This is a genomic window from Streptomyces sp. NPDC045287 (assembly GCF_056432325.1).
In genome coordinates this window covers 57,672-115,025 of sequence record NZ_JBWKJG010000019.1, presented here as the reverse complement: position 1 = coordinate 115,025, position 57,354 = coordinate 57,672, and the positions used below count along the sequence as shown (strand labels likewise).

Sequence of the window (57,354 nt, the reverse complement as noted above, 5' to 3'; positions counted from 1 at the left end):
CCAGGGCGAGCGCGACGCCGGCGGCGCCGTCGAGGTAGCCGGAGACATCGGAGCCGAACGGCACCTTCGTCATCGTGAACCGCAGTCCGAAAGGCAGCGCCGGGTCGAAGGCGGAGACGAGCTCGACGGCGATGGCGTCCCGCAGTTCGACCAGCCGGGGGTCCCGCCACAGTTCGTTGAGTCGGCCGAGCTGGTGCAGGGCTCCGGCCCAACCGTGGCACAGCGCATGGTCGTTGATGCCCCAGGCCGACCGAGGAAGGACGAGCAGCCGGTCCACCGAGGCGCGGGCGAGGTCCGAGAAGTCCGTCCGGCCGAGCGCCCGTCCGGCCAGTTGCAGAGCCCGGGAGACCCCGGGAGCCCCGTAGCACCAGGCCGGCCACTTCGCGCTTCCGTCGTAGGCGGCAGGACCCCGTCGCCACTGGGCGAAGGAGAGGTAGCCGGGCCAGAACGGGCCGTACCGGTCCGTCACCGCCCAGGTCCGCAGCAGTTCGGCCGTCGCCTCCATAGCCTCCTGCTGCCCCGGCACCCGCGCACCTTGTTCCCAGGCCAGGGCCAGCAGGGCGAGCGGCCCGGCGACGCCGTGCGAGAGGCCCAGGTTGAGGTGGCCGCCGGGGAACGCCGCCTCGGAGCCGACCCGGGGCGCGTCCAGGGCCCACCAGCGCGGCACGCGGGCCCCCTGGTGCTCCACGGTGCCGAGCGACAGGCGCACGAGGTAGTCGAGCACCGCCGTCAGCGGCTCCTCACAGCTCTCGGCCCGGGCCAGCAGATAGCGGCCGACACCGGTCAGACCGCGGACCACCTCGTAGTGCCCGATGGTGGGCAGCGGCCGGTCCTCGACGGGGGGCAGGACGGCCCGTACGAGATCGCGCTGGTAGGCGTCGAAGCGCTGGAGCGCGGAGAGGTAGCCCCCGGTGGTGCGATGGGCGAGCAGTACGGCGAAGGCCAGGGCCCCCGGCCCCTTGAAGATTCCGCCTGCGGCGCCGGGCCGGCCCGAGACGGCGCGGGTTCCCGCCGTGAGATACGCGTGGGCGCGCGGCACCTGCCGCGCCGCGTCCCGGGCGACTCCCGCGAACGCGAGCGCGAGCCCGGGGCTGCCGCTGCCGAGGGTGAGCTCGGCCCAGACCGGCTCGGCGACCCCGTCGTCCGCGGCCTGGGCCGGGATGCGCGTGGCCGCCATCGTGGCGGCGGGATCGGCGAGCCGGTTCAGGATCTCGGCGGAGACGGCGGCAGCACGCTCCCGCACGTCCTGAGCGGAAGAGCCGGCGGGGCGCTCGCGCGTCCCGTCCCCGGTGGTCCCGCTCATCGTCCGCTCCTGTTCTCGTGCCGCCGTCGACCGACATGGGCCCGCACCGCGCCTCGCAGAACCGCGTACCCGCGGGCCTCGGCCGCCCGGTCGATGCCGAACAGACGGTTGTGCCGCATGTGCAGCAGCGACAGCAGGGCCTCGTCGCGGTCGGCTTCCGGAGCGGACAGGATCAGCCGTCCGTACGCGCGTGGCTCGGGCGACTCGGACCACAGCGTGCCGAGGGACGGCGCCCCAAGTGCTTCCGCAGCCGACGACACCGCGCTCCCCGGCCTGATCAGCCGGTCGGCGACGGCGCGGTGCCGCTGGTAGACCTCGTGCTCCGTGGTCTTCGTGAACATGCGGTCGACCCAGCCGCACCAGTCCCAGTCCCCGAGCGACTCCAGGAGCACCGCGTGCCCGAGCCCGGCGAGCACGGCGGCGGGGAGCCCCCGCGCGACACCCCGCAGGGCGCGCAACTGCACGAGTGCCGACAGGCTGTCCGTGCAGAAGAAGCGCTCGGCCGCCTCCTGCAGGGCCTCGCCTCCGTACCGGTCGCTTTCGGGCCGGTACACGTCGAGGGTCATCGTGCGCAGGGCCCCGCTCTCGACGAGGACCCGTGACGCACGGCTGATCGCGGGCAGCACCCGGCCGTTCAGCGCCCCGGGGTCGCCGTGGAAACGCAGCCGCAGATGCGGTTCGGGGTCTCGGTAGCGCACGAAGAACCAGCGGTCGACCTCGTCCTCGACCTCGGCGAGCACGGCCGGAAGACGCTCGGTGAGCAGGGCTTCGTGAGCCGACGGCTCCGCGTACCACTTCACGAACAGCCAGTCCTCGCCCGGCAGGTGGATCCGGGTGGGAGCAGGTCGCAGCGGCGGGGCGGTCCGCGCAGGCTCGGCGCTCTTTCCCGGCGTCGTACGCCCGGCGGGCCGCCGCACCCCCGCGAGGGGCACCACGATCTCCGTGCTGTGCCCGCCGTTCCAGCCGAGCCCCGCACCGCTGGCCGTCACGTCCTCGTAGAGGACGAACTGGGGGTGAGCGGCCGTCAGTTCGGCGCGCAACAGGTCCCGGTCCCAGCGATCGCGCAGGTCGACGGGGTACATCTGGTCGTTGCGCGCGATCTGCAGCCGGTCCGGTACGGCAAGGCGCCGGCGCCAGGCGTCGAGGCCCTGCTCCCACACCCCGGCGCCCTGTTCCCGGGCCGCGTCGCGCAGCCGACGGCCCGGCAGCCAGCGCTTGGGCATCGCCACCACCCGCCCGTACCGGACGCGCGGCAGATACGGCAGGGCGTCATGTCCTGCCCAGTCCCAGCCCGACCACACGCGGGGCCGCGCCGTCGCGAGATCCATGAGGAACCGGGCCACCGGCGGAGCCTGTGTGTCCAGGGCCAGCATGTGCGGCAGCACCGGGCGGACCGGACGGCCGCTCTCCGGGTGCAGCAGCCGCAGCCCGTCGGAGCCGGCGGCGACGAGCAGCGAGCGCCAGTCCAGGCAGCCGGGGTCGTCCCGGTCGTCGGGCACGCCGACGGGGATGCGGTACGGCAACAGCCGGGGCACCTGGACGATGTTGAGGCCGCGCGGCTCGCGGGGCATCAACTCGACCTGGGCCGCGATCACCGCGTCGTCGGGGGCGACGGCGGTGTCGGCGGCCAGCCGGGCGAGTTCGCCGGTGAGGCCGGCCGCCGCCGCGAACCGGCCCGCGGTGGCGCCCGCCGTCCAGGCGCCGATGTGCGGGCTGCCGAGCAGCCGGAAGTCGCCGCGGTCCAGTGCGGCGATGCTCTCGGAGAGCACCTGGAAGCAGAGTTCGAGGCTGCGCGGCGGCGCGGCTGCGGGATCGTGCCCGGCGACTTCGGCGAGACGCCCTACGACGTCGTCGGTCAGCACCAGGTCGCCGCCGGACAGAACGGCCTCCTGAAGCAGCTCGCCGATCATTGCGCGCCGGGGACCGTCCGCCTCGTCACCGGGGCCGTTGCGCGCGTACGCGGGCTCTGCGCCGTACTCGGGGGGCAGGCCGAGTCCGCGGTGCGGGTCGACCAGCTCGCCCAGTGGCACGGCGCCGGCGGTGCCGTAGCGCTCGATGAAGCGCTCGCGGTAGTCCCGCATGTATGCCAGCGTCGTCCACTCCGGTGTGATCGCCCAGATCGCGGCCGCATACCGGCACACCTCCTGGCCGACCGCCTCCGGTATGACGAACTCGCCGGGTACGTGCAGATCCACGTGAAGGGGCGGCCGGGCGTGCGTGTCGTTGTCCGTGCCGGGAACGTCGAGCCGGCGGACCTCGTCCAGGAGCTGCTGCCAGGAGTCGCCGCCCAGCCCCGGGGGGTCCTCCTGATGCCGTGCGCAGGCCGTCCGGATGTCCCGCAGCGCCTGCGCGTCGTCGGGAAGCGCCGCGTCCAGGACTGCCTCGATGCCGTCGAGCAGCGCGGTGTCGAGGCGGTGCGGGGTGATCGAGGTGAGCAGGAAGCCGTGCTGCAGGAGTCCGGCCAGCTGATGGTCGAGTCGTTCGGTGTCCAGCGTCGGAAAGCGCTCCGTCAGCGAGACGAGCAGATCGGCGTACGGCACGAGGGTCCGCGCCCGCTCGCGCACGGCGCTGACCAGCGCGTTGACGCGCACCGACTGCTCCTGACCGCCGGTGCGCAGATACAGCCGACCGTCCCGCAGGAAGCACAGGTCATTGAGCACGACGTCCACGCGCCGGCGGACGGAGGGCTCGGCGAGCCAGGCCAGTACCCGGCGGTGCAGCCACGCCCCGTCGAGCCGGACCGCGACCTCGCCGGTGCCTGGCTCCGCCTTGGCCGCGGAACCGAACCGGGCGGTACCGACACCTGCGAACAGGCCGAACGGCGTCGGGCGGGCCCCGGCGCGGCGGGCGTACCGCGTCAGGGTCCGCGCGGCGCTCAGAACCCGCTTGTGCCCCAGCGCGCTCGCGCCTTCGTCACTGGTCAGAGAGGCCAGGCTGTGGGCCAGCGAGCCGCTGGCCACCCGGACCGCCTGGTCGAGCAGGGGATCGGAGGCGAGCTGCCGCGCCCCGGAAACCGGCTCGGCGGCGTCGACCGTGGCCAGAGCGGCGCCGCGCGGCCGGCTCGCCATACGGACGAGCACGGGCTCCCGTACCTCGAATGCTGCGGATGCTCGGTGGGCTTCGGGCCCCGGCGCCACGTGTGTCCTCCTCGCCATCGTACGAAAGAGCGGGGCGGACCCGGGCCCGCCCCGCTCGGAAGAACCCCGAGGGGGGTCTCAGTCCGTCAGCAACAGACAGGGCAGCGCGTGCCGATCGCGTAGCTGCTCGGCGAGGTGTAGGTGCCCTGGCCGAACGACTCGGCCTGCTCCGGGAGGTCGGAGACGCGCAGATCCAGGTCGAGGTCGAGCTCGGGGGCTTCGTGGGACAGGACGATCTCGGTACGCATGCTTCTCCCTTGGATGGTGGGGTGCACGGACTCGAACATCCAGGGCCCCGATGGAGGCCCGGACGTGCCCCACCTTTGCTGACGCCGCTGACAGCCCGGTAGACGAAATCGAGCCATTGATCAAGGGCCGGCCCCTGCCGGGTCCGGGGCGAGGGAAAGGTCTCCCTCGCATGTCGAAGGGGGCGCCGTCGCCTGAACCGCCCGGGCGTCGGGCACGTCTGCTCAGGTCAGGGGCCATGAGCCGGCCAGTCGTCGATCCCCGCAAGCAGTTCGTCCTGCGCCTCTTCTGGCGCGGCCGACGCACGCACCGACCGCCGTGGCAGTTCGGCCAGTTCGGCGTCCGCGGAGGCGTGGTGCTCGCGCGCCGGTTCGTACTGATCCGTGGGCCGGGGCCCCGGAACCGCAGCGGGTCGTCCGCCGAGCGCCATCGGCACCCCCGGCCTCGACGCGCTACCGGAGCCGTACGCGGACAACGCCATCGCCCGCGTCGCGGACGAAGAGCCGGGGTCGGCATCGTGCGGCCGGGTCCGCTGAGCACAAGACGGCGGGGCCGGGCAGGGGTCCTCGTGGACGAGGGCTTCGCCGGACGGGACTTCGAAGCGTTTCGCACCGAGCGCCTGTGCGTCCACCCGGTGCGGCCGGACCGCAAGGACGGGTCGGCCCGACACGGCGAGATCACCCGGGTCCGCCAGTGGATCGAGGCTGTCATCGATACCCTCAAGGGCCGGCTCGGCCTCGAACAGCACGGCGGCAGAACCCCCGCGAGCGTCTTCGCCCGTACCGGACAACGACTCCTCGCCCTCACCGCCGCCATCCGGCACCACCGGACCACCGGGGCCCCGGTCAGGAGATCCCTGATCGCCCACGACCGCTGAGGACATCGGACCCACTTATTCGGGGGGTGGACCAGGGTGGCCGGCCAGGAGCACCGGGAGAGCGACCGGGGTCCGGTCGAAGAGAACGCCCTTCCAGATGACGTCGGAGTACGGTACGGCGGGCACGATGCCAGGGAAGCGCTGGAACAGGACGCGCAGGGCCACCCTGATCTCGATACGGGCCAGATGGGCCCCGATGCAGAAGTGCGGACCGTGTCCGAACGCCAGGTGCGGGGGAGCGTCCGGACGTTCCGGGATCACGGTGTCCGGTGCGTCGTAGACGTCCGGGTCGCGGTTGGTCGCGGCCAGCATGATGAAGACGACCGCGCCCTCCGGGACGACAGTGCCGGCGATCTCGACCGGCTCGCGGGCGAAGCGCCATGGCGAGAACGGAAACGGCGCGTGGTGGCGCAGGAGCTCCTCGACCACCACGGTGGCGCGCTCCTCGTCGTCGAGCAGACCGCGCAGGACGCTCGTGGTCTGCATCAAGGTGGCGGCCCCGTGGCCGATGGCGATCGCGGTGGAGGAGATCCCGCCGGCGAACATGATCGAGACCGTGGAGAGCATCTCGCGCCGGGTGAGCCGGCCCTCGGCCACGGCGGCCTGCAAGGCGGCGATGACCGTGTCGCCGTCATCGGAGTTCTGGGGGGTGGCGAGCGCGTCCCTGAGCACGTCGGTCAGGTCGGCGTAGGCACGCTGCCAGGGCGGCGAGAGAGGATGGTCGCGGCTGATGACGCGGCGCATGTGGGCGGCGGCCTCGGCTGTCGCCGCGTCGGACATCCCCAGGACGCGGCCCAGCGCGATCTCGGGCAAGGGTTGGGCGTAGGCCTGCATCAAGTCGACCGCCGGTTCGGCAGCCGGGCCGACGTGCGGGGCCCGGCGGTCCTGGACGGCCCGGTCCAGCAGACGGTGCGCGATCGTCGTGATCTCCGGTTCGCGCCGGGCCATGGCACGCGCGGACAACACCGTGGTGGCCACGCCACGCAGCCGGGCGTGTTCTTCGGCATCGCTGTTGAGCATGTGCCGCCCACCCACGATCATGAGGTCCTCGGGGTGGCGAACACCGCCGAAGCCGTGCTGCGGATCCCGCAGCGCCCGCGGGTCCTTGATGAACCGGGGGTCCTTCAGCGCTCGCTTTCCGTCGGCGTAGCGGGTGATCACCCAGGTGGTGAGGCCGTCGGGCAGCGTGATCGGCAGTACGGGGGCGCGCTCGCGCAGTTCGCGGTAGACGGCTTCGGTCTCGGGGGCGTGCGGGGGTGGCTCGAAGGGGACCGGCTTGGGCGGGGGAGTCATGAGGGGTCTTCGGCCGTCTGCTGGATCAGTGCGCACAGGTCGTGCCCCGTACGGACGTCGAACAGGTCGTCCTCGTCGAACTTGACGCCCCACCTGGCCTCGGCGACGGTGACGGCTTCGACGAGGTGGAGCGAGTCCATGCCGGGCAGTTCGATGATCCGCATTCCCAGGTCGATCTCGTCCGGTGTGCGGTTCAGAACGTGGGCGAGGACTTCCCGTACGCCCTGGGCCACTTGCGTCATGTCCGTCTCCTCGGTTCGCGCCACTGTCGCACCTCGCTGTCCGTGAGCACCTCGACGACGAGAACGGTGCAGGCGAACCCGGCACCGAAGCTCAGCAGCAGGGCGTACTGGCCTGTCCGCACCGGGCACCGATTGGTCAGGTGCTCCAGGTTCAGCGTGACGTCACCGGCGGCGAAGTGGCCGGTCGCGTGGACCGGTCGCAGGTGCTCGGCCTTGCACTGGGGCGGCGTCGCCTCGCTCATCAGGCGCTGCAACCCGGGGGAGGTGAACCGGGGTTGCAGTACCCAGGCCAGACGCGGATCATCTGCCGGCAGTCCGGCGTCGGCCAGGGCGGCCGACACAGCCGCCCGCATACGTCGGCGGATCAGGAAAGTCAGCTTCTCCCTGGACATGAGCTCACTGAGACCGGGACGCGCGACTGTCTCGGGGTGCTGCCCGTACGAGCTGTCGCGCAACGGGTGCAGGTGGGGGAAGTCGGCTTCCTGTTCGGGACTGCCGTACGAGGCCACGGACCGAATGGCCAGCCGACCGCGGCGTCTCGCCAGGACGAGGGCGGTCGCACCGTCGCCCATCACGGTCTCCGTCCGCCCGTGCCAGCGTTCGGGGTTGTCCGGGCCGAGCCCGTCGCCCGTCAGGACCAGGGCACTGGTCGTGCGCGGCTCGGTGAGCAGGTGGGCGAGCGCGATCTGGATGGCCATGGCGTTGGCGTTGGACATCTGCCGGACGCTGAAGGCGACGGCGCGCTTGGCCCCGAGGAGGCGTGCGATCCTGGGGGCGATCTTCCAGCCCGTCTCCGACTCCGTGCCCGCGGCGTACAGGCACAGGTCGAGGTCGGCCGGTGCTTGCCCCGCTTCCGCCAGGGCGCCGCGGGCCGCGGCCAGCGCCATGTCCTCGGAACTGTGACCGAGGGGCATGACCGGCACCTGCTCGAGTTCCAGGCCGACCGCGTGTTCCGCGCTCAGCAGGCCCTGCTCGAGCGCCTCCTGCACGGACTCGCGCCCCGGCGGGAGAAATGCGGCGACTCCGGCTACGTGTATGTCTTCTGGCGCTTTCATCGAAACCTCTTCCGCGGCTCCGGGGCGGTCCGGCCTCTACGAGGACTTCTGGGACCGTCCGAGGATCCGTGATGATCCGTCGGGCCTGTTCCCGGTCGTCATCGAGGCTGGAGCGTCCTTCCGGGGACCCCTGCTTCTGCCCCACCCGGCCTTTCGCGTCGGACGGGGCGCCAACTCCCTTCCCCCTACCGGTCTGTCGCGGCTTGCTCGCGCACCGCACCATCGGTGACGGTAATGTTCGCGTCAGGAGCGCTGTCACGATGTGCTCTGATGTCGAATAAATGGTGGATGCTATTACTGACCCGCACCTGAAGGATTCGTTGGCGAGCCTGTCGGGGACGCCTGGAAAAGGTTGAAGTTGCCATGCGGGGATCAAGACCCGCAGGAGTGTCCAGCGGGCCGGTCCGGCACGCGAGGCTGAGGCCGGTGCGGCTTCATCCGTTCGCTGCAAGGCAATCCCCGCAGTCCCAGTCCTGATCAGTGTCCTGCGCGGTGGGCGTGGCCGGAAACGCTCCGCCCGGCGTGAGGGGGCCCGCACCGGCCGTCGCAGCGAGTGGGGTTCTGGGCGTGCTTCATTTCGCTCCTCGAAGAGAGCTGCAGACTTCCGGAGGAGTTGCCGGAAGGCACCACGAGCGTAGCGCGGACCGTGGCCCGCGCAATACCCATGACGCAGGCTTCCCGACGAAGGGATTGATCCACGCCTGTGATCCCCTTTCCGTCATGGGCAAGAAAGAGAGGAACGTATTTTCTCCTGGTGCGTCAGTGGCTGCCGGTGCATCTGTTGCATGCCGGTCTGCTTTTGACATCCCGTCCGGAGCGGGCGTCCGGAAAGCGCCTTACTGTGCCTCTGGAGCGAAGGTACAACGGCACTGGAAGATTCCCTCAAGGAGGAAAAAATGGACGAGGAAAACGCGGCGGCAGCCAATCGGCTCTTCTCTCACCTGACAGGGAAGATCGTGGAGCGTCGAGTCCTGAACGTGGACACCCCGTACGCCGTGATCGAAATCACCATGACCAACTCCGGAACCTTCGGCGGGCGACAGGCGAACGACCTGGTCACCTATGTGCAGAAGCAGCGGGCGGACGGCCTGTTCGACGGTACGGCCAAGGCTGTCGTCACCGGAACCGACGGTCAGAACCTCGCGGTGTGGACGGGCTACGGCGTGGGCCATTCCGACGGTCGCGGAGGCATCATCTGGGAGGGCGGGATCCTCGTGCGCAGCACCTTGGAGCAACTGAACGGCGTCGCTGCCTGCGGCTACTGCAGCGTCACCGGCGATGGCAAGGTCACCCAGCGCTTCTACCGAGTGCGCTGAGGCCGTCACCGAGGAACGGATGATCGGCGCTGTACCTCCCTGTCCGCCGTGCTCGGTACCTGCAGCGGCTGCTGCACGGCGGAAGGCGCGGACGGGCCGGGAGGGCGAGCCCTGTACGGGCCGGTCGATCCCACCGAGTTGTTCGTGCGGCACGGGGAAGGCGACGTGCGGTGGGGGTCGGCGTCGCGTGCCGGGCACTCGGATCCGGCCCCGGCGCCCTTTGAACTCGTTCCGCTTCGACGGACACGGTGGTTGTGTCGGTCAGGTCGCGAGGGCGGCTTCGTCATCGGTGGGGCTGCGACAGCCGGGGCTGCTGCGCGGACGGCGGACGTTGTACCAGCCCCGACCTACTCGAAGATCGCGGTGCGGGCCGTGGCCCTGCTGGACCAGACCCGGCCATCGGCCGGGGCGAGTCCGTGACCCGCGTCGCCCCGGGCCCGGTTGCTCCACGGCCGCACCGCGGCCCCGGTCAGATCGAAGTCCCGGACGACTCGACCGATCGAGCGGTCACCCCGCCGGCTCGACTCGACGGTCCCCGCCCTGGACTCGGACGTGAACGAGCGAGGACGTGGCTTCTCCTTCCCCATGCCCTCCACGGTGGACGTCCTTCCGGGGACTCGACCCCTGATCCCGAATGTCAGCCGAACCGAAGCACGCTCGGTCCCCTCTCAGATGAGGGGGGTGATGTTTTCGCTGATCCCGAGGAGCGCTCGGCCGTACAGTTCCTCGGTGACCGCGGAAACGACGAACGCGTGCCGGCCGGCCACGTTCACGTCCCGCCACATGCGCTGGAGCGGACTGGCGTCGGCGAACGCCGCCGCACCGTACACAGTCACCAGGGTGTTGACGGCCTCGACGGCGTGCTGCACCGCCCAGCCGGTGTCGGCGCGGGCGCGTGCGCGAGCGAGCCGGTCGGGATACCGGCCCTGTCGTGCGGCGTCGTCGATGTCCTGCGCGGCGCGACGGAGGTGCAGGTGCGCGGTGTCGATGCCCAGCGCGGCCCTGGCGATCTGGGCCTGGACAGCCGGGGAATCCGCCTGCGCGGCGTAGGACGTGTAGGTGACCGGTTTCGTCGCCGCCCGGTCCATGACGTACCGCAGAGCGGCGCGTGCCAGCCCCAGCGGTGCCCCGGCGAGGACGAGGGAGAGGACGGGTACGAACGCCGACCGGTACAGGGCTTCTTCTCCGTGCTCCGTGGGGTACCGGCCTTCGATGGCGTCCGGGACGGACAGGACCCGGTGGTCCGGCACCAGGACGTCCTGGGCCACGAGGGTGTTGCTGGCCGTGCCCCGCAGTCCCGCGACGAACCAGGTCTCCTCGATGTCGAAGTCGTCGCGGGGCATCAGGGCCAGGCCCTGACCGACCACGTTCTGTCCGTCATCGGTGATCGGGATACCGACCAGGGCCCACTGCGCGTGCCAGGAGCCCGAGTTGTAGGACCAGCGCCCTGAGACGCGCCAGCCTTCGCCGGTCCTGCGGCTGGTTGCGGTGGGACTGAGCACTCCGGTGACCCGGCTGTCCGGGTCCTCCCCGTACACCTCGTCCTGTGCCCGCGTCGGGAACAGACCGGTCATCCAGTTGCAGGCGCCGATCAGTCCGACGACCCAGGCCGTCGAGCCGTCCCCCTCGGCGAGGGCCGCCAGCACGTCCACCGTGGTGCGCAGGCCGCTCTCGTGGCCTCCGTAGCGTTTCGGGGTGGCCAGGCGGAACAGTCCGGCCTCGGTGACGGCGTCGATGACCGTGTCGGGTAGCCGCCTCTCCGCGTCGATCCGAGCTGCGTGTTCTCGCAGGAGCGGCTGGAGGGACACGGCCTTGGCGACGAGTTCGTCGGAGCGTTCCACGATCCGGTTCCTCCTTGGGACGTACGGGCGGGGCGGGCGCGGGAGCCGTCGCGCCCGGGTGATCACTCCGGCCGGTGGGCCGGGCCGGGTGCGCGGAGCTGTTCGATCAGTGAGGCGAAGCCGTCCCCGCGGTGTCCTGACCGGATCGCCGCCGCGGTCAGTTCCTCGTACAGCTTCACGAGACGGGTGTCGACGCCGCGTCGTTCACTGGCCTCCAGAAGGTGTGCGATGGCGCTCGCGTGGAGGTGCAGGGTGGAGTCGGTTCCCGGATAGACGCCTTGGTCCACCTGCGGGGCGTACAGGTGCAGCAGGCCGGAGACCTCTTCGAGCCAGCGCACGACAAGCGGGGTGAACTCCGTCGCGGTGGTCCCCTCCGAGCCCACCAGTGCCGCGCCGTGCAGCCACCCCGTCAGTGACGCCCACATGACATCGAGCAGGGCCGTCTCGAAGAGCGCGGCTCGTCCGGCGTCCGGGCCGAGGTCCTGGGGCTCGCCCAGCAGGCGCAGCACCGGCAGCGCCGCCTCCCATGCCCGGCGGGACCCGCTGTAGAGGAACAGCGTCTTCGGCCGGCCGACTCCGGCCGCCGTGGCCATCACCGCGCCGTCCAGGTAGGCCGCCTCCCGCTCGCCGGCCCAGTCGGCCATGGCACGGGCCTGTTCGGGCGACCCGGTGGTCAGGTTCACCAGGACGCGTCCCGCCAGCCGTTCGCCGGCAGTCCCCAGGACCTCTCGTACGGCCGGGTAGTCCAGGACGCTCACCAGCGTCACGTCCGGCGCCGGCCCGGCCAGCGCGTCCCCGATGCTCGCGGCCGTCCGGGCGCCCACCGCGGCCAGCGGCGCGACGCGTGCGGGGGAACGGTTCCACACCGTCACGCCGCAGCCACTGGACAGCAGGGCGCGTACCGCCGCGCTTCCCATCGTCCCCGCGCCGAGCACCGTCACGTTCGGCCGGTCGCCCTTGTTCGACAGTCGCCCAGAGCTTGTCATGTCGCCTCCACAATGGATCAACCGATGCTGCGCCGCGCACGGGACGCTCCCCGCCGGTGGTCAGACTGCGATGGAAAGATGGGCGTCCACGTCGATCACGGGCCCGGGGGCGCCGGAGCGTCCTCTCGGGCCGTGCCGATGCCGACGGCACCCGAAAACCGTTCGGCGTCGATCAGACGGAGATGGCCCCGGGCCGCGCCGGCTCCGGCACAGGGCGCCTGTCCGCCACACCCCGGTGTGACCCCGCGCGTGCAGCAGGAGAAGCAGCCCGCAGGCGACCGAACCGGTCGTCAGGAGCTGCTCCCGCTCGGGAACCCGGCGCCCTGGCCGCGGCACGAAGGCCAGGACAGCGCGCAGGGGGCGTGAAGCGTTGTGCGGTACGGGCGGTACGGGCGGACGCCCTCGTCGGCCAGGGCCTCGACGGGGGGTGGGGGGGGGTGCGTCGCCGCGTGCGAGGATCCACCGCCACGGCCGCAGCAGTCCGTGGCCGGGTGCCGCGGCGGCGATCCGCGGCAGGAAGGCGAACTCCTCGTCACTCGGGGTTGACTCGACCAGGCGTCGGGCGCTCCTTCGGCTGCTGATCGCGGTGATGACGTCCATGAGGGCCTCTCGGGGCGGTTGCCGGCTGGTGCGGTGCCAGGGGACGACGGGCCGTCGCTCCAGGGATCGGGCAAGTGGGGATGAGCCGTGGTCGGCCGTGGGCGGCCGGGCAAGGTGAGACCTCAGCGGCGTGGCGGGGATGCGCCGCTTCACCGAGCGGCCGACGCACGGAAACTGTCGGCGAGCGCGGACAGGAGGTCGGCGGGCCGTGCGTGCGGCAGTCGGCTTCCCGACAGTGCGGTGAGCCAGTCGTACCGCAGGGCGTCGGTGGCGGGGTGCAGGTAGCAGAAGCGGAGCATGTCCGATGCCTTCCAGGTCTCCGGTACGGGCATCACCGGCGTACTGTCCGGCCGGGGTGCCGTTCCTGTCTGGGCGTAGGTGCGTGCGTACTCATGGAAGCTGTCAAACATGCGAACGAACATGTCGAAGGTGTCGGCGACCAGGGTCGTTCCCGCTCGGTACTGCCGTTCGGTGAGCTCGACGGTCTCGAAGGCGTCCTCGGTCTCGACGTGCCCGGACTCCAGAGCCAGGTGATGGGGGCCGAGGTAGCGGTAGTCGAGACCGGTGGCCTCGCTCAGCCGGGCGGCGACCGGGGCGATGTGGCGGAAGAACACGTGGCCGCTCGCCTCGATGGCCTCGCTCTGGCAGAAACGCAGTACCGGGTCTCCGGCGTCCGCGCGGTGCAGGGCCGCGAAGCGGTGCAGCGTGTCGCGCAGCACGCGGGTCTGCGGCGCCCGAGTGATCCACCACAGGGCATCGGACGCGCTCCACCCCAGTCGCTCGTCCATTTCCAGGCGGCACCAGTCCTCCAGATACAGGGCCGCGTGGTTCCTGTCCTCCTCGGTGTGAACGTTGATGGACCGCTGCAGGGGGGTCGAGGGTTCAGGGAAGGGCAGGACCCAGCGGTTGAGGTCCCGGAAGACCAAGACGAAAGGAGCGAGGATCGGCAGGATTTCCAGACGGTTTCGTTCGGAGATCCGCTCGTCGGACAGCCAATCACACAAGGGGTGACGTTCGAGCGCACGCTGACGTTCATCGCGAAAATCCATGATCCGTCGCATATCCACTCCTCCGGGTTGATCGAGATTCCCCTGTCATCCGACCGATCACCCGCGAATTGATCCACTTACTTGTGGTCGGGTTCATTCCGGATGCCCAGGTACCGATCAGTCAGAGCCCTTCACGCGGAAGTGTGGTGCCCGTGCCCACCCGTGAGAAGAGTATTTTTCGGTCACGCGTCAGGCAGGTGAAAGATCCTCCACGGGAGGAACGAGGTGCAAATGATCCTCCCCATGCGTGTGAACCGTGCCAGAATCGGTGGTCCTTTTCGGGGCACCCAACGATCAAGTGAGGGTCCAGGAAGTGCAACGAGCGGGGCCCAGAGTCGTTAATCGCGGCTTCTGCCGATCAATCACACCGTCCGGTGGCCCCGTTGGTCATCTCTCCAGCGGAACTGGACCCGCCCCATGCGCTCGCTGGAGACGGGGAAAAGAGTGTCACCATGGACGAGATCGCGACCGTCGTCGCGGAACGTCGTGGACGGCCCCGGGCAAGGCCGGTGGGGCCCACAGCAGCCGGCCGGAGGGGTCGGCGAGGACCTGCACGCCCATCCCGTGCCTCTTGTGCTTCCCCGGCGAGAGGGGCCCGTTCGCGGCGGTCCGGTCGATCGGCAGCAGAGCCCCCTCCAGCAGCACGAACGCCTTCGACGATGCTGTCCGGACCGCCTCCGCGAGACTCGGCGCGAGAGCGGCCAGGGCCTCGACGGCCTTGGTGACGTACCGGTGTGCGGTCGTGGTCCCGATGCCGGATCCGGCCACGAGATGAGCCTGCGGATGGCCGTTGCGGAGATGGGCACGAGCGGGCAGGACCTGCCGACCGACACTCGGGCGCCGCCGGCGGATGCCGAGCCCTCGGCATCGCTGACGGAACTTGGCGGACAGGAAGCGCAGGGCGCAGCCGGGCACGTCGGCGCCCGAGGGGGTGGACAAACACACGAAACCTCTGAGGAGACGGATTTCTTGGTCGAAAACCCATCCACCAGAGGCTTTACCTGTTGTCAGCTCAATTGCCCCTCCCACCCGACGGGTCGGAAAGAGCTCGGTAACGCTAAGCCGATCTCCGCAGGGAGCAGCCCTCCGTCAGTGCCTCTCAGAACGTCCTCGCGACCGGTCGTTTCTGCGACGCGCGAACCGGAACAACTGCCACCGTCACCCTTTGTTCCATCGGACCCCGACGCTGTTGCCCACGTGTGAGCGAAGGGTGGCCTGGAATGCTCATGTGTCGATGACCGCGACGAGCGCCCCTACCTCGACCGTCTCCCCAACTTCCGCCACCACTGCCGCAAGGTATCCGTCCACGGGGACGTATAGGCACATGGTCGCCTTGCTGGTCGAGATCTCGACCAACGGTTCGCCCTTGGTCACCTGATCGCCCGGGCGCTTGAGCCACTCGTCAATGGTGACTTCGGTCAGACCTTCCCCCAGCGGTGGGACGGAGACGTTGGTCGGCATCTCGACTCCTCGGTGTCACGACATCTTATTGATCACATCTCGCGCCCCTTGTTCAGGAGCTTCCAGATGGCCGGGGTGGGCGGTCGGATCCGGCGCGCTGTGCTTCTCACTGTGCACGGTCATTGGCCCGTACCTGCGCAGTACACGCCGGGCGCCCCGGCCGGTGCGGGGTGAGCCTGGGGAGCATGGTGTGGCCGGAGGGACTGGGCCAGAGGGAGCGACCGGGTGCTGCGGTGGACGGATGTGCAGCGGCGGTAGGGTGCCGGGGCGGCGGACACGGTGGTGCGCTCCGGGGAGCAGAAGCCGTTGCAGGTGGGGGCGCGGCGCTGTGTCCCCGCGAGCGCCCAGTGCCGACGCCCGGGACCCGGCGTACCGCTACGGCGCGTGGACCGCGGGAGGGGCGCCAGGGTGTCGGCGAGTCGGCGGACGGTCACTGATCCGGTCTCGGGTGGCCCTCCTCCTGCCAGGCCCGGCAGGCGGCATCCGTATCGCCCTCGGTCGCAGCCGACACGTCCTCCTTCGCGCTGTGTTCGTCCACCGGGACGCCGCAGGTGCTCGTGTCCTCGACGCCCCGCCACCCACCACGGCGGCCCGACCGCCCGCCGTCTCGCCCACCAGTTGTCCACGAGCCTGACCCACACCCTGAACAGGGCCGCGGCCTCCACCCGCCCCCGGCCCTCCGCCAACGCGGACACCGCCGGCAGACGCACAGCCTCCGGCGCGTCCAGCGACCACGTCCGAGTCTCCCCACCAGACCACTCACGCACAGCCGACGAGCGTGGACCCGAAGCGTTTCGGAGCAATATCGAATGCGATCACCCTTCGGTGTAGCCGTGAAAGCGCATACGGTTTCCTTGCTCTGTGCACCCGGGAAGTGGGGTAGGCGGGCAACTGGGGCTTGCGAGACGTGGGTTGCGCATCACTGTGCTCAGCCGAAGCCACCGTCCTCTCTTTCCTCTCAAGCAGCAGGCTTGCGTTGTCGCCGCGCAATCCCTTTGCCGGCCGACGGGTGAATCGAGTGCGCCGTGACGGCCTATTAAAATCACACAACTGTCCGATAAAGGTATGATGAGGTCATATTACTAATACTTGCTTTCTATATTATTTTCCTCTTCTGTCGTACAACGGTGACAGTTCGGTTCGCCCCAAAGCGCAACTCGACAAGGGAGATCACCGTGAAGGTATCCGCGCGAGCATTCACCGCCCGCCTGTCCGTCCTCGCGCTCAGCGGGATGATGCTGGCCGCCGGCTCGGCCGCACCTGCGAGCGCCGCCCCGCTCAGCGCCAAGCTGGAGGCTCACCACAGCGGCAGGTGCCTGGATGTCGCGGCCGCGAGCACGGCCAATGGAGCATTCGTCCAGCAGTGGGGGTGCTACGACACGCCCAACCAGAACTGGACCCTCACCTGGCTGGGCAACGGCTACTACAAAATGATCGCCCAGCACAGCAACAAGTGCCTGGACGTGGCGGCCGCGAGCATCGCCGACGGGGGGACGGTCAACCAGTGGGAGTGCTACAACACACCCAACCAGGAGTGGAAGCTCGTCCAGCGCCCCAACGGCTACTTCACCCTGGTCGCCCGGCACAGCGGCAAGTGCCTGGAGGTCAGGGGAGGGAACATCTACAACGGAGCCGGTGTGGTCCAGCAGACGTGCGCCGCCGATCGGCCGTACCAGGAGTGGAACCTCCTGTGAACCGCCGGCAGTGAACACGCGCCGCGCGATGGAACCGTCCCGCAGGCCGGGCGCGGACCTCGCGCGGCGACAGGCCTTGACCCTGGATGTCGGACACACGGGACACTGGATCTGAGGATCTGAGAACGGACACCTCGTGGTCATGCCGTGCCGGGTGGGGGCAAGGGGTACGTGTACCGCTATGAGCAGGCTCTGCTGGGCGGACGTAGTGGAGCGGGCCGCCGTCATCGTGACCGGCCACGACGCGGTCGGCGGCTGCACCCTGCGCCAGGTCTACCACCGGCCGGTCCCGGAGGCCGTGATCCCGCACACCGCGCCGGCCTACCGGCGCCTGCCCGCGCTTCTTGCGCAGGCCCGCCGCCGGGAGGGGTTTCCCCGATCGATCGACCCGCTGCGCGAGGTCCACGTCCCGTCGACCCGGCCGGACGCCGACGCCCTCCTCCAGCAGAGGTGCCCGCCTGGTTCTGCCTGGACCGCACCGCCGGGCAGGCCACGGCCGTGTACGTGGCCTGTGAGAAGGACACCCTGCGCGCCCAGTTCACCGGCTGGCTGGAGAAGACCGGGGTCCCCGTGCTGGTCGTACGGGGGTTCGGCAGTCAGGGCTACGTCCAGGTCGTCAAGGAGCGCACCGCCCGCGACCGGAGCCCGGCCGTGCTGCTCTACGTCGGGGACTTCGACGCCTCCGGCGCCGACATCGAGCGCGACTGGGTGGCGCGTACCGCCTGCTGGGCCTCGGTGGAACGCGTGCTGCTCACCCACGAGCAGGTCCGCGAGCACCAGCTGCCGCCGGCGGTGGGGAAGGTGGTGATCCCCGCTGGCCGGCGTTCGCCCGCCGGTACCGGCTCGATGCGGCCCGTCCTGTGCAGTGGGAGGTCGAAGCACTCGATCCGGCCGAGCTCCAGCGCCTGGTCGCCGTCGCCCCGTACATCGACAACGCGGTCCTCGACGCCCGCCTCGCCGACGAGACGCGCCAGCGCGCGCGGCTGCGCGCGGTCCTCGACGAGGCGCGCCGCCGGCTGACGGGCGAGGGCCCGGCGGACGGCGCCGGCACGTGATCGTCCCGGTTCCCCGCCTGCCCGTGCCGTCGCGGGCCCGCCCCGCGCGGTCCCGGGCGGCTTCGGCGGCCCCGCACCGCCGCTCGCCGGCTCTGCTGCTCCCCGTCGACGTGCCGCGTACTGCTGCTGGTAGGGGAGTTGTTCGACATTGCCCGGAGTTGTTCGGCCGAGTTCGAGGGCCGGGGGCTCATGACGTTGCCGCGTCCCGCTGCGCCCTCTCGTCCCGGAGCCACTTGCGCGGACTGATCCCCGCCGGGCGCTCGCTCTCCCACCGCACTTCGTCCGCGGCCCGCTCGGCATGGGCGCCCGCGTGCTCGGTGGCCAGACGGGCGTACGCGAGGGCCTTGGCCACGGTCGACAGGACGGTGGCGGCGAAGCGCGGGTCGTGCTGGTCTGCGACCGCCACGGTGAACGTGTCAGGGAACACCGTCTCTGCCCGGGAGTTGGTCATTTCCCACTCGACGTGCCCGATGCCGTCGACCGCGACGGTCTGGGGGACGAGGAGGGTGGCGTGGGCGCGGACTTCCCGGTACAGGACGGGGCTGTCCGGGTCGTCGCGGTCGAGGTGGTCCTCGTGGCCGACGGACATCTGTACCTCGTAGCCGGCCCAGAGGAAGCGGGCGGTGCGCTGCGGGGTGAGCCGTACGTCGGCGAGGGCCGCGCCGAACTTCGACGGGTCGGTCTGCCGCAGGCCGGGGTGTGCCGCGGCGAGCGCGGCCAGGGTCTGGTCGAGGGGGCTGGGCGAGCTGGGTGGGGCGGTGTCTTCGGGCACGGCGGCCCTCCTGGGCTGCGAGGGGACGGGGTATGCGTCCAGGCCCGCACCGGTGGCCGGTGCGGTTCGCCTGGTGACGCCGTCCCCGCGCGCGGGGCAGAAGGTCGGGGCTGCCCGGCTGCGACCAGGGTGACAGGCGAACTCCCTGCGGGACGGCCCTTCTCCACTTCCACCGGACTGCACGCACCCCGGCGCCGTGCGGCGGCGCGCCTGGTCTCAGGGGTCGAGCCAGTGCCGCTCGACGATGAAGCTGTCTCCCGCGTAGCGGTGCCACAGCCGGGGGCCAACGCCGGGCCAGGCGGGGATGCCGGGCGCGGGCAGCGGCGGGCGGCCGGTCCGTGCTGCGTCGTCGGCCAGCATCCGGGCGAAGCCGGCCTGGTACTCCTCGTCGCCCCGGTGCCCGCGTTCGACGTCGGCGAGGACCTGCCGCAGGGGGTGGGCGCGTACCTCGATCCGACCGCGGTGGGTGGTGTGGGCGGTGTGGGTGAGGATCTCGGCCCAGGATCAGACGTCCAGCCCGCGCGCGAGCGCGACGCGGTCCATGTCGAGGGCGTGCCACAGCACGGCCCGCGGCTCGCTGCCGCCGACCTCGAACAGCCGGGCCCGGCGGTCGGATTCGTCGCGGACTTCCAGATGTACCTGGCCGCCGATCTCAACGGCGGAGGCCAGGCGGGCACGGCGCAGTAGAGCCGAGGCTTCGAACCGTTGTCACGTCGCTGCGGTGAATTCCTGCCGCCGGGTGGGTGAGCGGTTGGGGTAAACGGTGCCGCCGCCGTCGCCGGCACGCTAGAAACCGTGAGTGATCAGGAATCTGCCGCGGAGCTTGACTCCGCTCCTCCTCGCGTTCGCGGCCCTTCTTCCCGCCCCCGCGGCCGCGGCCGGCGGTCAGCGGCAAGCCGTCCGCCCCGACCCGATCGTCTTCGTCCACGGGTGGAACTCCGATGGTTCTACCTGGCGGGCCATGGCCGACCGATTCCGGGCTGACGGCTGGCCGGCCGGCCATCTCGATGCGTGGACGTACAACGCCACACAGTCCAACACCACCACCGCCGCACAGCTCGCCGACGAGATCGAGCGCGTCCTGGCCACCACCGGTGCCACCAAGGTCGATGTCGTCACCCACTCGATGGGCGCCCTGTCCTCCCGCTACTACCTCAAGAACCTCGGCGGCGCCAGCAAGGTCGACGCGTGGGTCTCCCTGGCCGGGCCCAATCACGGTACGGAGACCGCCCGTTGGTGCGGCGGTGCCCCTTGTGTCGAGATGCGGCCGGGATCTGTCTTCCTCAACGCCCTCAACTCCGGTGACGAAACCCCCGGCTCCCCCCGCTACGCCACCTGGCGCTCGCCCTGCGACAACGTCATCAACCCCACGAGCAGCGTGGCGCTCACCGGAGCCGTCAACACCACCACCGCCTGCCTCGACCACAGCGGGTTGCGCACCGACCAGACGGTCTACAACCAGGTCAAGGCGCACATTCGGTAGCCACCGAGGGCACTGCCACGTTGGTCGTCCTCCCACGCGTCCGTGGAGATCGACCGCACCATGTCCTGCGCCCTCCTGCTTGCCAAGCTGGAGCGCTACGACGCCTACCGCGACGCACCCGCCTCCGGCCACGGGCTGCGGCGCACGTTCGCCGGTACCGCCGGTGACGGGCGGTACCGCTCGGCGGGACGGTTCTCGACGTCGCGGTGCCGCCGGGCGGGATGTCGTGGCCGGGGTGGGGGTTCGTGCTCCGGCTGCGGCGTAGGCAGCTCTCCTGGGCGCCACCAACCCGGGGGAGCCATGCGGTGTGACATCGACCGCCCCGGCCGGCGGCATGCCGAATTGGACCTCGACCCACTCCGCCGCACGGATCCACCCGAGCTTGACCATCCAGTCGAAGCCCACCCTCCTCACGCGCAGCGGGTCGCGGCCTGGTCGGGTCCGAGCGGGGTGTCGGCGGCGAAGAGCTCGGCCAGGTCCTCCCGCGCGCAGAGCTCGACGACCTGCCCGGGGCGGTGGCGCCCCCGTCCGGGTTCGCGCTCAGGTCGACCAGCAGCCCGCGGTCGACGAACCGGCGCACCACGAACGACGTCACGCTGGCTTTCTGCCGGAACGCGTTCGGGGTGCCCGGCGCCGCCCCGCTCCGGCCGGCCCGTCCCGGTCGCCGTCCGGCCGCGCGACGATCGGCACACCGAGGCGTAACGGCTGACGCCGGGCGTCCTCGCCGTTCAGCAGCTGTTTCTGGCCCCCGGCAGGGGGGAGGGGGACGTACTCTGATGCCGTGAGGAGACGGCGTGGGTGGTCTGTGATCGGCTCGTGGGTTGCGTGGTGGGCGGCTGTCACCGCTGCTTTTTCGATCTTGGGGATGGTGTTCGACCAGCCGACGAGCCTCGCGGGCTGCGCGGTGAGTGCTGTGCTGGTGATCGTCGTGGGCGAAGCCGGTGATCGACTGCGTCGGCGCTTCTTCCCCCGTCGGGAGATGGGCTGACGGATCGGCTGGTCGGCGTCGGTTTCCACGTGGCGCCCTCCCTGATCGCCCGCATCACCTGACCGACCGCCAAGGAGAACCGCCCGCGGTCACCCCGCCCGCCCCCGCCGCCGACATCCGCGACCAGCACATCGCCGACCTGCGCGCCGCGCTCCGGCGCACCCCCTGCTCGCCTTCATCGCCGGACGGCAGGCGGCCACCGATCCCGGGCAGACGGAACTGCTGTTGGCGGCCGTCGACGACCTGACGAACACCCTGGACCGCACCACTCCGTGAGCGACGCCCTCCTTGAGGACGGGCCTGTCGTCGGCGCCTGCCCTGGAACGCTGAGGGTCACCCTTTCGACGATGACGTGGAGCGAGCAGATGACGGTCCTGCCCTCACCGGAGGAGAGCGAGGCCGCCCGCACGTCCGCCGGGGGCTGGAACCGCGACCAGCTCGCCGCCCGGAGTGTTCCCTGGACCCCCTGCCCGAGAGCTGGAAGGACGAGCTGCACAAGCGCTGGAAGGCCGCCCACCAGGACGGCACACCACCGCCCCTCCCGCCTGGCCCGGCGACCGCCCCGGCCTCCGGCCACGCGACGAGCTCGTCCGTCCGCTCGGACGGATTGCCGGACCATCCCGTTGATGACCTGCCGGACCTCCACGCGAGGCTGCCCCGTCGTGGCCCGGGGTATCAGTGGAGCAAGTAACTCACCCTTCTGATCGGTGAGTTCGTGACGACATACCACGGCGCCATGACCCACCACCCGGACGATCTTTGAAGACGGACCCTGGGGAAACCGGAATGCACCAGCGGTTGCTGCGGTTTCCCGTCCGTCGTCGTACAGCGGATCGGGGAGATCTGCAGTGGTCGAGCCGGGTGATTCCGTGGGAGGCCTCGCACATCCGGATGCCCGCCGGCGTTGCCGGACGTGCCGGAGCCGGGCGCCGTCGAGGGCACCCGGCTCCAGTCCGCGCAGGGGCGATGTCTCAGGCGGCGGGCGCGAAGTGCGGGTTGACGCCCCACTGGTTCGCCTTGGTCTCGCCCTCGGAGACGAGGAAGACCAGCAGGACGATGCCACCGACGAAGGGGACCATCGAGATGAGCGACCACCATCCGGAACGTCCGGTGTCGTGCAGGCGGCGGATCGTGACGGCGAGCGTCGGCAGGAACACCGCCGAGCAGTAGAGGAGGTAGAGAACCGAGTACGTGCCGATCACCAGGTCGACACCGATCAGCAGGAGGGTGAGGGCGAAGTTGACGAGGGTGAACATCCAGTACTCCTTGCGGCGCGCACGCCCGCTGAAGCCCGCGTAGTTCTTGAGTACTGCCAGGTACCAGTTCACTGGGTTCCTTCCACCGCCCTTACCAAGGGTGTGTTGATATTCGGCCAAGTGATCGGGAACTTAAAGGGCGTGTAAGTGTCCGTCAAGCTAATGAGGATCAGCGGAGAAACCTACGCCAACCTGCGATCTAACCGTTCCCATACCGATGTCTGAACGCGGACACGACCACGACACCGAGGGCCACACCGACATAAATCAGCCAGACGGTCGCGTAGGGGCGACGGGGTCGGCCCAGGGTGGGGCCCGAGGGCCGTACGGCCGCCCGGCCCGGCTGGTGGTACGGGCCCGGCCGACCCCCTCCGGGGTGCGGACGCGGGGCGCCGAGGCGGGGGTGCGGGCGCGGGTCGGCGTGGTGACAGGAGGCGGAGTAGCGGCGCGGCACCCCCCGAGGAGGGGCGCGAGGGGAGTGCGGATGCTCTGGCTTGAACGCGGTCAACCGAACGCGTTCAGGAAGGAGCCTGGTGGGGGAGCGCCAGAAGGTGTCCACCGGGCAACCTGACGTCGGCCGGAACGGCACACACCCCGGCAGGGGACTTCACGACTCCCTCCCGGGCCACCGGACGCAGTGGCACGCTCCGGCGTCCGCGCGGTCTTCTGCCGCAGGGTCCCGGGGAGTCGTTCACTTTTCCGGCCGTCGCTTTCGTGACGCCGTCTCGGTGGCCGCTACTCCGCTTTGGCCGGGAAGCGGTGCCGTCCCGGCGGCGCGCCCCTGCCCCGTCGGTCTGGGCTCCGTCTTCCCTCCCCGCATGCGGCACCGGGCGCGAGGTCCGACATCGGTGGTGTCCGGTTCCTTTCCGCGCGCGGTTTTCCGCTTCGCGACGACCCCGGTCCTGTGATTTCCGTCACCGTTGACCTCTCGGTGTGGACATCCCATATTTGGCGGGCTTGTGGACGTAACACGTGGGGACCGAGGTGAAGTTGTGCATGGGAGGAGGAGAAACCTCGCCTTCCCCGTACGGAGACGACGTCCGGTGCCCGCGCTGCCTTTGCCGACCGACTTCGTGAACGGAGCAGGGATTTCCTTGAGCACGAGTAGGAAGAAGTGGCGCGTCCCGGGCCCTTGGGCCGGGACGGCACGTCCGTGGGTCGCGCTGTGCACCGCCGCGGTGGCCCCCGGGCTTCTGCTGTCGACGCTGGCCGCGGGACCGGCCGCCGCCGGGCCGGTGACCGCCCGCGACACGGCGGACAGGGCGCTGGCGGCGGCAGCGGAACGGGCGAGGAGGACGCACGACACCGTTCCGGTTCCGGAGAGGACCACGGAGTCCTCCACCTCCGCCGTGACTCCGAAGGGGGAGGTCGTCACCGAGCTCTCCGCCGGTCCCGTCCGGCTCCGCGGACCCGACGGCGGCTGGCGGGACATCGACACCCGCCTGAACCTCTCGGGCGGGGTGCTGCGGCCCGAGGCGGTCGGGACGGACGTGCGGTTCTCGGCCGGGGGCGACTTCTCCTTCGCGCGGCTGCGGACCTCACCCGGCAGCGAACTGGAGTTCGGGTGGCCGAGCAGGCTGCCCGAACCCCGCGTGCGGGGTCACCGGGCGACGTACGAGCGCGCGGCGGGCGGAACGGGCGACCTGGTCGTCACCGCCCTGCCGTCGGGCGTGCGCTTCGAGGTGGTGCTGCGCGCCAGGCCGACCGGTCCGCTCAAGCTGGAGATCCCCCTCGACGCCGCAGGACGGATCGACCGGCGGGCGGACGGAGGGCTGGGGCTGACCGACGGGTCCGGGAGCCGGGTGACCATCTCGCCCACCGCGTCCATGCGGGCGCAGCCCGCCACCCGGCCGGGGAAGGCCGACGGCTTCGTACGCGCCGGGGAGGGCACCGCACGCGAGGGCGCCGTCGCCGTCCGCTACGAGCCCGGCGGGAACGCCAGGACCTCGGCGAACGCTTCCGGCGGAGCGGGCGGAACCCTCGTACTGGAGCCCGACCGGGCGTTCCTCGACGATCCGGCCACCGTCTATCCGGTCACGGTGGCCCCGACCGTGACGACGCCCGTGGAAGCCGACACCGACGTCAACTCGGTCTTCGACTGGAACAACGTCGGGGGCCAGTACCTGAAGGCGGGCACGGAGGCCGACGGGGAGAAGTCCCGCACCTACCTGAAGTTCGGCCTCGACGGCCTGCCGCCGGCGACCGCCGCCGAACTCAGGGTACCCAACGTCGACGCCCCGGCGTGCGGCGCGAAGGTGGGCGCCGGCATCCAGGTCCGCCGCGTCACGAGCACGTGGGACCCGGCCACCCAGACCTGGGCGCGCCAGCCCACGAGTACCACGCAGGACGCCGCGCTGAGCACCGAGGGCTCCACGGACGGGACCTGCGGCACCGGACTCATGACCTGGAACGTCACGGGAATCGTCGGCAAGTGGCTCAGCGGCGCCGCCCCCAACCACGGCCTGGTGCTGCAGTCGCCCACCGAGACCGCCTCGGCCAACTACCGGGTGTTCACCTCGGCGGAAAACACCGAGGCCGGCAGCGTCCCCACACTGGTCGTCACGACCGCGCTGCCCGCGGGCACCTGCGTCGGCAGCGGGTGCACGGGGATCGAGCCGAGCGGAACGACCTGCGCCTCGGACGCGTACACCGTGAAGTCGGTCCCCGCGCAGGGACGCACGATCGAGCTGCGCTACAGCCCGTCCTGCCGCGCCGCGTGGGGCAGGATCCTCGGTGCCTCCGTGGGTGACTACGTCGGCGTGCGCAACTCCGCCGGCGCCTACTACGAGGACAGGGTGAACACCGGCACCGACCAGCACACGGTGATGGTCGGCAACGACGGTCTCACCTCGTGGGCCTGCGGCTGGCGCGACACCGTGCTCCTCGACTGCACCTCCGGACACACACCGGCCGCCGGTGCCTGACCGGTCCAGGAGCTGACGAGCGGCCGGCCCCGGGGGCCTGGAGCGTGCGGGAGGCGCCGTCCGGTCCTCGGAGGTACGACAACCACGACACCACGAACTTCGGCACGGGTCCGGCGAGGCGTCCGGGCCTGCCGAGAGGGGGGAGCACATGCACGTCACACATCACCTGGTGCCCGACAGACGGCCCGCCCGCCGGAGAACCGCGCTGCGACGGCTCGCGGTGCCGCTGTCGGCGCTGCTCGCCGTGGCGGGCGGCTGGCCGATGGCCTCGGCCGCCCCGGCGGCGCAGCCCCCGGCGAACCAGCGGCCGTCACCACACACCGCGGACGACGGCGCCCTCTCACAGGGGTCACCGGCCGCGAGTGCGGCGGCCGCTGGTCAGCAGCGGCGGGTCGAGGTACCCGGCGCGCGTACGGAGAACACCACCACATGGGCCAATCCGGACGGCACCGTGTCGGTCGAGACCCATGCCGGACCCGTGCGGTTCAGGAAGGGCGGCAAGTGGGTCGACATCGATCCCACCCTGCGGCGGGCCGCCGACGGGTCGGTACGCGCGGTCGCACACCCCCATGGCCTCAGGATCGCCGGGCGGACCGGTGAGGGGGGCGGCGACCTGCTGACCCTGGGCGGCGGCGGGCGGACCGTCACGCTCGGCTGGAAGGGACCGCTGCCGGAGCCGGTGCTCAGCGGCCACCGGGCCACCTACGCGAACGTGCTCCCGGCGACCGACCTGGTCGTGGAGGCGACGCGCACCGGCTTCGAACAGTATCTGGTGGTCAAGGACCGCTCCGCGGCGGACGAGGTGGAGAGCTTCACGCTGCCGCTGCGGACCGAGGGCCTCACCACCACCCGCAACTCCGACGGCTCCCTGTCGTTCACCGACCCCTCGACGAAGAAGGCCGTCGGCAGACTGCCGGCGCCTGTCATGTGGGAGGCCGGCCGGCAGAAGCGCGGCGGGCAGGACGGCCGCCGCACCGCCGTCGGCATGACCCTGGAGCGGGAAGACGGGCGTCTCGGGCTGCGCCTCACCCCGGACCGCGACTTCCTCGCCTCCCCCGACACCAGGTACCCGGTGACCATCGACCCCGCCGTGTTCCTGAGCCCCCATGTCGACACCACCGTCGTCAGAGGCAGTCAGGAGGACTTCTCCGGAGCGGTGGGACTGCGGGTCGGCCGCGAGTCCGGCAAGGAGGCGGCGCGCTCCTTCGTGCAGTTCCCCAGGACACCCGGGATGACGGGCGGTGCGGTCCTCGACGCGCAGCTCAGCCTCTTCCCCCTGTCGTCCGCACAGTGCGCCCCCAGGTCCTGGGAGGTCTGGGACACCGGCACCGTCTCGTCGGCGACCCGCTGGGGCACGCAGCCCGCGTGGCGGACGAAGGCGGCCACCTCGACGCTCACGTCCGGAGCGTCCGCCGACTGCCCGGCGCGGGAAGTGACGCTCGACGTCACCTCGCTGGTCTCCCAGTGGGCAGCCGTCGACCGCGCGACCGACACGCTGGGCCTGCGCGCCACCGACGAGAACGACACCAGCGCCTTCAAGGTCTTCGCCTCGGGCGACAACGTGTCGAACGTCCCCGCGCTGCTGGTCACCTACCGGCCCACCTCCGACCCCGCCACGGACCACGTGCAGTACTGGAACGACGTACTGCTCAGCGCCTACCGGACGGCCGGCGGCGCGCCCGGCCCGCTCGCCCGCGCCGGAGCGATGATGCACGGCGCCGTCTACGACGCGGCCAACTCCATCAGGTGCTCCGAGGGTGAGACCCGGTGCCTGGGCCGGCCGTACCTGGTGAAGACGACCGCACCGGCGGACGCCGACATCAACAGCGCCATCGACCAGGCCGCGTACCTCGTGCTGGAAGCGGTCTTCCCGAACATGGACTTCGCACGGCAGCTCGCCGCCGCCGGCGAGAGCATCCCGCAGACCGTGACCGGAACGCAGCGCCGTGCCGGATCCTCCGTGGGCCACCAGGCGGCCAGGGCCATGGTGGACGCCCGTGCCGCGGACGGTTCCCAGACCTCGACCCCCTACCCGGGGAGTTCCTCCCCGGGCAACTGGCGGCCCACAGACGCCAACCCGGCCGCCACGCCGGCCTGGGGGCTGGTCAGGCCGTTCGGTCTGACGTCCGGCTCGCAGTTCCGGCAGCGGAGGCTCACCGACTACGGCTCCATGGAGGCCCTTCTCCGGAGTTCCGACTACAGCAACCAGGTCAACGAGGTCCGCGATCTCGGCGGGGTCGAGTCCCCGCTCAGGACCGCCGACCAGACGCAGGCGGCCTTCTTCTGGGCGAACGACGTGGACGGCACCTACAAGCCACCGGGCCAGCTCTTCGAACTGACGCAGACGGTGTCCCGCCAGCACCGGTTGACCGTCGACGCCAACGCCAAGCTCTTCGCGCTCGTCGCCTTCGCCATGGCGGACGCGGGCATCGCGGCCTGGGACTCCAAGTACCAGACGAACATCGACCTGTGGCGGCCCGAGTCCGCGATCCGGCTCGACGGCGACGGCAACCCCCTGACCTCGGCCGACCCGGAGTGGCAGCCGCTGTCACGCAACCGGGAAGGACAGCACTTCTCCCCGCCCTTCCCCGCCCACGTCTCCGGGCACGCCACCTTCGGCGCGGCCTGGGCCAGGACGATGGAGCGGTGGTTCGGCACCGACGACATCGGTTTCACGGCCGGCACGGAGGACTTCGACGCCCTCGGGGTCACCCGTACCTTCACCAGCTTCTCCGACGCCGCGCAGGAGAACGCCAGAAGCCGCATCTGGCTCGGTGTGCACTACTCCTGGGACGGCACGGACGGCATCACGGTCGGCAACAGCGTCGCCGACCACATCAGCAGCAACTCCGTCGGGCCCAACAGCTCGGACCTCTGGAAGGAGTACGAACTGCTGCACAACCTTTCGGGCTGTCAGGCCACCGGCAGACAGCTGGTGGCCGAGCACCGCTGGTCCGCCTACGAGTGCCGCCGAGCCTCCACCACCAATGACGATCACCGCCTCTACGTCAAGTGACACCGGGGCCGACATGGAAAGGACACGAGAATGAGCCTGCTGAGACCGGTGTTCCGTTCCTGGGCCGGGCGGGCGGGAGCGGTGGCGGCGGCCCTGGCCGTCGGGCTGTCCCTGGCGCCGCTCGCCGACGCGGACGCCCCGTCGAAGAGCGCAGCGGAAGCCACCGCCGCTCCATCCCTGCTGCTGGACGTCCCCGTCGATCCGCGGATCTCCGACGGCGCCTACGCGGGTTTCCAGTTCTGCGGTGACCCGGAGGGCGGGCCGGTCGTGACGACCAGGGGTGCGAGTCTGGCGGCCACGCTGGAGTCGGTTGCGCCGCCCGGCACCGTCGAGAAGCCGGGGGCCGGCACCTCACCCGGCCGGGGCGTGTTCTTCGAGGTGACGGACGCCGACGGGGAACCGGTCCTGCGCCGCCACACCAGGAGTCAGACGGGTCACACCGCCGTGCTCTCCCTCCCTCCGCGCGGCCTGGCGGACGGCGCGTACCGCTGGCGCGTCCGGGTGCGGGACGGCGCCACCGCGTCCCGGTGGACCGAGTGGTGCGACTTCACCGTCCGGCTGACGGAAGAGAGCGGTGACGACGGGGCGGGCGTCGGCCCCTCGCGCTGATCCCGCTCCACCCCACGGCCCGCCGGACGCCTCCGGCGGGCCGTGCCCGCCCCCGCCAGATGTTCCCTCCGTCCCCCGAAAGGCTTGCCGCAGGGTCGGGAGGGACGTTGGATGATGGGTGGAACGACGCTGACAAGAGGAAACGACGGCGACAAGAGGAAGGGCCTCCTGTGGAACGGGGTCGTAAGCGGCTGCTGTACGCGAGCGTCGGTGTGGTGGTCATGGCCGGTGTGGCGGCCGGGCTGGTGTGGTTCAAGCCGTGGGCGTTGTGGGTGGACGAGACCGTCAACGAGGCGCTGCCGTCCGGGAGCCCGCCCGCCGCGGCGGGCACGGTGCCACCGACGGCGGGCCCGAGCCCCTCCTCCCCCGCGTCCGCCCCGCCGACCGGTCCCACCGCGGTCGCGCAGGGCACCTTCATCAGCCACGAGCACACCACCCGCGGAACGGTGAAGGTCGTGCGTCTCGCCGACGGCACGCACACCCTGCGCCTCGAAGGGCTCGACACGAGCAACGGCCCCGACCTGCGCGTCTGGCTGAGCGACGCGCCGGTCAAGGAGGGCAAGGCCGGCTGGGGCGTCTTCGACGACGGGGAGTACGTCGACCTCGCCAAGCTGAAGGGCAACAAGGGCGACCAGAACTACCCCCTGCCCGAGGACGTCGACTGGTCGAAGTACCGGAGCGTCAGCATCTGGTGCGACCGGTTCGACGTGTCCTTCGGAGCCGCCGCCCTGGCCCGCGCCTGACCATCGGCCGGCGGCATGGGCCCGGGGGCGGGACCCGGCCGGTGCCATGGGGCGGCACGGGTCCGTGCAGCGCTCCGTGAGGCTTCTCCGCCTCATCACCCGGACGGTGGTGGTGTCCGTCGTCGTACGGGCCGGGGAGGGTGCGCGAGCGGAAGGTGCGCCGGTGGGTGTCCGGGGGCACGCCGACGGTGCGGTGGAAGTGCCGGCGCAGCGTCGCGGCGGTGTCCATTCCGGTGGCCGCCGCGATGCTGTCGACGGTGACGTCGGCGGTCTCCAGCAACTCCTGGGCGTGGCAGATGCGTTGGGTCGGCGGCCACTGCAGCGGGGTGGTACCGGTCACGAACCTGAAGTGGCGGCCCAGGTTGCGCGAGCTCATCCGTGCCTGGCGGGCCAGGTCCTCCCCCCCCGTCAGCGACTTGTCCATCTGTTCCAGCACCCAGGGGAGCAGCGCGGCGAAGGGACGGCCGTCCGGGGGGCACCGGGACGATGACGAACTGGGCCCGGCCACCGTCCCGGTGGGACGGGTACGACCAGGCGCAGGGCGACCGTGTTCGCGACCGACGAGCGATCCATCCGAAGATGCCCGCCCGGACCACCCCCGCGGGTGCGGGGACGACCTCAAGAAGGGGCCGCGCGGGCCAGTTCACTGGGGACCGTCCCCGCGGGTGCGGGGACGACCGAGGCGAGGGCCAAGCCCATCTCCATGTGTTCGTCAAGGGCCGACTCGGGTTTCATGGGGTGATCCTCCTTCGTCCCCGGCCGGCCCGGGCCGGGAACCGTCAAAGCTGCGGGGCGGGTGGGCAGCGCCATGATCACCGTGTCACCCGGCGGGTGGGAGAAGGCGTCCGGTGTCCCGGCCCAAGCGGGTTCGGGGGCACCGGGGGCGGCGGTGTTGGCGAGCGATCACCGGACGGTGGCCGCCGCCGAGCGGGACCGTACCCGACGAGGCACGGTCACACGGGGCCGGCGCAAGCGAGGGCGAGGACCGTGAGGACGCGGGTGTCCCGGCCGATGAGGATGACCGCGGCGACGTGCCCGCGGGTGACGGTGCGGACGGTGCCGTCGTCCTGCCCGTACGGCTCCGAGCAGCCCAGCGGGTCGCCTCGGGCGTCGACGAGGCACACGGCGAGGTCGCGGCGCGCGGTGTCGGGCATCTGCTTGGGCTTTGACAGTGAATCCGGGGTCCGGGCCGCCCGTCGCGGCTGTTTCGGATCTTGCTCCGGGAAAGGGTCGTTCATGCGAGGACCGCACGAGGCTCCGGTCGGTTCGGTCGCGCAGTTTGGCCACAAGAACCCGACCAGTCGGCGTGCGTCGTACCCACCTCGGTGTCCAGGTCGACGAGCGCGTGGGTTCAGCCGGTGGAGGAGACCAGCCCGACCCGGTAGGCGAGGACGACGGCCTGGACCCGGTCGCGCAGGCCGAGTTTGGTCAGGATCCTCGACACGTAGGTCTTGACCGTCTCGGGGGTGATGAAGAGCTCCGCGGCGATCTCCGCGTTCGACAGCCCCTCGGCGATCTGCCGGAGTACCTCCAGCTCGCGCGGGGTCAGTGCCCGTACCAGGTCCTCCCTGGCCGGCCGGGAAGCATCGGCCGGGCGCAGGTGTTCGGCGAAGTGGCCGATGAGATGGCGGGTGACGGCGGGGGCCAGCAGGGCCTCGCCCCTGGCGACCGTCCGAATGCCGTTGACCAGTTCCGCCGGGGGCGCGTCCTTGAGGAGGAAGCCGCTGGCCCCGGCACGCAGTGCGTCATAGACGTAGGCGTCAATGTTGAAGGTGGTGACGACCAGCACCTTCGGCGGTGCCTCGGCGTCGGGACCGGCCAGTTGCCGGGTCGCCTGGATGCCGTCGAGCAGGGGCATCCGGATGTCCATCACCACCACGTCGGGACGCAGACGCCCTGCGGCCCGGACCGCCTCGTGCCCGTTCTCGGCCTCTCCGATGACCTCCATGTCGGGCTGGGCGGAGAAGATGGTGACGTAGCCGGTGCGCACCAGTGCCTGGTCGTCGCAGACGAGCACACGGATCGGTGGCGGCGCATCGCTCACGGGATCACTCCGATGCGGGCTTGGACGGAATGGTGGCGTGGACCTCGAATCCGCCTTCGGGCCGGGGTCCGGCCTCCAGTTCACCATTGACCATCCGCGTCCGTGCACGCAGCCCCGCCAGTCCACGCCCGCCCGCAGGGTCCGGCTTCCGCACGGCAGGTGCGACCGCCGGAGAGGTGGGGGGCCCGTCGGTGGTCACCTTGATCTCGATGCGCTCCTCGCCGTGCCGGACCAGGACCCGTGTCGTCTGCCCGGTGGCGTACTTCATCGCATTGGTGAGCGCCTCTTGCACCACCCGGTACGCGGCCAGCTCCACGTCCACGGACTGCGCTCGCCGCTCGCCCTGCTCGCTGAACTCGATCGGCTGCCCCGACCTGCGGGCCTGTTCGACCAGGTCCCCGAGCCGTCCCAGGGCGGGTGCCCGCTCCGCGCGCGCCGGATCCGCGGACGCCGACTCACCGGTCGCCTCCAGCACGCCGAGCAGGTATCGCAGCTCTGTCAGCGCCCGACGGCCGGTGTCGCTGACGGCCGAGAGTCCCTCGCGGGCTTTGTCCGGTGCGGAGGTGAGCAGGAACTGTGCCGCGTCCGCCTGGACCACCATGGCCGTCACATGATGGGTGACCACGTCGTGCAGCTCGCTGGCGATTCGTGCCCGCTCTGCGGCCGTGGCCACTTCGGCGGTCAGCCGCCGCCGCTGCGCCTCTTCCGCCCGCCGTGTGCGCACGCTGCTCCCCACCAGCCAGAACGCGGCCAGAGTCAGATGGAACGCGAGGTAGTCCGCGATGCCCTGCGGTGAGCCGAGGTGGTCCAGGACGAGGGCCAGCACGGCATAGCCCGCACTCACCACGCCCGCCAGACCGGGGCGGAAGCGGACCTGGTGGGCTCCGGCCGAGTACAGGGCCAGATACAGCCCCAGACTCCCGAACGTCGTCGCGAAGCCCAGCGCCTGGTGCGCGGCGAACGCGCCCGCGACGACGGCCAGACAGCCCGCGGGCCACCGTCGGCGGGCCGCCAGCGGCAGGGTCTGGGACAGAATCAGCCCGACGCTCAGCGCGCTCGCCGGCCGCTCGGGCAGATCCCCGATCTGCGCTCCGATGTTGGACAGGGTGGGTACGAAGGCCAACAGGGCCAGCACCAGGGCGAGGACGCCGTCCTTGAGGAAGGCGTCCCGCTCCTCCCACCAGTCGAGCGGCGCCCGGAGCAGCGTACGGCGCCAGGGCGTCTGAGGGGACATCACTACCGTTTCCTCCGATCAGCCGGCCTGAGCGTGTCGTGCGGATCGACGGGGTAGCAGACGGTCGCCGCGGCGGGCGAGGACGAACATCCGGGCGGCGAGCAGCACACCGATGACGACGGGCACCAGCGCCGCTTCCAGGCCGAAGCCACCGCCGGTCAGCACGGCGGGGCCGTGCGCGTCTACGGTGAACAGGCCCTCGGAGGTGTGCCCGGAGACCGGGATGCCGAGCAGCTGCTCGGTGGTGTTCCAGGCGAAGTGCAGACCCGCGACGAACCAGATGGTACGCCGCCACAGGAACGCGGCGCCGAGCATCACGCCCGCCTCCAAAGCGATCGCCAGCGCGCTCCACGCACTGGCTCCCGGAGCGCCCAGATGGGCGATGCCGAAGAACATCCCGGTGACCACGATGGCGGCCCGGCTGCCCCACAGCTGCTCCAGAGCCTGCAGCGCGAGACCGCGGAACAGCAACTCCTCGGTGACCGCGGTGCCGATCTGCACCATGACCGCAGACCAGACGACCGCCATGAAGCCATGGCCCGCCCAGGAGAACGAGTAGCCCCCGAACGCCGTGATCAGCAAGGCGGACACCAGAACGAAGCCCAGGCCGATCGCGCCGCCCAGCAGCGCCTCCCGGCCGGCTCCCCGCCGGGCGATCTCCGGCGTCGAGCGTCGCGCGACACGGCGCATGACCAGCCAGTACACGGCTACCGCGGCCACCGCGCCCAGCACCGGAACCGGACCAGGACCCGTGGCGGTCAGGCCCGAGACCAGCCCGACGCCGACCAGGCCGGTCAGCATCCAGCCGAGCGGGGAGCGGACGATCCGGTCGAGACGACCGCCGCGAGCGTCGTGACCGTCGGGGCCCGTGCCCGGGCCGGGGCCTCCGGCGTGCCGTGCGGTGGACGCGGTACTCATCGTGGCCTCCCCTGTGGCGGTCGCACGGGCTGCGACCTGACGACCACGCTAGGGATCCGGAGCCGTCCGCGAATCACCCGCACGTGGACAGCTCCTGTAGCTCTCGTGGGGGATGCGCCTCGGAAAAGGATCAGACACCCGTACGAGAGCCGGGCACCATGACCGGCGCGAGTACGAGAACCGGGTCAGCACGCTCACGCTAACTGCCCGAGCGCGACCGGCTGGTCATGCCGCCGTGGGAGGATCCGGCCGCGGTGATGACGACCTCCTCACGTCGGGGGCGCTCATCGTGGTTCCTCGGGGTCGTCTGCGCCCGGCTGCTGGGCGCGGCACGACCTGCGGGAGATCGCCAACGCGATCCTGTACGTCAACCGCACCGGCATCCCGTGGGAGTACCTGCCCCGCGGCTTCCCGCCGTACAAGACCGTTTATGACCCCTACGCCAAGTGGGAAGCCGACGGCACCACCCAGCAGGTCCACGACCTGCTCCGGGACGAGACCCGCCGACCCCACGGCCGCAACCCCCGGCCGACCGCGACCATGATCGACGCGCAGAGCGTGGAGACCTCGGCAAACGTGGACGAGACCAGCCAGGGCGCGGTGTTCGTAGGGGCCGGTGAAGTGGTGCCGGTGGGCCGAGCCGTCACCGGGCGGGGGTGAAGGGATCGAGGGCCGGGTCGAGTGCGATGGCCGGAACCCCGATGGAGGGCCGGGCGGCAAACCGCCTCTCGTAGCGGTCGAAGCGGCGGTCACCCTCGAACAGGCCGATGCGCCAGCGGTAGTTGTAGAGGACGACGGCCGTGCAGTCGGGGTTCTCGAAGGCCCTGGCGGTGCGCTCGAAGGCGGCGTCGTCGAAGTCCCAGCCGGGCGAGAGCAGCCCCCACACGTAACGGCACAGCGCGACGCGCTCGTCCGGGTCCTCCGTCGCCTTCCGGCCGCGCTCGGTGGCGAAGTGCCACTGGTACCACCAGAGGTGCTCGACGCCCGGGGCGGCGGGCTCCAGCTGGGACCGGCGGTGGGTGGTGAGGTAACCGCTGGTCGAGACGGGCGCCTTGACCCGCTCGGGCCAGAGGGCGGCGGCGATGTCGGCGGTGCGGGAGCCCCAGTCGAAGCCGCCGAGCACGGCGCGCTCGATACCCAGGGCGTCCATGAGGGCGAGGACGTCGAGCGTGACGGTGGACTGTTCGGCGGTGCGTGGCGTGCGCCGGGACAGGAACCGCGTGGAGCCGTGGCCGCGCAGGCACGGCACGATCACGCGGTAGCCGAGGCGGGCAAGGAGCGGGGCGACGTCGACGTGGCTGTGGATGTCGTAGGACCAGCCGTGCGGACACGGGACGACCGGGCCCCCGGCGGGGCCGGCCTCGGCGTAGCCCACGTCGAGGACGCCGACCCTTACCCGCTTGAGGGTGGGGAAGGACGTGTGCGCGCCGGTGGCGCCTCCCGCCCGGACCGGGCGCGGAGGACGCGGCCGGGACGACGGCTACACCGACAGCCGCGGCGACTGCAGCCTCGCGTCCCGCGTCTGCCCGTCACCCACGCTGCACCCGCGAGGTGCGTGGGGCGACCGCCGGCCGCCGGCATCCTCCCGGACCGGGGACGTGCCGCCGGTGGTACGGATGGGAAGGGGGCGACCCGCGGAGGCGGAAAATCCCGGCAGGTCCCCGAAGGGCTTTGTTAGCCTGGGAACGACGTTGACCGCGTATCGAAGGAGTCACAGACGTGGTGGGTGACGACGACATCTCCGGGTGAGATCCGGATCCGACGGTCACCGGGCGCGCCGAGGAGGCGCCGCCGAGGGGGCTGTCTCGTCGTACCCCCTTTCCGCACGTCTGCCCGGGGCGGAGCTGTCTTCGCCCCCGCCTTCACGAGGTCCTCCCATGTCCGACGTCTCCGTCGTCTGCTCGAACCTGTCCTTCGCCTGGCCCGACGACACCCCCGTCTTCCACGACCTGTCCTTCGCCCTGTCCAGCGGCCGCACCGGGCTGGTCGCGCCCAACGGCTCCGGCAAGACCACCTTGCTCAGGCTGATCGCCGGTGAGCTGCAGCCCACCGCCGGCTCGGTGTCCGTCGGCGGCACGCTCGCCTACCTGCCGCAGTCCTTGCCCCTGACCGGCGGCCTCACCGTCGCCGAGGTGCTGGGCGTCGCCGACGTGATCCGCGCCCTCGACGCCGTCGAGTCCGGCGACGTCGCCGAGGAGCACTTCGCCACCATCGGCGACGACTGGGACATCGAGGAGCGCACCCGCGCCCAGCTCGACCGTCTCGGTCTCGGCGGCCTCGCCCTCGACCGCCGCCTGGACACCCTCAGCGGGGGGCAGGTCGTGCAGCTGGGTCTCGCCGCCCAGCTCCTCAAGCGCCCCGACGTCCTGCTGCTCGACGAGCCGACCAACAACCTCGACCGCGACGCCCGGCACCGGCTGTACGACGTCCTCACGGACTTCGGCGGCCTGCTGCTGCTCGTCGCCCACGACCGTGCCCTGCTCGACCGCATGGACGGCATCGCCGAGCTCGGCGGCTCCCGACTGCGTCTCTACGGGGGTGGCTTCACCGCGTACGAGGAAGCCGTGCGCGCCGAGCAGGAGGCCGCCGAGAAGAACGTCCGCAACGCCGAGCAGGAGCTGAAGCGGGAGAAGCGGGAACTCCAGCAGGCCCGCGAGCGTGCCGAACGCCGCGCGAGCAACGCCGCCCGCAACCTCAAGAACGCCGGCCTGCCGCGCATCTTCGCCGGCAACATGAAGCGCGGCGCCCAGGAAGCGGCGGGCCGGGCGGGACAGATGCACGCGTCCCGCGTGGGCGAGGCCAAGGCACGCCTCGACGAGGCCGGCCGCGCGCTGCGCGACGAGCAGCGCATCACCGTGGACCTGCCCGACACCCAGGTCCCCGCCGGCCGCGACCTCTTCCTCGGCAAGGGGATGCGGGTGTGCCACGGCGGGAAGGACGTCTTCGCGGAAGGAGGCGTCGACCTCTCCGTACGGGGCCCCGAGCGCATCGCCCTCACCGGCCCGAACGGCGCGGGCAAGACCACTCTGATGCGGCTCGTCACCGGCGAACTCACCCCCGACGCCGGTGAGATCCGGCGCGGCGCCGGCCGCGTCGCCTACCTCTCGCAGCGTCTGGACCTGCTCGACCCGGACCGCACCGTGGCGGAGAACTTCGCCGCGTTCGCGCCCGAGCGGCCGGAGGCGGAGCGGATGAACCTCCTCGCGCGCTTCCTCTTCCGAGGGGCCGGGGCGCACCTGCCCGTCCGCGTGCTCTCGGGCGGCGAACGGCTCCGGGCCACCCTGGCCTGCGTGCTGTGCGCCGAGCCGGCGCCCCAGCTGCTGCTGCTCGACGAGCCGACCAACAACCTCGACCTGGTGAGCGTGGGCCAGATGGAGAGCGCGCTGGACTCCTACCGGGGCGCCTTCATGGTGGTCAGCCACGACGAGCGGTTCCTCGCGGCGATCGGGGTGAACCGGTGGCTGCGGCTGGCCGATGGAAGGCTCACGACGACCGGAGCGCCGGCGGTGTGAGCCGGACGCATCCAGCGGCCCGCGTCCGAGGCCCCGTGCCCGGCGGGCGGACCACCGATCACCCTGGACGGTTCCCCGTGCCCCGACCCGCTCTGCTCGCCCACGACCTCGTCCGCGATCTCGTCCGCGATCTCGGCGGACGGCGCGTCCTCGACGGCTTCTGTCTCACCGTGTCCCCGGTCACCGGATCGGCCTGATCGGAGAGAACGGCGCCGGCAAGTCCACCCTGCTCAGGGTGCGGGCCGGCCCGGTCGAGCGCGGTCACGGCCTCGTCGGGGGCGCCGCTGAGGACCGCGCCGAGCGCAAGCGCGCATCCCAGGGGGAGCCGGTCTTCCGCTCGGACATCGACCGGTACCGGTCGGGACCGACCGCAACGGGGCCGTACCAGGGAAGCTCCTCGAAGCACAGGTCCTCCGCCTGGCCGGACACGAGCGCGGTGAGGATCCGGCACAGGCACCGGACAGCGCCCGCCGTGTGCCGGCCCGGGGTCTCCGCGGGGCAGGAGACGGCCCGGGGCGAGGAGCGCGTCACCGGCCAGGACGGCCAACCCGGTCCCGTAGGCCTTCCACACCGCCGTGCGCCGCCGCAGCGCGTCGGCGCCGTCGTGGAGCAGGGAGAAGGCGTGCACGAGCTCGACGGCCACGGCGCCGGGGACGGCGTCGTCGCCGCGCGCCCCGTCGACGACGTGCGGGTCCTCGGCCGACACGAGTTCGACCCGGAACAGGCGTACGAACAACGGCACCCCGGCCGCCCCGAGCCGCGCCCGATCACCTGCGGCGGCACCTTCCGCCGGGCGCTGGGCGCCCACACCGCGAACGTGGTGGTCCCCGCCCGCCTGACGGGCACCGGCTGACGGCGCGTGCTGTCGGCGGGGTGCGCCGGGGTGGCCGGGGCGCGGATCTCAGGCCGCCACCCCCATCGCCAACACCGACGTCTGGCTTCCGAAGGCGAACGACATGGACACCGCGAGATCGAACGAGGTGTCGCGGGCGCCCTCCGCCACGTGGTCGTGGTCGCACTCCGGGTCGGGCGTCGTCAGGTTGATGGTCGGCGCCAACCGCTGGTGGTGCAGCATCAAAGCGGTGGAGGCCGCATTGATGATCCCGGCCAGGCCGAAGGTGTGCCCGTAGATCGGCTTGTTGGAGCTGATCGGGGGCAGCGCCCCGAGGCCACGGTCGGGATACAGTGCGCGCAGGGCCCGGCTCTCGGCGAGGTCGTTGTAGCGGGTCGCGGTCCCGTGGGCGCAGAAGTAGCCCACCTCGTCCGGGCGGCGCCCGGCCTCCTCCAGGGCCTCCACCACCAGACCGGCGGTGACCTTGCCGGTCAGGTCCATGGTGGTGGGGTGGTCGGCCTCGTTCATCGAGGCGTGGGCGAGGACACGGGCGTACACCCGGGCCCCGCGCCGCAGCGCGGTCGACTCCCGTTCCAGGCACAGCACCACGGAGCCCTCGCCGAGGGCGAACCCCTCGCGGTCGGCGCTGTAGGGGCGCACCGCGCGGGACGGGTCCTCGGACTCCGTGGAGAGCACACCGTTGCCCAGCGCCCGGTAGCAGTGCGCCACCTCGGGCAGGATGGGGAACTCGTGGCCGCCGACCAGGACGGCGTCGCTGCTGCCCGCCCGCAGTTCCCGCAGGGCCAGGCCGATCGCCTGGTGGCCGCCGACGCAGGCGTTGCTGACGGTCGTGACGAGGCCCTGGGCCCCGGTGTGGATGGCGGCCAGGCTGGCCGGGGTGCCGGGCAGCCCGCGGAACATGGCGCCCTTGTCGTCGTACGCCGTCGGGTCCTCGCCGCGCAGCACCGGCTGCCACCAGGAGAGCGGGCCGCGCGACGAGGAGAAGATCACGCTGAGCCGCCGGGGGTCGACGTCCCCCTGACCCAGGCCCGCGTCGTCGCGGGCCTGGACGAGCGCGGACATCGCGATCAGGATCTCCCGGCTGTACTTGCGGGCGTGGGAGGGGTCGAGGCCGGGCAGGCGAGCGGTGTGGTCGAAGTCGCGTATCTCGGCCGCCGCGTGCACGGGCAGCCCCTCGGCGGGGCCGTCGAACCGGGTGAGGGCCCCGATCTGGGACCGCCCGCCCGAGACGTGCTGCCAGAATTCCGCGGCCGATCCGGTACCGGGCAGCAGGGTGCCTATCCCGGTGATGACGACGGGGTCGTCGGCAGGTCGGTCAGTCATCGTCGGAAACTCCTTGCCGCGCGGGGTCACTGCGTGTCTCCCGCGCTGGACCGGTGGGGGTGGGACGTCCGTAGGTGAGGGCCGCGACGGCGACGGCGACGGCCGCGAGGACGAAGGCGGGCACGGCGGTCGACTCGGGGCCCCAGGCGTTGACGAGGAGGCCGCCGACCGCGCCGCCGATGGCGATGCCCAGGTACAGGGCGGAGCTGTTGAGCGCCACGGTGAAGGGGCCGCTCGCCTCGCTGAGCGAAAGCAGCCGGTGCTGCTGGGGCACGAGGTACATCCACCCCGTGGCGCCCCAGACGAACAGCGCGACGCCCGCCCCGATCAGGGACCCGGACCACAGCGGCAGCAGGGCCAGGTCCACCGCCATGCCGCCGACCGCGAGCAGGAGCACCGCCCGGTTGCCCAGCCGGTCGGTGGCGATCCCGGCGATGGCGTTGCCCGCGACGGCGCCGACGCCGAAGACGAACAGCAGCACCGACAGCGCCCGCCCGCCGTGGGTGGTGTCCTGGAGCACCGGGCCGATGTACGTGTAGACCACGTGCTCGGAGGTGACGGCGAGCAGGGTGACCGACAGGGTGATCAGGACGGCCGGGTTGCGCAGGCCCGAGAGCCGTTCGGCCAGCGGGTGCCTGCCCGCGGGCGCCAGCCTCGGCAGCATCAGGGCCCCCAGCAGCGCGACCGCGCCCAGCGCGGCGACCGCCCACAGCGTGGCCCGCCAGCCCGCCAGGCCGCCGATCCAGGTGCCGATCGGCACCCCCAGCGCGGTGGCCACGGTCAGGCCGCCGATGACGATGCCCAGTGCCCGGCCCCTGCGCTCCTCGGGGACCAGGGACGCGGCGGCGGCGGAGGCCTGGGGCGTGTACGAGGCGGCGCCCAGCGCGGCGACGAACCGGCCCGCCGCGACCCATGCGTAGGAGTCGCCCAGTGCGGAGACCACGTTGCCGGCGATGAACACCCCCAACCCGCAGGCCAGTACGGTCCGGCGGGACAGCGAGCCGGTGATCGTGGCGCTGACCGGGGCGAACAGCGCGTACGTCAGGGAGAACACGGTGATCAGCTGACCGGCGGCACCGGGGGAGACACGGAGGTCGTCCGCGATCTCCGGCAGCACACCGGCGATCACGAACGCGTCCGTGCCGATGGCGAAGGCGCCCACCGCGAGCAGCCAGAGCACGGGTGGGGTGGCGTTTTTCACGGGAATCCTTGAAATCTCGTGTTCAGGTTCGGTCGTCGCCCCGGCACGAGGACCGTTCCGGAACTCGTGCCGGGGCGACGGCCGTCGGCCGGTGCGATCAGCGGCTGCGGGGAAGACCGGCCGCCGACCACACGGTATCGAGCGCCTCGACGAACACCTGGACGTCCTCGGCCGTGTGACGGGAGGTGGGCGTGACGCGCAGCCGCTCGGTGCCCTCGGGCACGGTCGGCGCGTTCACCGGCTGGACGTAGATGCCGTGGTCACCCAGGAGCAGCGCGCTGACCTCCTTGTTGCGGTGCGGGTCGCCGACGAGCACCGGGACCACGTGGCTGTCCCGCGAGATGACCGGGATGCCCCGCGCGGCCAGTCCCTCCTTCAGCTCCGACGCGCGCGCCCGCAGCAGGTCCCGCTGGGTGGAGTCGTGGCGGACCAGACGCAGCGCGGACAGCGCGCCGGCCACCAGCGGCGCCGGGGCGGAGGTGCTGAAGACGAACGGGGCCGCGAAGGTCCGCACGCTGTCGATGACCGAGGCCGGCCCGGCGATGTAACCGCCGGCCCCGCCGAGCCCCTTGCCGAAACCGCCCTGGAAGACGGTGATCCGGTCGCGGACGCCCTGCTCCTCCGCGTAGCCGGAGCCCTCCTCGCCGTAGATGCCGACCGAGTGGATCTCGTCCAGGTAGGTCAGGGCGCCGAACTCCTCGGCGATGTCCACGATCTCCCGGATCGGGGAGAAGTCGCCCTCCATGGAGTACAGGGACTCGAAGGCGACCAGCTTGGGCGCGTCCGGGTCCGTCTCCTCCAGCAACTTGCGCAGGTGGCCCGTGTCGTTGTGGCGGAAGATCCTCTTCTGCGCGCCGCTGTTGCGGACGCCCTGGATGATCGACGCGTGGTTCAGCTCGTCGGAGAAGATCACCAGCCCGGGTATGCGCCGGCCCAGCACCGACAAGGTGGCGTCGTTGGCCGCGAAGCCGGTGCTGAACAGCAGCGCCCGCTCCTTGCGGTAGAGCGAGGCGAGCTCGGCCTCCAGGTCCTCGTGGAAGGTGCTGGTGCCCGAGATGCTGCGCGCGCCGCCGGTGCCCAGGCCCACGCCGCGCACCGCGTCGGCGACCGCGTCGATGACCGTCGGGTGGTGGCTCAGCGAGAGGTAGTCGTTGGAGCACCAGACGATGATCTCGCGCGGCCCGTCGGCGGCGTGGAGCACGGCCTGCGGGGCCGTCTCGGCGCGGCGCTCCAGATTCAGGTACGTCCGGTAGCGCCCTTGCTCCTTGGCCGACGCGACGTCCTGGGCGAGGTGTGACAGAGCCTGCATGGGTGGGGTTTCCCTTTCTGGCGTGGGGGTCAGGCCGCGAGCGGGCCGGTGCGCAGCGCGCCGCGGCGCAGCGCGGGGGAGGGGCGGTAGTGCCCGTCCCGGTGTTCGTCGTCGAGGTTCTCCAGCAGGGCGAGGACCGAGGGAAGCCCGATCCGCTCGCCCCAGGCGACCGGCCCCAGCGGGTAGTTGGTGCCCAGGCGCATGGCGGTGTCGATGTCGGGGGCGCTCGCCAGGCCGTCGGCCACCGCGTCCAGCGCGATGTTGACGAGCATGGCGACGGTGCGGAACACCAGCAGCCCCGGGATGTCGTCCACCGTGCTGACGTCCTTGCCCAGCAGCTGGAACAGGCCCACCGCGGCGTCCCGCGAGGCGTCGGGCGCCCCGCCGCTCACCGCCAGGGCGGTACGGGAGGAGGTGGCGAAGTCCAGGCTCAGGTCGAACAGGACGACCGGGCGTTCCGTACGCCGGGCGTGCCGGTCGGCCGTGCGCCCGTCGGTCAGACGCAGCAGCGTCCCGTCGGGCAGCTCGAACATTCCGTCCAGCGCGCTGCCGGCGTCGGCCGCCACCCGCTCGACGGGGATCCCGGCCGCGACGAGCACGTCCACGAGCCCTCCGGCGGGCCCGGCGTCACCGTGCAGCCGCACCAGACGCGGCGGCGGTACGGACACCGGGGCGCGGGTGTCGGGAGCGGGCCGGGCGGCGCCGGGCCCGTGGTCGTAGAACCCCCGGCTCGCCTTGCGCCCCAGGTACCCGGCCTCCACCAGCTTGCGCTGGACGAGGGAGGGGGCGAAGCGCGCATCGTGGTGGAAGGCGCTCCACACCCCCCGGGTGACCGCTTCGTTGACGTCGTGGCCGATGAGGTCCATCAGCGCGCAGGGGCCCATGGCGAAGCCCCCCGACCCCGTGAGGACCGCGTCGATGGTGGCCGGTGACGCCGCCCGCTGTTCCCGGGTGCGCAGCGCCTCCCCGTAGAAGGGGCGTGCCACCCGGTTGACGATGAATCCGGGCAGGTCGGCGGAGAGCACCGGGGTCTTTCCCCAGCGTTCTGCGGTCCTGCGCAGGAAACGGGTGGTGCGCTCGGCCGTGGACGGCGCGGAGACCACTTCGACCAGCGCCATCAAAGGAGCCGGATTGAAGAAGTGCAGTCCCGCGAACCGGGCCGGGTTTTCCAGGCCGGCGGCGAGAGCGGTCACGGACAGGGAAGAAGTGTTGGTGGCGATAACGGCTTCCTCGCCCACGTGCTTCTCGATGTCCGCCAGAAGTGCGGACTTGGCCGCCATGTCCTCGTGCACGGACTCTATGACGAGGTCGGCCGATGCCGCTTCCGGTAATTCTTCCGAGGTGGTCAGCCGGTCCAGGGCGGCGAGCGCTTCCTCTTTTTCCAGCCGTCCCTTGTCGACCAGCCGGAGGATGCGGCTCTCGATTTCCTCCCGGCCTCGGCGGGAGCTCTCCGCGCGGCGGGTCAGCAGGAGTACCCGGTGGCCGGCGAGGAGCGCGACCTGGGATATCCCGGTTCCCATGGCGCCGGCTCCGACGACGGCCACAAGATCGCCCGGTTGCTTGTATAACTTCACAGGATTCCTCGAGGAGTGGGATTTTGCGCTGTGGCGTCCGACCTTCTGTGGCAGCACCTGCGGTCAACGTAATGCACCCTCTCGGCCATGGCCTGGGTGTGCAACATGTCGTTCACGGAAGGTTCATCGAAGGCTGTTCACAGGGGGTTCGTGAGGCATTGTCGATTTCCTTGCGCCGGGGTGGTGATCGCCCATCGTTCGGTCATGGAGTCCGATGACACAGGAAACTGTGCGATGTTCCGGGCGGTGCGCAGGGGAGATCTCCGCGAGCAGGAGGAGAAAAGGCAATGCCGAACGGTGCCTTCGGTAGAAGAACCGGTTATGGGTCGATATTTTCCATAGCGTGTTCTTTTCGGTGCAATGGCGGTGAGGCGGCCGTCGGGAGGAGCCTGTTCCTTGAGCGGCGCGATCGGCCGGCCGCGAGGCGGCGCGCCGCCGACGGCTGGATTTCCACGGTCCACGGGGCCCGCCGGGATGCCCGGAAACAGCCCGGAGTGTTCTGCGGCGCATCGGGCTCGTGGCGTCACGGGATTCGTGCCCGGCGCGTCGTTCACGTGCCGGGTGCTCCGGCCGGCCTCGTGGCTTTCCGTACGCGTGTGTCAGGACGGATTCGATCGGGCTCGTCCCGCATAGCGTGACGGGTACCCGTGCGGTGTGCCGTGCGGTGCGTACTCGGAGGGGGAGTGGTGCGGGCAGGGGCCGTGTTGGACGGCCGATACGGGTTGGTCGAGCCGATCGGCGCGGGTGGGTTCGGCCAGGTCTGGTGCGCGTACGATCCCGAGGTCGACCGGATGGTGGCGGTCAAGGTTCTCACCGACGACGGGCAGGCAAACCACGGTCGACAGGTGGCCCGCTTCGCCCGATAGTACCTCCGAGCTCTGGCTCAGCCCGCGCGAGGCCGCCGACGGCGCGACCATCCCGCTACGGCTGACCACCTGCAAGACCTGCCCGGCCTGCGTCACCCGAATCGACAGGAGAGCGACACCTACCTGCCCCGCGTGCGAGGGGAAGGACCGGATCGTTCACCATCGCACCGTCCAGATCCGTATCCCCGCGGGGATCAAGGACGGCCAAAGGATCCGGCTTCGCAAGCTCGGCGGCCCCGGCAAGAACGGCGGCACGCCCGGCGACCTCTACGTCACCGTGCAGATCGCCGACTGATCAGGCCGGCTTCCGCCGAGACGAGACACGCCCGCAAACATCCCCCGCAGCCACGCGCGGCGACCGTCGACGGCACCCTGGCCGCCCGTCCCCGACCAGGCCGGCCCGGAGGGCGGCCGCGACCGCGACGGTGCCGGGGCGCCCAGCCCACGCACCCAGCGCCGGCCCCGGCGGCGTGGTCTCGGCCCCGGAATCCATGGCATCCGCTTGACCGGTCTCGGCTCCGGTTGCGGGGCAGGCAGGCGGCGGCCCAGCCGACCGCGTGGTGGTCCCCCGGGTGAAGGTGACGAGCTGCGGCACCCGGTACGAGGAGGGCGGCCGACGGCCAGGTCCACGTCGACTGCGCGCCGCCGCTCGGGGAGCCCTGGTTCGAGGATGACGACGCCCCCGACTACAACCCGATCTGCTCGTGCCCACGCCTCCCGAAGCAGTTCTACACGGAGTGCGCCGGCTGCGGACAGTGCACCGGCCCGCACGTATGGCCACCACTCCCGAACTGATCACCGAACGTAACGAGCGAGGTGTCACGCCCCCTGTCACCCCGCCGTCGACCGTGTGACGGAAGCCGACCCAATGTCCCGATATGAGAGTGTTTTTGGGCAGGGGCCCCGTGTCATCGAAGATTAATCCATTGCCATCGAAGTTTGACTGCAAGCGAGGGTTGATGAGCAGCCGTATATCTCAAGGTGCACTGGTCGTCGGCACGATCGGGATCTTGATCAACATCGTGGACGCGATCGGGACGGGCCGCCTGGAGCCGCATGATGCTTTTGCTGCGGTGGTGGCGCTGGGTGCGGGTGGTGAACTGCTCAAAGAGCGGCGGCCCCGAGCCGCAAAGGTGTTGTATGCAGTGACGTCGGTGCTGCTGGTGATTGCCGGATCCGTCGCGGGTGCCCAGGCATGGGCCTCGCTTTTCAGAGGCGCGACCTATGACTGGCTGGACCTCGGCCTCGGGGTTCTGATCGTGCCGTACGTTGCCATTACTGCAGGTCAGCTGTTCGCGCGTCTGTCCCGCGGAGCATCAAAGCCTCGTGTGAATGCCAGCACCCTCAGCGAGTAGGGCCATTATCGATCACACTTCGTTGACAATGGGCCAATCTTCGTTGGCGCGGGACAGCGGGATCGGGGCTGAGAACCCCGTCCTGGGCCGGATCTCGCGTGGCAGCGTGACGCCCCACGTCGCGGCAGACCCCCGCCGATCACGCACCGTGTCCTCCGCCAGGTCCGCGGTATGGAGTGCCTGTGCGGGCGTACGCCCAGATGTGACCTCCCGTCTGGCAAGCTATAGGACGCGGCAGATGGACGTCTCGCCGCAGGAATGGGGGGCTGGTGGAAGCGTTCGGCCGCGAACCGGCGGAGGTACGGATACCCCGTGCGGCCCTTGAAGCCCTGGCCGCAGCGCTGAGCGTGCGCACGGTGGCGATGCGCACCTGGCCCGACGGCATCGGGTGGATGTACCCGCTGGGCACGTGGGACGAGCCGCACCTGGAAGTGGCGCTCATGCCCGGTGGAGAAGAGGTGTGGCTGCGGATGTCCACCGACCGCTCCAGCGTCGCCGTGTGGACCATCGAACAGTGGTGGGACTTCGCCGGACAGCTGCCCGGGGCGACGCCGCCACCGTGACCCGGGCCAGACCCGCCGGTGCGGGTGCGGGGCTTCGCCCGTACCGTCCCGGAGCGCCCCGCCCGGCGCTACCGTGAGGACACACGCCGGCAACGCCCAAGAGCCCTCGATGAACCAGCAGCCGGCCCCCGTGCCCGACCGTCAGCCCCTCGACGAGCACGCCGCCGCGTCGATCCGCGCATACGCGGCCGCCCTACGCGCGAAGACAGACGTCCTCGCCCCGGTGCTGGAGGACATCGCCGCCAACGGCTACCCGGCCTCGGAGTCCGGCGTGTGGTGGGAGGAAGCCCGCGACGCCAACCTGGAGCGTCTCGTCGGCGAGCGGCCCCGTGCCACCTTGAGCTCGCGCCGCGCCGGTCCCAGGCCGTCCTGGTGGAGCCCGCGCTGAGCCGGCTGGAGAAGCTGACCGCCACCGAGACGCACCGCCTGGACCGCGCGATCGTCGCGATCAGCGTCAATCCCGAACTCGGCACGTCGGTGCCCGACACCCTGCTGCGCGACTCCGTCGACGACGTCGACGGAGTCCGGGTGATCTCCTACGTGACCGCTCTTCGGCAGATCGCGATCGTCGCGTACGTGGAGGCGTAGGAGCCTCCCGAGCGCCTGAGCCCGGGGCGTGTGGAACCGGGCGCTCGGGGTCGCGCGTCCCCCGTACATGCTGACTGTCCTGGGGATACTCTTCGCCGTCGCGCCCGCCGTCGTCTGGATGACGATCGCCCGCACCCGCCCCGTCGGATTCCCTGTCGGCGGCGCGCTGCTCGCCGGAGCCGGTCTGCTGATCAGCGTCCAGCAGGGCTGGATCGACGCCCCCAGGCCCGACGCCCATCTCGTGTTCACGGTTCTCGCGCCCTTGCTCATCGCCTGCGGCGCGGGACTGGAAGGACGGCACGAAGGCTCCCCTCCTCCGAGATGGATTTCCCGCCGCAATGGAGCGATCGGCTTCCTGGGGATGCAGTTCGCCCTCACCCTCGTGGCCGGCCTCCTGTACGCGCTGATGATCAGCGAAGGCTCGGACGCCCCGTCGACCAAGGCCTTCCCCACATTGCCGCCAGGCATCACCATGATCGAGGAAGGCACCAGCTGCGGTTCCGGCGGCTGCTGGCGCGCCGCGACAGTCATCAGCGAGGACGGCCTGTCCCGCCCGGAGATCATCCGCGAACTGGGCCTCCAGCAGGAGAAGTGCCACTCCAGCGGCTGGCTGCTCGACTGGCGAGACGTGTGCGTCGGAGCCAAGGAAAACGCCGAGAACGTCACCATCTACGCCAGCTGGAGATACTGAGAGGCCGATTCGTCACGTCCGGCACGACGGCGACGAAGCGGTGCTCGGGCAGCTTCGCCGCGTCGAACGCCTCCCAGGTCGGTGCGACGGTCTCGAAGGTGGCGTTCCCCTCGTCGATTCCGGCCCGGTAGACGGCCAGCACGTGCTCGGCGTGCTCCGGCACCGGCGGCAGGATCACCGCGCTCGCAGATTCGTTCCCCACGATGTCCCCCCCTCCTTGGCTGGTCAGGCCGCGGCCGGCAGGGCCAGCAGCTTTCCCATCGCCGCCAGGACGGACGGCTCGACCCGGTAGTAGACCCAAGTGCCGCGCCGCTCGGAGGTGAGCAGCCCGGCCTCCTTGAGCTTCTTCAGGTGGTGGGAGACGGTGGGCTGGGAGACGCCGACGTCGGAGATGTCGCACACGCACGCCTCGCCGCCCTCGTGGGAGGCGACGGCCGAGAAGAGGCGGAGGCGGACCGGGTCGCCGAGCGCCTTGAACATCCGCGCGGCGGTCTCGGCCTCCTGGGCGGTCATCGGGCGCTCGGTCAGCGGTGGGCAGCACGGCGCCACGCCTCGGCCATCGTCGGGCTCGAGCAGCGGCAGCACCTTCGTATTCGACATGCGTCTATGTTGACACATGTCGAACCAGGCGGTCAGTGGGTCACCGGCTCCGCAGGTGCGCGGCGAGGTGGCGGGCGACGCGGGCGGCGTAGCTGGTGAGGTGGGCGGCGACTTCGCCGAGGTGCGGGTGGCGGCCTGGGTCGCCGAGGAACGGCATCCCGGGCAGGGAGCTGACCGGGCCGGGGAGAACGCGGGGAGAACGCCGGGGAGAACGAGGTGAGGCTGTCGCAGTACCGCGGCCAAGGCCCGGCTGCGATGTCGGACGCTTCCAGGACCACCGCCCGAAGGCCCTCCCGCAGCAGGGCGTGGGTGGTGACGAGGCCGGACTGCCCGCCGCCGATCACCGCGACGTCGACGTGCTCCATAAACGAACCTCCCCGGTTTCGATAAATGTCTATGTTGACGCTCATCGATACAGGTGCCATGCTGGGCTGCGCAATACATCGATGAATGTCGAAATATGCAAGGAGTCGCCGTGAACGCGCCCGCCACCACCGCGCTGCCCGTCGTCGTGATCGGGGCCGGGCCCGCCGGTCTGGCCGCCGCCGCCCACCTGCTCGACCGGGGCATCGAGCCCCTGGTCGTGGAAGCCGGTCCGGCCGCCGGCGCGGCGGTGCGCGAGTGGTCGCACGTGCGGCTGTTCTCCACCTGGGGCGAGGTCGTCGACCCGGCCGCCGAGAAGCTCCTGGCCCCCACCGGCTGGATGCGACCCGACCCGGCGACCTACCCCTCCGGCGGCGACTGGGCCGACCTCTACCTGCAGCCGCTCGCCGACGTCCTCGGCGACCGCGTCCGCTACGACGCGCGCGTCACCGGTGTCTCCCGCGCCGGCCGGGACCGCATCGTGGACGCCGACCGCGAGCAGCAGCCGTTCGTGGTGCACGTCGCCCACGCCGACGGCCGTGAGGAGCGCGTCTTCGCCCGCGCCGTCATCGACGCCTCCGGCACCTGGGCCACGCCCGGCCCGGCCGGCGGCAGCGGGCTGCCCGCGCTCGGTGAGAAGGCCGCTGCGGACCGGATCATCTACCGTGTCCCGGACCTGAAAGACCCAGTCGTCCGCGCCCGGTACGCCGGCAAGCGCACCGCCGTCATCGGCTCCGGCGCCTCCGCATTCACCGCGCTCGCCTACCTCGCCGACCTCGCCAAGTCCGACGACGGCACCGGGACGAAGGGGACGTGGATCCTGCGCCGGGGCATATCCGGCTCCACCTTCGGCGGCGGAGAAGCCGACCAGCTCCCGGCGCGCGGCGCCCTGGGCCTGGCGGCGAAGGCCGCCGTCGACGAGGGCCACGCGGACGCGGTCACCGGCTTCCGCACCCAGGCGATCGAGCGGGCAGATGACGGCCGCCTGGTCCTGGTCGGAGAGGACGGGCGCCGCCTGGACGCGGTCGACGAGGTCATCGTGCTGACCGGCTTCCGCCCCGACCTGTCCTTCCTCGGCGAGCTGCGCCTGGGCCTCGACGAGCGCCTCCAGGCACCCGTCGCCCTGGCTCCGCTGATCGACCCCAACCAGCACTCCTGCGGCACCGTCCACCCCCACGGTCACCGCGAGCTCTCCCACCCCGAGCAGGGCATCTACCTGGTCGGCATGAAGTCCTACGGCCGCGCCCCGACCTTCCTCGCGATGACCGGCTACGAGCAGGTCCGCTCCGTCGCCGCCGCGATCGCCGGCGACCTCGCCTCCGCCGACCGCGTCGAACTCACCCTGCCCGAGACCGGAGTCTGCGGCGGCGCCGGCCTCTTCGACGCCCCCGAGGCCCAGAAGGGCGACGGAGGCTGCTGTACGCCCGCGCCGCAACCCGTCCGGCTCGGCGCCCCCACCGCGGTCGGGGCGGCCGGCGAGCAAGCCCCGGCGGGCGGCTGCTGCGGCTCGTGACAGACCTCCACATCCCGGTTCACGGGGCCGCGACCGGAACAGGGGACCGGTCGCGGCCCCGCGCCGCCCTGCCCACCCCCCCGCACCACGCAGATCGTGAGCCGGGGCATCGTCCACTACGCCTTCCCGTCCTCCACCCGCAGATCACCGCCGCGACCCACTGGCCGACCGGGAAGCCGGCGTCGGCGAAGCCCAGCTCCCGCAGATCACCGCCGACGCACTCAAGGAGGTCCCCTTCCAGGACAACGGCCGCCACGCCGGGATCCTGGAGGAGGTGTGGTTCACGGACATCGAGCACCTCGAGTTCGAGCTGTGGAAGCCGCGCCCCGAACAGTCCGCGGGACCCGGACGGATGAGCCGAAGCACGAGGGGTGTCACAGAGGCAGGTCTGCTGTCACCAAGGCCGACGGCGAAAGCGGAGCGAGGTACCAGGAGCGGTAGCGTTCCGGCATGACGTCAGTGCCGCCCCGGTTCCCGCCACGTCCGATCCGTGGCGTACGAGTACTGCACCAGAAGCAGAACTGCGCGCCGCACTTCGCGGAGATAGAGGTGGATTTCGAGCCCGCGGCTGAGGGATTCGCCTTCGAGGTGGCTCAGGAGCTGACGGTGGACTACGAACCCGCCGAGGCCCTGTCACGCTTCTTCGAGGCTGCCTCCGTGGGGATCGAGGAACAGCTGAGCTTTCCCGAGCACGGAGTCGTGGTCGCCACTCGGGTGGTACTGCGACACGCCCGCGCCGATACGTTCGGCTCTCACGAACTGGCGTTCAAGATCGCGGGCTATCTCGCCGCCCGCAAGGCGTTGGAACGTACGAGGTGCCCGAGTTCCTGTCTTCCGATGGGGCCTCAGCCGGAGTGATGCCCTCGCCGACACGGAGTGACCGTGCCGGGCTTCAGACGTCGTTTCCTTTGGGGGCGTGACCGAGGTACGCGCCAAAGGGGCAACGAGATGATCTCGAAGTCCTGAGCGCTCGGCCCCGCATTCCAAAGGGACACGAGGGAGACGCACGCTGTTCTGCCAGCGGCAGAACACCGACCGAACCGGGCCCGACGATCACTACAGTCCAGTCTCATGACGACGATCACGACGCGTACGGTCGAGTACCCGGCCGACGGTTTGACGATGATCGGGCACCTCGCGCTCCCGGCCGGTGTCGACCGCCGGCCCGCAGTGCTGCTCGGGCCAGAGGGCATGGGGCTCAGCGACGTCGAACGCCGCCGGGCCGATGCCCTCGCCGAGCTGGGATACGTAGCGTTGGCCTTCGACCTTCACGGCGGGCGCTATTTGGGTGACCCCGAGGAGATGCTGGCCCGTTGCATGCCACTGCTCGCTGATCCCGACCGGATGCGGCGCATCGGCCACGCGGCACTGGACGAGTTGCGCAGCGAACCGCGGACCGACCCCGACCGGATCGCCGCCATCGGCTACGGCACCGGGGGCGCCATCGCGCTGGAACTCGGGCGCGACGGCGCCAACCTGCGCGCGATCGGGACGGTCAACGCAACTACCGCGGGCCGACCGGGCGAGGCAGCGCGCATCCGCTGCCCGGTGTGGGCCGGGGTCGGATCGGAAGACCCGATCATGCCGCCCGCGCAACGAAACGCGTTCACCGCCGAGATGCGGGCCGCGGGCGTCGACTGGCGCCTCGCGATCTACGGCGGCGCCTTGCACGCCTTCCACCACCCGCCGGTCGACCACCCCGTGGTCCCCGGCGTCGGCCACCACCCACAGCACGCGCAGCGAGCCTGGCGCGACGTCGTCGACCTGCTCGCCGAGTGCCTGCCCGTGACGGAGGACCCGGGGGCATGACCCAGACAAACAGCCTGGCGCCAGGTGTGATCGGCGTCGGGCACTGACAGTCCCCTCACCTCAAGTCCGCACAGCAGAAGCACATCAGGACGGGTGCTCGATCGCGGAGACGCGTTCGCAACTGCCGGATTTGCTGGGACGGAGCCCCCGCCGTGACCGTCGAGACCTACGGCGGCCCATTCCGGCCGCCGGGGCCAGGAACGCCGCGTCGCTGTCCGCCGCCGCTCTCCTCGCCCTTCAGCGGGCGGCCGGGAACGCCGCCGTCACCCGGTACGTCCAGCAGGCGCGCGCGGGCGAGCAGCACGAGCACCGACCCGGCTGCGGGCACGCTGGCAACCCGGCTCCTCCCCTGCAGCGTTCGGTGGTGCACGACGTGCTGGCCTCGGCCGGGTGGCCGTTGGACGCGCCGGTGCGGGCGGAGACGGAGGCCCGGCTCGGCGCGGACTTCTCCGACGTGCGGGTGCACACTGGTGCTGCCGCGCAGCGCTCCGCCGACGAGATCGGCGTCCGCGCGTACACGTCCGGCAGTCACGTGGTGATCGGCGAGGGTGGCGGCGACAAGCACACCCTGGCCCACGAGTTGACCCACGTGTTCCAGCAGCTCCAGGGCCCGGTCGCGGGCACCGACACCGGCGAAGCCCTGCGGATCAGCGACCCGTCGGACCGGTTCGAGCGGGCGGCTGAGGAGAACGCGCACCGGGTGATGTCCGGGCCCGCCCCGGTCCAGCGCGAGGCCGTGGACGCGGGGCGCGGCCCGTCGACGGCGGGCGGCGGGCCTGCCGTGCAGCGGACCTTCAAGATGGCCAACAAGACGTACGACGCGGAGAACACCCCGTCCGGCGCCGCTGCGCGCCGGGTGACGGCCGTTGAGCGCGGGGCCGGTCGACCCTGGCACGCGGACGGGGCATCCGTGACTAGGACCGCGAGCAGTCCGTGCCGGTATGGAGTGTGCGGGTCAGGCCCGGTGCCCAGCGCTCTGGGGGGCAGTACCACCGGGCCGCTCCCCGTCGCCCTGTCGTCGGCGCTCGTCCGTACGACTGCCACCTTCCGGCCGGGCGCCGTACGGCCGCGCCGCTCGACGCCGTCGTCGACCGCCGCTTCGGCCCGCCGTCGCCCGCCCCCTCGCCTTGTTGCCAGCACCGTTGCTCCCCGGGCCCCGGTCGTCGGTTCCGTTGCTTCGACCTCGGAGGGTGACGCCTGGCGTTCTGTCCCGCTGCCGCTGCCGCTGCCGCTGCCGCTGCCGCTGCCGCCTCGCCCCGCCCCGCCGTCGTTCTGCCGTCTCCCGGCCGACCGCCGCACGGCTCTGCCGCCGTCGTTCTACCGCTGCCCCGCCGCCCCGTTGCCCTGGCGCCGAGGTCGCCGCTGGGGGCGGTGTCCGGTTGCGCCGTCCTGCCCTCTCGCCGTGCCGACAACGTCGACCGCTGTACGCCGTCGCCGCCTCTGCACCCGGCCGACTGCCGTGCCCGGACAGTGCGGTGGTCGCGTACAACCCTTCGCCCCCTCCCGTAGTCCAAGATCGTGAAGTGCCGGATGACGGCTCACGTGAGGGGAACACCATGCGATTCTTCGGCTGGTCCATACCGGCGGCGGCAGCCGCTGCCGCCCTTGTCGGCGGCATGCTGGCTGCGCCGCCCGCGCACGCGGTGGTGGGGGGCAGTGAGGTGGGCGGTGAGGGCGACTGGATGGTGCAGGTCCACGTCACCCTTCCCGACGGCACGAAGCGCCTCTGCGGCGGCGCCGCCGTCGGCGGCAACCTCAAGGTCCTCACGTCAGCAGGATGCGTGGCGGGGGCGAAGAAGATACGCGTCGCCTCCGGCCTCGCCCGCCTGGCGACGGACTCGGACTGGCCACCGCAGCTCGATGACGTGGCCATCCCCGGTTCCGAGGCGGAGTTGTCCTGGGTGCACCCGCAGTACGAACCGGCCACCGGGCGCAACGACGTCGCGCTGGTCAGCGCCCTGGGGCACTTGAACACGCACGTCACCGTCCGGCTGACGACCTCCGACGACACCGCCTCGTACGCGCCCGGGACCCCGGCGACCTTCCGGGGCTGGGGCAGCACCAGCGGTACCTCGTCGAAGCCCGCCCCGTCGGTGCGCGAGGCCACGCTGCCCCTGCGCGCGGACGCGGAGTGCGCCACCGCCCTGGGAGCCGCCTGGGAGCCCGGACGGATGTTCTGCGCGGGCGAGCCGGCGACTGGCGCGGACACGGGCACCGTCGCCCCCTGCACGGGAGACGAGGGCGGCCCGCTGGTCGTGCGGGGGCGCCTGGTGGGCATCTACTCGCGCGGCACCGGCCCCGGGTGCACGTCCGAGGGCGGGCAGGCCGTGTTCACGAAGGTCAGCGCGTTCGTCGGCGAGCTCGCCCCGCGCATCCAGGCCACCAGCCTCGACGGCGACGCCCGGGCCGACCTGTTCGCCATGACCCCGGACGGCAAGGCGTACCACTACAACAGCACCGGCAGCGGCCTGTCCGCGCCGGTCCGGCAGCGGGAGCTCCCCTCCACGTACACCCGCTTCCGCCAGGCCGACCTCGACGGGGACGGCGCCCAGGACCACATCTTCCGCGACGCGGCGGGCGACCTCTACTGGCGCCACTGGGCAGTGGTCGAGATCGACTCGTGGGGCTACCCGGAGAGTTACGAGGAGTACACGACGAAGCTGGGATCCGGGTTCAACGCCATGCGCTCCATCACGGTGCCCGGCGACGTGACCGGTGACGGCACGCCGGACATCGTCACCGTGGACGCCGACGGCGTCCAGTGGGTCTACCCCTTCAAGGCCCCGTGGGGCGGACTCCTCCCCCGGATCAAGACGGGCACCGGCTGGGGCAGCCTGACGTCGTTCGGCAGCGGCGACTACACAGGTGACGGCAAGCCCGACCTCCTCACCCGCGACACGGCCGGCAAGCTCTGGCTCTACCAGGGCACCGGCATCGGCGCCACGCCGTGGAAGAACCGCGTCCAGATCGGTACGGGCTGGAACTACACCGCGTACGCCGCGAGCGGTGACGCGAACGGCGACGCCAAGGCCGACTTCTTCGTCCGTGACGCCGACGGGGTTCTCTGGCTCTACAAGGGCACCGGCAACCTCGCAGCGCCCCTCCACAACCGCGTGAAGGTCGGCAGCGGCTGGAACGCCTACAACCTCATCGGCTGACGGAGCCGGCACCCACGGCCGCGACACCGTGGTGCGCGCAGACGCCGCCCGGACACCGCCGGACGCGACCGATCCCCGTGCGGGCGGCGGACTGCGAACCCACCGCACCCCTCACCGTGTGCCCTCGCGCACGCCGCGGCCGAACCGACGCGGAAGGAGCGGCGAACCTCATCACACCACCCCGGAGTCGATGCGGCTGTTCTCGGCAGTCTCCTCGTCGACTTCCGTCGGGACGTTCACGTCTGCTCCGCCGCAGTGAGTGAGGGACCGCCGAGGGGCAGTCCGGCGAGGTCGCCGGTGACCGGACCGCTGCCCGTGGTGGCGGCCCCCTCGCGCGGGTCCCGCGGTGGTGGGCGTGGAAGGTGCCGAAGGCGGGGGAACGTCCCGACACCACCGGCGTCCGCGAGTGCCGCCCCGGCGACCGCCCCCGCGTCCCGAGTCGGCGCCGCGGCCGCAGTCCGGCCGGACTACGGCTTCCCGGCGGCCTCCTGCCGTGGTCGCCTCGCCGCCGCTACCCGCCGGGGTTCTGACCCAACTTCTGTGATCCGGGGTGACCAACTTGCCGCATGACAGCAAGGGGTGAGGAAACCAGCAGGTCAGCCCTTCATGTGTGGAGGCCGCCGACGGCTCGCACGAGCCGACGCCACAGAAGTTGGGCCAGAACCCGGTCTCGTGGACGAAGCCGGTGGCCCGTTGAGCGCGGCGGCCGTCCCCCTGGTGAAGAGGCAGTGCTCGATCCATGCGCTATTCGCGCAGCGGCCTGCGGCGGATGGTGCCCGCAACCCGTCGTACCGCCGGGACGGGGGCTACTGGCGAGCTTTCCCGGACCGTTGTCCAGGGGCGCCCCTCATCCGGCCTCCGGTGCGCCGTAGGAAAATGTGTACCCGGCGAAGTCGGCGAGGTGAACGTACCCGATGCGCTGGTAGAGGGCATTGCTGGTGGGGTTGTCCGGGTCGGTGAACAGGACGACGTCCGTCGCTCCCGCGGCCAGCGCGGCCCTGCTCGCCTCGACGGTCACAGCTCCCGCGTAGCCGCGACCGCGGAGGTGGGCGGGGGTGTAGACGGGGTCGATCCGGACCATGCCGCCGATGACCGCGGTGGCGGCCGCCATCGAGACGGGGGCACCTTCCGGGGTCTCCCAGAAGGTGAAGTGCCTGTCGCCGAAACGCGAGTCCTCCCAGGAGCCGGCATCGATCAAGTCGATGGAGGACTGCTCCCCGACGTCGACACAGAACTCACGGCACCAGCGCACCACTTGCTCACGGTCTTTCTCGTCCGTGAGACGCCCTTGGCCCTCCGGTCGCGGCCGCGGTGGGGTGAGCGTGCCGAGACGGTAGAGATGCGTCCTCCAGAAAGGTTCCGCAGCCGCGCCTGTGTGCTGCTGCCATGACTCGGCGAAGGCACCAGCGGTGTCGTGGTCCGCGATGACGTTGGAGGGGGAGTGGCCGAGGTCGGTCAGGTGTGCGGCGAGGGTGCCGGTCTGCGCGGCGGAGAGGGGCGTGAGGCCCAGGCGTCCGCGGGGAGTGAGATAGAAGATGGCGCGGACCTCGCCCTGTGACTCCAGTCGGCCGAAGACGGCGGCTTCGGCGTTGTGATCGGTCACCCCGTGTGTCCGCAGCTTCTCGATGTCCGTCAGCGGCGTGTTGTGCAGGGCGGCGCGCGAGGACAGAAAGTCCCCGGCTTGGGCGAGGAAGTCCTCGACGTCTTGGGTGAGGTACCAGCCATCCGGGAGCATGCTTCATGATCTCAGACAACCTCGATTCGGGGTGGCTTCTTCTGGAACGTCGCCTGCACCACCATCAGCCCCGGCGGCTGCGGCCGGCGCCTGTCAGAGCAGATGGGCGACGTACTGCCCCCCCACCGGTGCAACCGGTCGCCGCGACGGCCGACCGTCTGCCCGGCCGTGAGGCCGCGGGCCTGCCGCGGGAATTGGC

The 57,354-nt window shown here is 71.4% G+C and carries 47 protein-coding genes and 8 pseudogenes (1 of these 55 cut by a window edge); 27 read left to right on the top strand and 28 right to left on the bottom strand.

Translation table 11 applies throughout. The annotated features are described in order from the left end of the window. From AC07D6_RS27525 to lanA, 3 genes are all read right to left on the bottom strand, one after another. Positions 1 to 1,303, bottom strand: the 5' portion of a protein-coding gene (locus tag AC07D6_RS27525; protein WP_479048740.1) for a lanthionine synthetase C family protein. It extends 59 nt beyond the left edge of the window; 1,303 of the gene's 1,362 nt are visible here — the first part of the coding sequence; its start codon is at positions 1,301 to 1,303; its stop codon lies off the left edge, out of view. Beyond that, complete coding sequence (locus tag AC07D6_RS27520) at positions 1,300 to 4,440, bottom strand: lantibiotic dehydratase (protein ID WP_479048738.1); 3,141 nt, start codon at positions 4,438 to 4,440, stop codon at positions 1,300 to 1,302. Before AC07D6_RS27520 ends, AC07D6_RS27525 begins: the two co-directional genes overlap by 4 nt. Positions 4,441 to 4,526: 86 nt before the next feature. Continuing rightward, the gene (lanA, locus tag AC07D6_RS27515; protein WP_315876053.1) at positions 4,527 to 4,688 is read right to left on the bottom strand and encodes an SCO0268 family class II lanthipeptide; all 162 of its coding nucleotides are present in this window, start codon (positions 4,686 to 4,688) and stop codon (positions 4,527 to 4,529) included. Positions 4,689 to 5,248: 560 nt separating this feature from the next. Between lanA and AC07D6_RS27510 the strand changes: the two are divergent. Beyond that, positions 5,249 to 5,563 (top strand): annotated as a pseudogene (locus AC07D6_RS27510) (IS982 family transposase); the annotation flags it as partial. A gap of 15 nt (positions 5,564 to 5,578) precedes the next feature. Here the strand turns inward: AC07D6_RS27510 and AC07D6_RS27505 are convergent. Genes AC07D6_RS27505 through AC07D6_RS27495 form a run of 3 tightly spaced genes read right to left on the bottom strand, consistent with a single transcriptional unit; the run spans position 5,579 to position 8,087 of the window. Continuing rightward, positions 5,579 to 6,856 (bottom strand): cytochrome P450, encoded by a 1,278-nt coding sequence (locus tag AC07D6_RS27505; protein ID WP_479048736.1) that lies wholly within the window; start codon positions 6,854 to 6,856, stop codon positions 5,579 to 5,581. Then, on the bottom strand, positions 6,853 to 7,098 hold the full coding sequence (locus tag AC07D6_RS27500) for an acyl carrier protein (RefSeq protein WP_315876050.1): 246 nt from the start codon (positions 7,096 to 7,098) through the stop codon (positions 6,853 to 6,855). Before AC07D6_RS27500 ends, AC07D6_RS27505 begins: the two co-directional genes overlap by 4 nt. Then, positions 7,095 to 8,087, bottom strand: coding sequence for a beta-ketoacyl-[acyl-carrier-protein] synthase family protein (locus AC07D6_RS27495; protein WP_479048734.1), 993 nt, complete (start codon positions 8,085 to 8,087; stop codon positions 7,095 to 7,097). Before AC07D6_RS27495 ends, AC07D6_RS27500 begins: the two co-directional genes overlap by 4 nt. A gap of 962 nt (positions 8,088 to 9,049) precedes the next feature. Here AC07D6_RS27495 and AC07D6_RS27490 point away from each other — a divergent pair. Further along, positions 9,050 to 9,469 carry a hypothetical protein gene (locus tag AC07D6_RS27490; protein WP_479048732.1) on the top strand — a complete coding sequence of 140 codons (420 nt, stop codon included), beginning with the start codon at positions 9,050 to 9,052 and terminating at the stop codon, positions 9,467 to 9,469. Between the two features lie 668 nt (positions 9,470 to 10,137). Here the strand turns inward: AC07D6_RS27490 and AC07D6_RS27485 are convergent. The 5 genes and pseudogenes from AC07D6_RS27485 to AC07D6_RS27465 all read right to left on the bottom strand — a co-directional run bounded on the left by AC07D6_RS27485 (position 10,138) and on the right by AC07D6_RS27465 (position 15,406). After that, the gene (locus AC07D6_RS27485; protein WP_315876047.1) at positions 10,138 to 11,310 is read right to left on the bottom strand and encodes an acyl-CoA dehydrogenase family protein; all 1,173 of its coding nucleotides are present in this window, start codon (positions 11,308 to 11,310) and stop codon (positions 10,138 to 10,140) included. 62 nt (positions 11,311 to 11,372) lie between these two features. Beyond that, entirely contained in the window at positions 11,373 to 12,296 is a 924-nt protein-coding gene (locus AC07D6_RS27480; protein ID WP_479048729.1) for an NAD(P)-dependent oxidoreductase, read from the bottom strand. Between the two features lie 749 nt (positions 12,297 to 13,045). Beyond that, the gene (locus AC07D6_RS27475) at positions 13,046 to 13,957 is read right to left on the bottom strand and encodes a hypothetical protein (protein WP_479048728.1); all 912 of its coding nucleotides are present in this window, start codon (positions 13,955 to 13,957) and stop codon (positions 13,046 to 13,048) included. A 456-nt stretch (positions 13,958 to 14,413) separates the two neighbouring features. After that, positions 14,414 to 14,884: pseudogene (locus AC07D6_RS27470) on the bottom strand (transposase); the annotation flags it as partial. 285 nt (positions 14,885 to 15,169) lie between these two features. Next, positions 15,170 to 15,406, bottom strand: coding sequence for a biotin/lipoyl-containing protein (locus tag AC07D6_RS27465; RefSeq protein WP_479048725.1), 237 nt, complete (start codon positions 15,404 to 15,406; stop codon positions 15,170 to 15,172). Between the two features lie 1,175 nt (positions 15,407 to 16,581). On the opposite strand from AC07D6_RS27465, the gene AC07D6_RS27460 reads away from it, so the two are divergent. Together AC07D6_RS27460 and AC07D6_RS27455 are read left to right on the top strand one after the other, a co-directional pair. Then, positions 16,582 to 17,100: an RICIN domain-containing protein gene (locus AC07D6_RS27460; RefSeq protein WP_479048723.1), complete on the top strand. Its 519-nt coding sequence runs from the start codon at positions 16,582 to 16,584 to the stop codon at positions 17,098 to 17,100. A gap of 450 nt (positions 17,101 to 17,550) precedes the next feature. Further along, a complete protein-coding gene (locus AC07D6_RS27455; RefSeq protein WP_479048720.1) occupies positions 17,551 to 18,120 on the top strand; it encodes a hypothetical protein in 570 nt (189 codons plus the stop codon). A 222-nt stretch (positions 18,121 to 18,342) separates the two neighbouring features. Here AC07D6_RS27455 and AC07D6_RS27450 read toward each other — a convergent pair whose 3' ends face one another. Together AC07D6_RS27450 and AC07D6_RS27445 are read right to left on the bottom strand one after the other, a co-directional pair. After that, on the bottom strand, positions 18,343 to 18,927 hold the full coding sequence (locus AC07D6_RS27450) for a hypothetical protein (protein WP_479048717.1): 585 nt from the start codon (positions 18,925 to 18,927) through the stop codon (positions 18,343 to 18,345). 216 nt (positions 18,928 to 19,143) lie between these two features. After that, a complete protein-coding gene (locus AC07D6_RS27445) occupies positions 19,144 to 19,287 on the bottom strand; it encodes a hypothetical protein (RefSeq protein WP_315876040.1) in 144 nt (47 codons plus the stop codon). A gap of 36 nt (positions 19,288 to 19,323) precedes the next feature. On the opposite strand from AC07D6_RS27445, the gene AC07D6_RS27440 reads away from it, so the two are divergent. From AC07D6_RS27440 to AC07D6_RS27430, 3 genes are all read left to right on the top strand, one after another. Then, positions 19,324 to 19,614, top strand: a complete 291-nt coding sequence (locus AC07D6_RS27440) for a hypothetical protein (RefSeq protein ID WP_479048713.1) — start codon at positions 19,324 to 19,326, stop codon at positions 19,612 to 19,614. Between the two features lie 112 nt (positions 19,615 to 19,726). Next, on the top strand, positions 19,727 to 20,410 hold the full coding sequence (locus AC07D6_RS27435; protein WP_479048711.1) for an esterase/lipase family protein: 684 nt from the start codon (positions 19,727 to 19,729) through the stop codon (positions 20,408 to 20,410). An 865-nt stretch (positions 20,411 to 21,275) separates the two neighbouring features. After that, positions 21,276 to 21,398 carry a hypothetical protein gene (locus tag AC07D6_RS27430; RefSeq protein WP_479048709.1) on the top strand — a complete coding sequence of 41 codons (123 nt, stop codon included), beginning with the start codon at positions 21,276 to 21,278 and terminating at the stop codon, positions 21,396 to 21,398. A gap of 971 nt (positions 21,399 to 22,369) precedes the next feature. On the opposite strand, the gene AC07D6_RS27425 is transcribed toward AC07D6_RS27430, so the two are convergent. After that, positions 22,370 to 22,726, bottom strand: a complete 357-nt coding sequence (locus tag AC07D6_RS27425) for a DUF805 domain-containing protein (RefSeq protein ID WP_479048707.1) — start codon at positions 22,724 to 22,726, stop codon at positions 22,370 to 22,372. 1,022 nt (positions 22,727 to 23,748) lie between these two features. On the opposite strand from AC07D6_RS27425, the gene AC07D6_RS27420 reads away from it, so the two are divergent. From AC07D6_RS27420 to AC07D6_RS27405, 4 genes are all read left to right on the top strand, one after another. Then, positions 23,749 to 25,578 (top strand): DNRLRE domain-containing protein, encoded by a 1,830-nt coding sequence (locus AC07D6_RS27420; protein ID WP_479048705.1) that lies wholly within the window; start codon positions 23,749 to 23,751, stop codon positions 25,576 to 25,578. A 148-nt stretch (positions 25,579 to 25,726) separates the two neighbouring features. Beyond that, positions 25,727 to 28,594, top strand: a complete 2,868-nt coding sequence (locus AC07D6_RS27415) for a DNRLRE domain-containing protein (RefSeq protein ID WP_479048704.1) — start codon at positions 25,727 to 25,729, stop codon at positions 28,592 to 28,594. A 30-nt stretch (positions 28,595 to 28,624) separates the two neighbouring features. Next, the gene (locus tag AC07D6_RS27410; RefSeq protein WP_479048702.1) at positions 28,625 to 29,203 is read left to right on the top strand and encodes a hypothetical protein; all 579 of its coding nucleotides are present in this window, start codon (positions 28,625 to 28,627) and stop codon (positions 29,201 to 29,203) included. A 170-nt stretch (positions 29,204 to 29,373) separates the two neighbouring features. Further along, positions 29,374 to 29,946, top strand: a complete 573-nt coding sequence (locus AC07D6_RS27405; RefSeq protein ID WP_479048700.1) for a DM13 domain-containing protein — start codon at positions 29,374 to 29,376, stop codon at positions 29,944 to 29,946. Positions 29,947 to 30,073: 127 nt separating this feature from the next. Here the strand turns inward: AC07D6_RS27405 and AC07D6_RS27400 are convergent. The 5 genes and pseudogenes from AC07D6_RS27400 to AC07D6_RS27380 all read right to left on the bottom strand — a co-directional run. After that, a pseudogene (locus AC07D6_RS27400) lies at positions 30,074 to 30,525 on the bottom strand (helix-turn-helix domain-containing protein); the annotation flags it as partial. A gap of 374 nt (positions 30,526 to 30,899) precedes the next feature. Continuing rightward, entirely contained in the window at positions 30,900 to 31,100 is a 201-nt protein-coding gene (locus AC07D6_RS27395; protein ID WP_479048697.1) for a hypothetical protein, read from the bottom strand. A 197-nt stretch (positions 31,101 to 31,297) separates the two neighbouring features. Beyond that, complete coding sequence (locus AC07D6_RS27390) at positions 31,298 to 31,990, bottom strand: response regulator (RefSeq protein WP_479048695.1); 693 nt, start codon at positions 31,988 to 31,990, stop codon at positions 31,298 to 31,300. Positions 31,991 to 31,994: 4 nt separating this feature from the next. Continuing rightward, entirely contained in the window at positions 31,995 to 33,224 is a 1,230-nt protein-coding gene (locus AC07D6_RS27385) for a sensor histidine kinase (RefSeq protein ID WP_479048693.1), read from the bottom strand. Between the two features lie 18 nt (positions 33,225 to 33,242). Continuing rightward, entirely contained in the window at positions 33,243 to 34,142 is a 900-nt protein-coding gene (locus tag AC07D6_RS27380; RefSeq protein ID WP_479048691.1) for a lysostaphin resistance A-like protein, read from the bottom strand. Between the two features lie 327 nt (positions 34,143 to 34,469). Here AC07D6_RS27380 and AC07D6_RS27375 point away from each other — a divergent pair. Beyond that, positions 34,470 to 34,610 (top strand): annotated as a pseudogene (locus AC07D6_RS27375) (transposase); the annotation flags it as partial. Positions 34,611 to 34,718: 108 nt separating this feature from the next. Here AC07D6_RS27375 and AC07D6_RS27370 read toward each other — a convergent pair. Beyond that, a pseudogene (locus AC07D6_RS27370) lies at positions 34,719 to 35,571 on the bottom strand (alpha/beta fold hydrolase); the annotation flags it as partial. Between the two features lie 448 nt (positions 35,572 to 36,019). Between AC07D6_RS27370 and AC07D6_RS27365 the strand changes: the two are divergent. The 3 genes and pseudogenes from AC07D6_RS27365 (at position 36,020) to AC07D6_RS27355 (ending at position 38,507) form a co-directional block, all read left to right on the top strand. Continuing rightward, the gene (locus tag AC07D6_RS27365; RefSeq protein ID WP_479048689.1) at positions 36,020 to 37,654 is read left to right on the top strand and encodes an ABC-F family ATP-binding cassette domain-containing protein; all 1,635 of its coding nucleotides are present in this window, start codon (positions 36,020 to 36,022) and stop codon (positions 37,652 to 37,654) included. A gap of 187 nt (positions 37,655 to 37,841) precedes the next feature. Further along, positions 37,842 to 37,889: pseudogene (locus AC07D6_RS27360) on the top strand (hypothetical protein); the annotation flags it as partial. A 387-nt stretch (positions 37,890 to 38,276) separates the two neighbouring features. Beyond that, a complete protein-coding gene (locus tag AC07D6_RS27355) occupies positions 38,277 to 38,507 on the top strand; it encodes a class F sortase (protein ID WP_479048766.1) in 231 nt (76 codons plus the stop codon). Positions 38,508 to 38,555: 48 nt separating this feature from the next. On the opposite strand, the gene AC07D6_RS27350 is transcribed toward AC07D6_RS27355, so the two are convergent. The 4 genes from AC07D6_RS27350 to AC07D6_RS27335 all read right to left on the bottom strand — a co-directional run bounded on the left by AC07D6_RS27350 (position 38,556) and on the right by AC07D6_RS27335 (position 43,884). Further along, positions 38,556 to 39,830 (bottom strand): beta-ketoacyl-[acyl-carrier-protein] synthase family protein, encoded by a 1,275-nt coding sequence (locus tag AC07D6_RS27350; protein WP_479048687.1) that lies wholly within the window; start codon positions 39,828 to 39,830, stop codon positions 38,556 to 38,558. Further along, entirely contained in the window at positions 39,823 to 41,031 is a 1,209-nt protein-coding gene (locus AC07D6_RS27345; protein WP_479048685.1) for an MFS transporter, read from the bottom strand. Before AC07D6_RS27345 ends, AC07D6_RS27350 begins: the two co-directional genes overlap by 8 nt. A gap of 97 nt (positions 41,032 to 41,128) precedes the next feature. Beyond that, positions 41,129 to 42,340, bottom strand: coding sequence for a 5-aminolevulinate synthase (gene hemA / locus AC07D6_RS27340; RefSeq protein ID WP_479048682.1), 1,212 nt, complete (start codon positions 42,338 to 42,340; stop codon positions 41,129 to 41,131). 29 nt (positions 42,341 to 42,369) lie between these two features. After that, a complete protein-coding gene (locus tag AC07D6_RS27335; RefSeq protein ID WP_479048757.1) occupies positions 42,370 to 43,884 on the bottom strand; it encodes a 3-hydroxyacyl-CoA dehydrogenase in 1,515 nt (504 codons plus the stop codon). 684 nt (positions 43,885 to 44,568) lie between these two features. Between AC07D6_RS27335 and AC07D6_RS27330 the strand changes: the two genes are divergently transcribed. The 6 genes from AC07D6_RS27330 to AC07D6_RS27305 all read left to right on the top strand — a co-directional run bounded on the left by AC07D6_RS27330 (position 44,569) and on the right by AC07D6_RS27305 (position 47,977). Continuing rightward, positions 44,569 to 45,075 carry a DnaJ C-terminal domain-containing protein gene (locus AC07D6_RS27330; RefSeq protein ID WP_479048680.1) on the top strand — a complete coding sequence of 169 codons (507 nt, stop codon included), beginning with the start codon at positions 44,569 to 44,571 and terminating at the stop codon, positions 45,073 to 45,075. A gap of 715 nt (positions 45,076 to 45,790) precedes the next feature. Further along, entirely contained in the window at positions 45,791 to 46,135 is a 345-nt protein-coding gene (locus AC07D6_RS27325) for a hypothetical protein (RefSeq protein ID WP_479048678.1), read from the top strand. A 269-nt stretch (positions 46,136 to 46,404) separates the two neighbouring features. Beyond that, positions 46,405 to 46,698, top strand: coding sequence for a hypothetical protein (locus AC07D6_RS27320; protein WP_315876022.1), 294 nt, complete (start codon positions 46,405 to 46,407; stop codon positions 46,696 to 46,698). A gap of 109 nt (positions 46,699 to 46,807) precedes the next feature. Continuing rightward, positions 46,808 to 47,086: a hypothetical protein gene (locus AC07D6_RS27315; RefSeq protein ID WP_479048675.1), complete on the top strand. Its 279-nt coding sequence runs from the start codon at positions 46,808 to 46,810 to the stop codon at positions 47,084 to 47,086. Further along, positions 47,071 to 47,286 carry a hypothetical protein gene (locus AC07D6_RS27310; RefSeq protein WP_479048673.1) on the top strand — a complete coding sequence of 72 codons (216 nt, stop codon included), beginning with the start codon at positions 47,071 to 47,073 and terminating at the stop codon, positions 47,284 to 47,286. Before AC07D6_RS27315 ends, AC07D6_RS27310 begins: the two co-directional genes overlap by 16 nt. A 67-nt stretch (positions 47,287 to 47,353) precedes the next feature. After that, positions 47,354 to 47,977 (top strand): hypothetical protein, encoded by a 624-nt coding sequence (locus AC07D6_RS27305; RefSeq protein WP_479048671.1) that lies wholly within the window; start codon positions 47,354 to 47,356, stop codon positions 47,975 to 47,977. Positions 47,978 to 47,996: 19 nt separating this feature from the next. On the opposite strand, the pseudogene AC07D6_RS27300 reads toward AC07D6_RS27305, so the two are convergent. Further along, positions 47,997 to 48,155 (bottom strand): annotated as a pseudogene (locus AC07D6_RS27300) (GNAT family N-acetyltransferase); the annotation flags it as partial. Between the two features lie 47 nt (positions 48,156 to 48,202). Then, positions 48,203 to 48,577 carry an ArsR/SmtB family transcription factor gene (locus AC07D6_RS27295; RefSeq protein WP_315876113.1) on the bottom strand — a complete coding sequence of 125 codons (375 nt, stop codon included), beginning with the start codon at positions 48,575 to 48,577 and terminating at the stop codon, positions 48,203 to 48,205. A 475-nt stretch (positions 48,578 to 49,052) separates the two neighbouring features. Between AC07D6_RS27295 and AC07D6_RS27290 the strand changes: the two genes are divergently transcribed. From AC07D6_RS27290 to AC07D6_RS27275, 4 genes and pseudogenes are all read left to right on the top strand, one after another. Next, positions 49,053 to 50,453 (top strand): NAD(P)-binding domain-containing protein, encoded by a 1,401-nt coding sequence (locus AC07D6_RS27290; RefSeq protein ID WP_479048667.1) that lies wholly within the window; start codon positions 49,053 to 49,055, stop codon positions 50,451 to 50,453. A 175-nt stretch (positions 50,454 to 50,628) separates the two neighbouring features. Next, positions 50,629 to 50,766: pseudogene (locus AC07D6_RS27285) on the top strand (telomere-protecting terminal protein Tpg); the annotation flags it as partial. A gap of 137 nt (positions 50,767 to 50,903) precedes the next feature. Next, complete coding sequence (locus AC07D6_RS27280) at positions 50,904 to 51,311, top strand: hypothetical protein (RefSeq protein WP_479048665.1); 408 nt, start codon at positions 50,904 to 50,906, stop codon at positions 51,309 to 51,311. 213 nt (positions 51,312 to 51,524) lie between these two features. Continuing rightward, positions 51,525 to 52,262, top strand: coding sequence for a dienelactone hydrolase family protein (locus AC07D6_RS27275; RefSeq protein ID WP_479048663.1), 738 nt, complete (start codon positions 51,525 to 51,527; stop codon positions 52,260 to 52,262). Between the two features lie 166 nt (positions 52,263 to 52,428). Here AC07D6_RS27275 and AC07D6_RS27270 read toward each other — a convergent pair whose 3' ends face one another. Next, a complete protein-coding gene (locus AC07D6_RS27270) occupies positions 52,429 to 52,590 on the bottom strand; it encodes a hypothetical protein (protein ID WP_479048661.1) in 162 nt (53 codons plus the stop codon). Between the two features lie 33 nt (positions 52,591 to 52,623). Here AC07D6_RS27270 and AC07D6_RS27265 point away from each other — a divergent pair, with 33 nt between their 5' ends. Then, positions 52,624 to 53,784: an eCIS core domain-containing protein gene (locus tag AC07D6_RS27265; RefSeq protein ID WP_479048659.1), complete on the top strand. Its 1,161-nt coding sequence runs from the start codon at positions 52,624 to 52,626 to the stop codon at positions 53,782 to 53,784. Positions 53,785 to 53,818: 34 nt separating this feature from the next. Beyond that, a complete protein-coding gene (locus tag AC07D6_RS27260; protein WP_479048657.1) occupies positions 53,819 to 55,420 on the top strand; it encodes a trypsin-like serine protease in 1,602 nt (533 codons plus the stop codon). 847 nt (positions 55,421 to 56,267) lie between these two features. Here the strand turns inward: AC07D6_RS27260 and AC07D6_RS27255 are convergent. Beyond that, on the bottom strand, positions 56,268 to 57,155 hold the full coding sequence (locus tag AC07D6_RS27255; RefSeq protein WP_479048655.1) for a GNAT family N-acetyltransferase: 888 nt from the start codon (positions 57,153 to 57,155) through the stop codon (positions 56,268 to 56,270). Positions 57,156 to 57,354: the final 199 nt, after the last annotated feature.

Bases quoted from the DNA above. Each gene is read 5' to 3' on its own strand.
- lanA (WP_315876053.1), bottom strand. From the start codon at position 4,688: ATGCGTACCGAGATCGTCCTGTCCCACGAAGCCCCCGAGCTCGACCTC.
- AC07D6_RS27505 (WP_479048736.1), bottom strand. From the start codon at position 6,856: ATGACTCCCCCGCCCAAGCCGGTCCCCTTCGAGCCACCCCCGCACGCC.
- AC07D6_RS27500 (WP_315876050.1), bottom strand. From the start codon at position 7,098: ATGACGCAAGTGGCCCAGGGCGTACGGGAAGTCCTCGCCCACGTTCTG.
- AC07D6_RS27490 (WP_479048732.1), top strand. From the start codon at position 9,050: ATGGACGAGGAAAACGCGGCGGCAGCCAATCGGCTCTTCTCTCACCTG.
- AC07D6_RS27480 (WP_479048729.1), bottom strand. From the start codon at position 12,296: ATGACAAGCTCTGGGCGACTGTCGAACAAGGGCGACCGGCCGAACGTG.
- AC07D6_RS27475 (WP_479048728.1), bottom strand. From the start codon at position 13,957: ATGCGACGGATCATGGATTTTCGCGATGAACGTCAGCGTGCGCTCGAA.
- AC07D6_RS27465 (WP_479048725.1), bottom strand. From the start codon at position 15,406: ATGCCGACCAACGTCTCCGTCCCACCGCTGGGGGAAGGTCTGACCGAA.
- AC07D6_RS27445 (WP_315876040.1), bottom strand. From the start codon at position 19,287: ATGCTGGCCGACGACGCAGCACGGACCGGCCGCCCGCCGCTGCCCGCG.
- AC07D6_RS27430 (WP_479048709.1), top strand. From the start codon at position 21,276: ATGGTGTTCGACCAGCCGACGAGCCTCGCGGGCTGCGCGGTGAGTGCT.
- AC07D6_RS27415 (WP_479048704.1), top strand. From the start codon at position 25,727: ATGCACGTCACACATCACCTGGTGCCCGACAGACGGCCCGCCCGCCGG.
- AC07D6_RS27410 (WP_479048702.1), top strand. From the start codon at position 28,625: ATGAGCCTGCTGAGACCGGTGTTCCGTTCCTGGGCCGGGCGGGCGGGA.
- AC07D6_RS27395 (WP_479048697.1), bottom strand. From the start codon at position 31,100: ATGCCCGACACCGCGCGCCGCGACCTCGCCGTGTGCCTCGTCGACGCC.
- AC07D6_RS27385 (WP_479048693.1), bottom strand. From the start codon at position 33,224: ATGTCCCCTCAGACGCCCTGGCGCCGTACGCTGCTCCGGGCGCCGCTC.
- AC07D6_RS27380 (WP_479048691.1), bottom strand. From the start codon at position 34,142: ATGAGTACCGCGTCCACCGCACGGCACGCCGGAGGCCCCGGCCCGGGC.
- AC07D6_RS27365 (WP_479048689.1), top strand. From the start codon at position 36,020: ATGTCCGACGTCTCCGTCGTCTGCTCGAACCTGTCCTTCGCCTGGCCC.
- AC07D6_RS27350 (WP_479048687.1), bottom strand. From the start codon at position 39,830: ATGACTGACCGACCTGCCGACGACCCCGTCGTCATCACCGGGATAGGC.
- hemA (WP_479048682.1), bottom strand. From the start codon at position 42,340: ATGCAGGCTCTGTCACACCTCGCCCAGGACGTCGCGTCGGCCAAGGAG.
- AC07D6_RS27315 (WP_479048675.1), top strand. From the start codon at position 46,808: ATGAACCAGCAGCCGGCCCCCGTGCCCGACCGTCAGCCCCTCGACGAG.
- AC07D6_RS27305 (WP_479048671.1), top strand. From the start codon at position 47,354: ATGCTGACTGTCCTGGGGATACTCTTCGCCGTCGCGCCCGCCGTCGTC.
- AC07D6_RS27295 (WP_315876113.1), bottom strand. From the start codon at position 48,577: ATGTCGAATACGAAGGTGCTGCCGCTGCTCGAGCCCGACGATGGCCGA.
- AC07D6_RS27280 (WP_479048665.1), top strand. From the start codon at position 50,904: ATGACGTCAGTGCCGCCCCGGTTCCCGCCACGTCCGATCCGTGGCGTA.
- AC07D6_RS27275 (WP_479048663.1), top strand. From the start codon at position 51,525: ATGACGACGATCACGACGCGTACGGTCGAGTACCCGGCCGACGGTTTG.
- AC07D6_RS27260 (WP_479048657.1), top strand. From the start codon at position 53,819: ATGCGATTCTTCGGCTGGTCCATACCGGCGGCGGCAGCCGCTGCCGCC.
- AC07D6_RS27255 (WP_479048655.1), bottom strand. From the start codon at position 57,155: ATGCTCCCGGATGGCTGGTACCTCACCCAAGACGTCGAGGACTTCCTC.